This window comes from Mesorhizobium sp. B2-3-11, assembly GCF_006442215.1.
GTDB lineage: Bacteria > Pseudomonadota > Alphaproteobacteria > Rhizobiales > Rhizobiaceae > Mesorhizobium > Mesorhizobium salmacidum.
Map to the genome: position 1 here is coordinate 1 of NZ_VFVS01000010.1, position 54185 is coordinate 54185.

Below are 54185 nucleotides of genomic sequence, written 5' to 3' on the forward strand. Positions count from 1 at the left end.
GATCCGCCATGGCCGGCGCTCCCAAGTGGGCGGGGGGATGGGTTGGGCCTGAGAGGCGCCGGCCATGGCGGATCAAGTCCGCCGCCCAGATATTTACCCACGCCCGCGGCGCGGATAATTCCGTGATCGCGCCAGTATCGTTACGCGACCTCCTCTGGGTTGCGCGTTCGGGCACCGCAGAACAAACCATCTGCTGGACAACCTCGCTGTCCTACAAGGTGGCGCTGCTCCTAAGCTCGTGGTAGTCAACGGCAAATCCTAAGCTCGACCATGTGGGAGAACTGCGGGATTTCCCACTATGTGGGAGGTGGGCGTGGCGGAACTGGTATACGCAGCAGACTTAAAATCTGCCGGTGCTTCAAACACTTACGGGTTCAAGTCCCGTCGCCCACACCAGTGCGCCAAAGAGACTTAAAAAAATCCCTCGATCTGTGATCGTACGGGTTCGATTCCCGTCGACCGCACCAGCAAAAGGCTTCAAGTTTGGTTGATTTTTCTGTGTTGAACCGCCGCAACGTCATATAACCGGCGTGGTCACCGGCTGCGGATCACTGCTGTAACTCGGACAGCGCCCTCTCCATCGGGGCCATTGAAATCTGGATCGGGCCGGAGAAAGCCACGTCCATGTCGAAGATCAGGTAGATCGCCCCGGCAACCAAAGCCGCCGATGCCGCGTAGGTCGAAATGGTGATCGTATTGCGTGGCGCCCTGAAGCCGAAGCTGGCGAAGATCAGCACCAGCCAGGTGACCAGGAGCGTGATCAGAGGCACCGGGATCGTGCCCTCCGACTGCTCGATCAGCACCCAGCGCAACTCCAGCACTTTCTGCAAATGCTGGCGGGCGTCCTGCACAATGAAGCCATGCGCATCGTCGGTCGGCGCCAGCGCACTCAGCCGGGTGCCGATTTCCGCCAGCAACTGCTCAGAGAGCCGGTTGGCGGCGACCAGCGTCTCGCTGGTGGGCGAAGAATCACCCGCTACCCGCTGCACATAGACGACCAGCGGCTGGCGTACCGTGTCGGTTTGCGGGCCATATTGGCGCAAGGTCCTGTCGAGAAGGATCAATTCGGTCGCATAGGCGTGCACGTTGCGGTCGATCGATTCGAAGGTGTTCCTGGCCGAGTTGATCATCAGGCCGAGCATCAGCGAGGTCATGACCCCGAACAGGTTCGCGGCGTGCCGAACCACGGTGTTCGTGTCGTCGTCACGATGTTTGGCCGGCAATTTTGGCCATATCGCCGTGCTGGCGAGCGCGGCTACCGTCAGGCATAGGAAGATTACCATTGCGATGAAAGCTTCGCGCATGCCGCTCATTCCGATTGGCAATGGCAAGGCGTCAGTTGATGACCGCCATCACTATTCCGGCGCGTCCTTGCGCCCTGCCTAACGCCTGCCGCGCCCCTTGTAGCCGAGATAGGTGGCCGTCACCGCCCCCCGGAAGGCAAGCCAAGCCAGACGCCGACGCATAGAGGCCCCAGAGCCTTCGATCTCGATGACGGGTGTGTCATTCGATGTAAGTCACCGCACCCGTTTGCAAGTCATAGATTGCCGCGACTATCTTCAGCTTCCCCGCCTTGATGAGGCTGGCCAGCACCTTGCTCGAGGCGGCCAGGCGCCTCGCGGTCCTCCGCGCGCTCTCCTTGGCGGTGTTGTCGACGAAATCACCCGCTTCGCTCCGCATTGCTATCGCCGCGGGCAGGATCGGTTCGATCATCGGGCCGATCGCGCCAGGATAGGTCGCGTTCTTGGTGACCACGTCGCACGCCGCCTTGACGGCGCCGCAGTTTGTGTGCGCAAGAACGACGATCAAGGGTGAGCCGAGCACCGCTGCCCCGTATTCAACCGTACCGAGCGTCGCAGTGTCGACGAGGTTGCCGGCATTGCGGGCGACGAACAGTTCTCCAACGCCGTGACCGCCGAAGATCAGCTCCGGAGGAACGCGACTGTCGGCGCAACTGATGATGGTGGCCCAGGGCGCCTGGTGTGCGGCGACAGCGTTCCGCTGCGCGGCCAGATCGATCGAGCAGAGTTCCGGGTGACTGACGTAGCTTTCGTTGCCGGATTTTAGCGCAGCGAGCGCTTCATCGAGGCTCAATGGGGTCGCCGCGCCTTGGGCCGCGCGCGCCGACCACGTGGCCCCACCAAGGCCAAACGCAACGAGTCCCGCGCCGACTTTGAGGAACTCCCTCCGGCCGACCCCTGTACCATCACAGGTGCTGCACATTCTTAGCTCCCCCGCCCATTGCTCCCCGAAGAATATGCGCTTGCTCTAATATATAGGCAAGCGATTGGCGATAAGGTCACGATCGAAGAGAGCGGGCCGGGATGCTGGGACCACGAAACCCACCCCAACGCGGCGCCTGGGCGTGCCCCTGAATATCAGGGCGGCCTCCCCTTATCATCTGATCTTCAGCGAGAAATTGCCGTGGATCTGGATGCCTAGCCGCTCGCCTTTTCTCCACCGCACTTCCGCTCGATAGGTCGCGCCGTCCAACGGTACGCGCAGCCGGAAGTTATCTGGCACTTTTGCCCCCGCGGCGACACGCAACTCGGCGCCGTGCTCATGCTGATTTCTGACGGCGCAGCCTATTTCGCCGTCCTGCGTGATTATGAACGCGTCCTTCAAAACCACCTCACGCAGGTGCGTTCGACGCTCTACCGGAGGGTCAGAAGGTTTATCAGTCATGCAAGCCGCCTCCGACGAGCGAAATGCTCCCAGACTAAAGTCTGCGGCTCAGGACGCAAAGGTCCGACTTTTTCGCTTAAATCCTGTGCCTGTCCTTTGTACGCTCGTCATATTATTAAATCATGAAATATATACTCTATAGTTATCGCCAAGGTTGTCACTGACAGTGCGGCAGAGACAGCCGAAAATGCATGGCATGGGGAACCAGGTATGTTCGTTGACTTCTATGAGATGCCGGGAAATCAGTCCGAATGCAAATTCGGAAACGATAGAGCGCATTTTTCGTCACTTTGCCATGCGCTACCACCCCGACAACCAGGTCACCGGCAACGAGTCACGCTTCAGCGATATCCTGGAGGCTCACAACACGCTCAAGGATCCGGTCAAGCGTGCGCAATACGATATTCAGTACAAGGCCCATTTGAACCTCCGGGCCGAGCTGACCGATCAGGCGAGCAACAGCAACAACCTCGATCGCGATTCGGTCTTTCAAGCCAAAGTGCTCTCACTGCTTTATGTAAAACGCCGACAGGACGTCAACAATCCTGGCATTGGCGACGATGAGCTCGAACGAATGTCAGGCTGTCCGCGTGAGCACCTCGAGTTTCACCTCTGGTATCTAAAAGCGAAGGGCTGGATAGCCAGAACAGAAAACGGGACGTTCGCCATCACCGTCGAAGGCATCGATCGCGTTAATTCCGAACATCATCATGACGCAGCAACCACCCGCCTGTTGGATCATGCGGGCTGAATTGGAATCCCTCGGCCTCTGATCAAGCCGCCATCGGGTTCAGCTTCAGATGCTGGATCAGGATGATGGTCTTGGCATCGATGATGCGGCCATCGGCGATGCCGGCCAGCGCTTCGTCGAGCGGCATTTCCAGGACCTCGATGTCCTCGCCTTCGTCGGGTGCGCCGCCACCGGCCGAGATGCGGTCGGCGGGCGAATAGCGCGCGATGAAGAACCAGAGCCGCTCGGTCACGCTGCCGGGACTCATGTAAGGCGAAAACAGCCGCTCGATCTTGTTCAACCGGTAACCCAGTTCTTCCTCAGCTTCCTTGCGGATGGCGGTCTCCGGATCTTTTTCGTCCAGCAGCCCGGCACAGGCCTCGATCAGCGGTTCGCGGTGGCCGGTGACATAGGCGGGATAGCGGAACTGACGCACCAGAAGCACGGTCGAACGCCGGGGGTCATAGGGCAGGATCACCGCGCCGTCGCCGCGATCATAAGTCTGGCGAATCTGCGTCTCCCATTGGCCGTCACGCCGGCGGTAGTCGAGCACGGTCTTCTTCAGGACTGCCCAGTCGTTGGAAAGAATCTCTTCCGAGCGGATACGAATGCGGTCTTCCATCTGACACCTCGATGCTTTCTGGCGGAGGCAGGCGTAGCCGCGAACCGGTACAGGCGCAATCGGGCCAGCGATTGGTCCAGCACCCTTCACTGTCTCGTGTGTGGTATGGAAGGGTGCCATTGCCTAAATAGCGCATTCCCCTCCCGGAGTTTGTTCATGACGACATCGCTTTTCCAGCCGATCACACTCGATGGGCTCACCTTGCCCAACCGCATCGCCGTGGCGCCGATGTGCCAGTATTCCGCCGAGGACGGCTCGGCCAGCGATTGGCATCTTTACCACTGGATGAATCTGGCCATGTCCGGCGCCGGCATGGTCACGGTGGAGATGACCGATGTCGAGCGGCGCGGACGCATCAGCCATGGCTGCCTCGGCCTCTATTCCGAAGACAATGAGGCCGCCGCGCGCCGCGCGCTGGACGCGGCCCGGCGCGTGGCCGCACCCGGCACGAAGTTCGGCACGCAGCTGGCGCACGCCGGCCGCAAGGCCTCGAACCGCAAGCCCTGGGAAGGTGGCGGCCCATTGCAGCCAAATGAGGATCCCTGGCAGACCGTCTCGGCCTCGGCCATCGCCTACGACACCGGCTGGAACGTGCCGCACGCCCTGGAGGACGAGGAAATCCTGCAGCTCATCGGGCGGTTCGCGGAAGCCGCCAGGCGGGCCGAACGCGCCGGCTTCGACTTCATCGAACTGCACGCGGCGCACGGCTACCTGATCTTCCAGTTCCTGTCGCCGCTGTCCAACCAGCGCACGGATCGCTGGGGCGGCTCGCTGGAAAACCGGATGCGTCTTGTCGTCGAGATCGCCAGGGCGGTGAAGAAAGCAGCGCCAAAGCTGATGCTCGGCGCACGGCTGTCGGTGAAGGACTGGGTCGATGGCGGCTTTGACGTCGAGGACGCGATCGAGGTGGCGAAAGTGCTGAAGGCCGAAGGCATCGCCTATCTCTGCTGCTCGAGCGGCGGCAATTCGCCGTTGCAGAAATTGCCCACCGGGCCGGGCTATCAGGTGCATCTGGCTGAAGCCGTGCGCAAGGGCGCCGGCATTCCGACCCGTGCGGTAGGCCTGATCGACGACCCGAGACAGGCCGAGGCTGTTATAGCCGAAGGCCGCGCCGACATGGTGGCGCTGGCACGCGCCTTCCTCGCCGATCCGCGCTGGGGATGGCGTGCGGCCGCCACCTTCAGTGAAAAAATTCATCCGGCACCGCAGCTCGCCCGCTCGGTGACGACGATGCAACACTGGATGAAGGCCGCCGGCTGATCGCTCATCTCCCGATCCCGGCGCACTCCTGCTTGTGATCCCGGACCGTTCGCCGACGACCCGCTTCAATTCTGGCCGCAACCTGTTACGCTGGTCAGGCTGCGGCGGGCGCGGCCGGCTTGGGAGATAATCATGTCGTTCAGGGCACTCTTGTCGGCTGCAGCACTTATGGCTGTGGTCGGGTTTTGGCTCGGTGCTTCGACGCCGACCGTCGCGCAATATTGCGAGGGTACGGTGCACGGCCTCTCCGGCCGCTACAATCTGGCGACCGGCAGCGGCTTTCTGGCCGTGCGCACACGGCCGAACTCGTCATCGCAGATGATCGGGCAATTGTTCAACGGCGACCATACCGAGATCTTCGACCGGCGCGGCAACTGGTACCAGGTCGAAATCGGCGGCGGCACCGGCTGGGCGAATGCACGTTGGCTGCGCAACAACTGCGGTTACTGAGACGCCAATCATCCAGTGCGCGTTACGGAGGCGACGCGACTTTTGGGCGCAGACCAAAGGCCATTTTTGCAACCAAATTGGCTGCTTTGCGTTGCGGCCATGATGGACAACAAACCTTTTGAAACGCCTGTCGTGGTCGAGCTTGGCCACGTCGGCAAATATCGCCATATCCGCTCGACCCAGGAGGCGGCGGAGTGCCTGATGACTGTGTGGCCGCTCAATCGCGGCCCCCGTCATCGTGATGCTCTCGACACTTGCCTCAAAGTGCTGGAAGGTTATCGTTCGACAGCGGAAGCGCGCCGGGCACTGATCGAGGCCGCCAGGGAATCGGAAGTCCTGGTGCCCGACGATAAGCTGCCCGACGACCGGTTGCATTGAGCAGGCGGACCTTTAACTGGAGGTTTTGATGGCGAAGCTTACTTACAAGATCGTCGAGCACGACGGTGGCTGGGCCTACAAGGTCGGCTCAACCTTCTCGGAGACATTTCCCACCCATCAGGATGCGTTGCGCGCCGCCGAGATCGCTTCGGCCGAGCAACAAGTGGCGGGTTCCACCGACGGTATCCAGTATGAGGACGCCGAGGGCAAATGGCACGAGGAACTGGCCGACGGCCGCGACCGGCCTCAGACTGAAATCTCGGATTGATCCAGCAGAACTATGGCCGCGGATAGTATGAAAACCATCCGCGGCCAGCCGGCGCGCTGTGGCCGAATTACTTGCCGCAGTACCGATCGTTGACGTTCTGCCCGGAATTGGCGTCGGGACCAGGCGTGTTGTGAGCACATGGGCCGATACCTCCAGTATGGCCTTGGGTGCTCAGCCCCGAGCCGTAGGCGTTGATGCTTCCTGTGGTGCTTGGATCGACAGTTGTCTCGTCATTGTTGCCGAACAGCCACCAGCTGTGGTTGGTATATGTCGGTTCTGACGACTGAGCCATGGCCGATGTGGCGAGACCAATCGTCAGAGCGGATGCGGCTAGAAGTTTTACATACATATTAGTTACTCCGTATCTACTTTGGTCGTCTTGGGTGCGACAGGGTGAAAACCCAATAGTCAGCCGCATGGTTCCCTGAAATTTCGTGAAGTGGCGGTGATGCCGGGGCGACAAAAGCGCGCGCCGCGATGCGCTCGATGAAGGCGACGACTTGTTCAGGCGCGGCGAATTGCGGCATGTGGCCAAGGCCGTCGACCGCCTCGAAATCGAGCCCGCCGATCCTGTCGCGCATCGGTTCGCCGTGGATGGCCATGCCGATGACGCGGTCGGCGCTGCCGAACAGGATGCCGGCCGGCATATCAATCTCGCTGTAACGCTGCTCGACGCCGCCGAGATCCTGTTCGACCGCGACGACATCGGTCGAAGTCGCATGGAAATGCGCCGGCCGCAGCCCCAGCCCCCGCCGCCGGCGACCATGTAGTCGGGAACGTTCGCCATTTGGCGGGCATTGCCGCCGCCCGTCGGCCGCGCTATTCAGACGGCCCGTCTGCCGGAGCGTTCCATGCCTGAAATCGTCACTGCCGCCATGCTTGTCATCGGCGATGAGATTCTGTCCGGCCGCACCAAGGACAAGAACATCGGCCACCTTGCCGATATCATGACGGCGGTCGGCATCGACCTGAAGGAGGTGCGCATTGTTCCCGACGAGGAAGACGAGATCGTCGCGGCGGTGAATGCCGTGCGCACACGCTATACCTATGTGTTCACCACCGGCGGGATTGGCCCGACGCATGACGACATCACGGCCGATTCGATCGCCAAGGCATTCGGCGTGCCCTGTGAATACGATGCCAAGGCCTATGCCCTGCTGGAGGCGAGCTATGCCGCACGCGGCATCGAATACACGGAGGCTCGCAAGCGCATGGCGCGAATGCCGCGCGGCGCCGACCATATCGACAACCCGGTGTCCGTGGCCCCCGGATTCCGCATTGGCAACGTCCATGTCATGGCCGGCGTGCCGTCGATCTTCCAGGCCATGCTCGACAATGTCGTCCCGACGCTGAAGACCGGCACGAAAATGCTGTCGGCCACGGTGCACTGTCCGTTCGGCGAGGGTCTTGTCGGCGGGCCGTTGGGTGAGATCCAGAAAGCGCATCCGGATACGATCATCGGCTCCTACCCTAAATATGGCGATGGCAAATTCTGGACCGAACTGGTGGTTCGTGCCCGCAGCGCGGATGCGCTTGAAGCCGCGCGCGCCGATGTCGAGGCCATGGTGGCCGGCTTCGCCGGCAAGGCGAGCTGATCCGGCGCAAACCGGAACCAAGGTCGACGCCGCAACGTTTCCCTGCCGCGACCCGTCACTCGCAAGATCGAGGGATCATCATGCGCTTCAAGACCATCGTTGCCATTCTGCAGAATGAGCAGGACGCCGAGCGGGTGCTCGACTGCGCCATTCCGCTTGCCAGCCGCTTCGAAAGCCATCTGATCGGCATCCATGCCGAGGCGCTCCCGGTGCCCTACACTTCGGCGACGGGTTTTCCCGATACGGAGTTCCTGCAGGTTTCCGCCGACATGAACCGGGAGCGGGCCGAAAAACTCCAGGCTTTCTTCCTGAGGCGCATCGAGGATTCCGGCCTCTCCTTCGAATGGCGCAGCCTGGAGAGCTTCTCCGGCGACAGCGCGCTGACCGGCATTTCAAACGTGCGCGCCGCCGATCTCATCATCGCCGCCCAACGCGAGACCGACGGCGATCCTGGCGCCGACGTTGATACGCTGGTCTACGATGCCGGCCGGCCGGTGCTGGTGGTGCCGCATGCCGGCCCTCTCGTCACCACCTTCAAACGCGTTCTGCTCGCCTGGAACGGCAGCAAGGAGGCCGCCCGCGCCGCCTTCGATGCCCTGCCCTTCATCATCGAGGCCGAGAAAACCGACATACTGGTCATCGACCCACCCGATACGCTCGACGAAAGCCCGGAGGCCGCGGGCGCCGAAATCGCCTCCGCGCTGTCGCGCCACGGCGCCACCGTCAGCGTCTCGGTGCAGAAATCGGGCGGCACCTCGGTCGACGACATGATCCAGAACAGGATCGCCGAGACCGGCGCCGATCTGCTGGTGCTTGGCGCCTACAGCCACTCCTGGCTGCGCCAGCTTCTGTTCGGCGGGGTGACGCGCACGGTGCTGCGCACGGCACAGGTAGCAGCCTTCCTGTCGCGGTAAGTCCACAGCGATCGCTACCAGCCACCCTTGCCAAGCCGTGGGGTTTCCAGTTAATTCCGCGCGCATTCCCCTGTTTTCTTGCACGCGGCTGTCGCGTGCCGCGGAGTGCGCGAGACATGTCCCTTCCCGAAAAAGCTTTCCCGGTCTCCTGGGACCAGTTCCATCGCGACGCCCGCGCACTTGCCTGGCGGCTTGCCGGCGCAAGCAAGGGTCAATGGAAGGCTATCGTCTGCATCACGCGCGGTGGCCTGGTCCCGGCGGCTATCATCTCGCGCGAACTCGGCATCCGCGTCATCGAGACGGTCTGTGTCGCCTCCTATCACGACTACACCAGCCAGGGACAATTGCAGGTGCTGAAGGAGATCACGCCTGCCTTGCTGGCCGACGATGGCGCCGGCGTGCTGATCATCGACGACCTGACCGACACCGGCAAGACCGCCGGCATCGTGCGCGCAATGATGCCCAAGGCCCATTTCGCGACCGTCTACGCCAAGCCCAAGGGCCGGCCGCTGGTCGATACTTTCGTCACCGAGGTCAGCCAGGACACCTGGATCTATTTTCCCTGGGACATGGGCTTCACCTATCAGAAGCCGATCGCCGACGATCACGCCGGCTGATTCGAGGCAAGCCGCTTTTTGCCAATCAAGCCAGCGCCGATGACGATATTTGCTTGCGCGGAGCGACCCGCCGACAAACTATCCTGTGAAATCGACGCCTTGTTGACGGGAATTAGCTGGCGTGACCGAAGTTTTTACTTTTATTGGCCACAATTAGCCGTAAGATTCATAAGACGGCAAACGATTCTGGAGGCTGGGGCTAGCTTCTCCGATGTTGACACGGCCAACGACGCACAACCACCTTGCTGAAAGAGTCCGACGGCTCTTCGGCTCGGCGCCGTGCCGTCTGCAGGTTGCTGCCCTGCCCTGGCGCGATACTGGGGATGGCGTCGAGGTCATGCTGATCACCAGCCGCGACACTGGCCGGTGGGTGTTGCCGAAAGGCTGGCCGGAAGCCAGGGAGCCGCTCTGCGAAGCGGCCGCGCGCGAGGCCGCCGAGGAAGCCGGTTTGCGCGGCAACATCTCCCATCTCGAAGCCGGCCGTTATTTCTATGCCAAGGTGCTGGCTTCGGGCGAAGAAGTGCCTTGCGAGGTGCTGGTGTTTCCGTTGCACGTCGACAAGATCGCAGACCGCTGGAAGGAAAAGCACTCCCGCACCCGCAAATGGGTCAGTTCCAGCGAAGCCGTGCGCATGGTCAATGAGCCCGACCTCTGTCAGATCATCGCCTATTTCTGTGCCGACCCGCGCAGGTTCTCCTGATAGACGGCTTTTGCGTGTATCACGGCGGATTCACGACCTTGTGCTGTGCCGCAATGGTTTGCTAATTTTTCTTCGCTAAGAATCGGTCACTCCTGGTTTGATCGATGACGAATCCCGCAGACCCACTTCAGCAAGATCCCGGCGAGCCAAAGCGCGAGCATCGGCCGCGCGTGCTCAAAGGTGGAACGATCATCACCGGAATCCAGAATTCAGAAGTCGGTTGCACAGTCCGCAACCAGCATGCGGACGGCGCCGAACTGAAAATGCCGCTCGAAGCTCGGGTTCCCGACCATTTCCTTCTTTATGTGCCGCTCGACGGCGTCGCCTATCGCTGCGAGGTTCGCTGGCGCCGCAATGACCGGATCGGCGTACAGTTCACCGGTACCGAGCCCAAGCCGAAGCTGCACTACGGCTGACGCCCTGCGCACCGGCTTGCCGGCTTTTGCTGCCTGCGGGACAGTCTTTACGCAGCCCGCGTATCGCGGACTGGGTGATCGCGTGTGCCTGCCGCCGGAAAATGGCCGCCGCAAGCGGTCAATTCTATCCCCGTTATCCACATGTGTGACACACAAGATGTTGGGGTCACAAAAGCTACGCAAACGAATCCTTGACGGCTCCAAACGAGTCGCCTTTTATAGGCCATGCGCTCCTGTTGAGAGCGCGACCGGAAAGTTCTGAGCCCGGTCTTTTTCCCGGATTATGTGCGTTTTGCCCGCATTTCCGCCCGTTTATGAGGCCGGCGGAAGCGTTGGGATCGTGGGTGGTGGGGCGACGAAAGGGAGAATTGTCGGACTGGAATAAATTGTCTGTTAATACTATATTTAGTGTTTGCAGCTAGGTTCGACGCTAGATAGTGTGAACTTCCCTCGGGTGAGGGAATCGAAAAATTCAGTTTTGAGGGACCCGCGGGGTCGGTTGGCAGCCTCGGCAAACGCCCGGCAAGGCGTTTTGTCGTGTGCGTGGCCGCGCCCGCGAAGAGGAGATGCCGGCATTGTTCGCGATGCCGGCAAACGGCGGACTGCGCGTTTCGTCTTTTGGGGGCAGAAATCCCCCGATGAAAGCGCTATATGTAGACAAAAGGGACCGGACCAATGCGCATCGAGCGTCGTTTCACCAAGCCAGGACATGCAGGCCAAGAAGGGGCCGCTTATGCGGAGATCGAATTCCGCAAGGCGCTTTCCGAGATCAAGAATCCGGATGGCTCGGTGGTGTTCCGCTTGGACAACATCGACGTGCCGGCGCAGTTTTCCCAGGTGGCCGCCGACATCCTGGCCCAAAAATATTTTCGCAAGGCCGGCGTTCCTGCGCGCCTGAAGAAGGTCGAGGAGAACGACGTCCCCTCCTTCCTGTGGCGCTCCGTCGCCGATGAGGCGGAGCTCGCCAAGCTGCCCGAGGCCGAGCGCTATGGTTCCGAGATCGACGCCCGTCAGGTCTTCGACCGGCTGGCCGGCACCTGGACCTATTGGGGCTGGAAGGGCGGCTACTTCAAGGCGTCGGAGGAAGACGCGCGCGCCTTCCGCGACGAGCTTGCCTATATGCTGGCGACGCAGCGCGTCGCGCCGAACTCGCCGCAATGGTTCAACACCGGCCTGCACTGGGCCTACGGCATCGACGGCCCGAGCCAGGGCCATTTCTATGTCGACCCCTTCACCGGCAAGCTGACGAAGTCGAAATCCTCGTATGAGCATCCGCAGCCGCATGCCTGCTTCATCCAGGGCGTGCAGGACGACCTCGTCAACGAGGGCGGCATCATGGATCTGTGGGTGCGCGAGGCGCGCTTGTTCAAATATGGCTCCGGCACCGGCTCGAACTTCTCGCTGCTGCGCGGCGAAGGCGAAAAGCTGTCCGGCGGCGGCCGCTCGTCCGGCCTGATGAGCTTCCTCAAGATCGGCGACCGCGCCGCGGGCGCCATCAAGTCGGGCGGCACGACGCGCCGCGCGGCGAAAATGGTCATCGTCGACGCCGACCACCCCGACATCGAGGAATTCATCGACTGGAAGGTCAATGAAGAGCAGAAGGTCGCCTCGCTGGTGACCGGCTCCAAGATCGTCAAGAAGCACCTCGAAGCGATCATGAAGGCCTGCGTCAATTGCGAAGGCCATGACGACGACTGCTTCGATCCGGCCGTCAACACGGCGCTGAAGCGCGAAATCAAGGCGGCCAAGAAATCGGCAGTGCCGGAAAATTACATCTACCGCGTCATTCAGTTCGCCAAGCAGGGCTACAAGTCGATGTCGTTCAAGACCTACGACACCGACTGGGATTCTGACGCCTACCTGACGGTCTCGGGCCAGAACTCCAACAATTCGGTGTCGCTGAAGGACAACTTCCTGCGCGCCGTCGAGACCGACGCCGACTGGCACCTGACCGCCCGCAAGGACGGCAAGGTCTTGAAGACGCTGAAGGCGCGGGACCTCTGGGAAAAGATCGGCTACGCCGCCTGGGCTTCGGCTGATCCCGGTCTGCATTTCAACACGACGATGAACGACTGGCACACCTGCGCTTCGGCCGGTGCGATCCGGGCCTCCAACCCATGCTCGGAATACATGTTCCTCGACGACACGGCCTGCAACCTCGCCTCGATCAACCTGCTCCCCTATCGCAATGCCGACGGCACGATCGATATCGCAGCCTACGAGCACACGGTGCGGCTGTGGACCATGGTGCTGGAAATCTCGGTGATGATGGCGCAGTTCCCGTCGAAGGAGATCGCCAAGCTCTCCTACGACTACCGCACGCTGGGCCTCGGCTATGCCAACATCGGCGGCCTGCTGATGACTTCGGGCATTCCCTACGATTCGGACGAGGGCCGCGCCATCTGCGCCGCGCTGACCGCTATCATGACCGGCGTCGCCTACTCCACCTCGGCGGAAATGGCTTCCGAGCTCGGCGCCTTCCCCGACTATGACCGTAACGCCCAGAATATGCTGCGCGTCATGCGCAATCATCGCCGCGCCGCCTATGGCGACAAGGACGGTTACGAAAAGCTCGCCGTCAATCCGGTGCCTCTCGTGGCGTCGGATCTGAAGCAGCAGGATTTGGCGACCCATGCCAAGGCCGCATGGGACCGTGCCATCGAGCTTGGCGAGGAGCATGGCTACCGCAACGCGCAGGCTACCGTGATCGCGCCCACCGGCACGATCGGCCTGGTCATGGATTGCGACACCACCGGCATCGAGCCCGACTTCGCCCTGGTGAAGTTCAAGAAGCTCGCCGGCGGCGGCTATTTCAAGATCATCAACCGCGCCGTGCCGGAGGCGCTGCGCACGTTGGGCTATTCCGAGAGCCAGATCGCCGAGATCGAGGCCTATGCGGTCGGCCACGGCAATCTCAACCAGGCGCCGGCCGTCAACCCCGGCTCGCTCAAGGCCAAGGGCTTCACCGACGACAAGATCGCGGCGCTCAACGCCGCGCTGAAGTCGGCCTTCGACATCAAGTTCGTCTTCAACCAGTGGACGCTCGGCGCCGACTGGGTGAAGGAAACTTTCGGCTTCACCGACGAGCAGCTCAACGACTTCTCGTTCGAAATGCTGCCGGCGCTGGGTTTCTCCCGGAAGGACATCGAGGCCGCCAACATCCATGTCTGCGGTGCGATGACGCTGGAAGGCGCGCCCTTCCTCAAGGCCGAACACCTCCCCGTGTTCGACTGCGCCAGCCCGTGCGGCAAGATCGGCAAGCGCTCGCTTTCGATCAACAGCCACATCCAGATGATGGCGGCGGCACAGCCCTTCATTTCCGGCGCCATCTCCAAGACCATCAACATGCCGAACGACGCGACGGTGGAGGATGCCAAGAACGCCTACATGCTGTCGTGGAAGCTGGCGCTGAAGGCGAACGCGCTCTACCGCGACGGCTCGAAGCTGTCGCAGCCGCTGAGTGCCTCGCTGCTCGCCGATGGCGAAGAGGATGAGGACGATGCGATCGAGCAGCTGATCCAGGCACCGGCTGCGGCGCGCGCGGCGCAGATCACCGAGCGCATCGTCGAACGCATCATCGAACGCGTGTCGCGCGAGCAGGAGAAGCTGCCCGGCCGCCGCAAGGGTTACACGCAGAAGGCCAAGATCGGTGGCAACACCATCTTCCTGCGCACCGGCGAATATGACGATGGCCGTCTCGGCGAGATCTTCATTGACATGAACAAGGAGGGTGCCACGCTGCGTGGCCTTCTCAACAACTTCGCCATCGCGATCTCGCTCGGCCTGCAATATGGCGTGCCGCTCGACGAATATGTGCACGCCTTCACCTTCACCAAATTCGAGCCGGCCGGCATGGTCATCGGCAACGATGCCATCAAGAGCGCGACGTCGATCCTCGACTACGTGTTCAGGGAGCTCGCCATCTCCTATCTCGGCCGCAACGATCTCGCCCATGTCGACCAGTCGGACTTCTCCAACACCGCACTTGGCCGCGGCATCAGCGAAGGCAAGACCGACGCCGTCTCCAAGGGCCTGACCCGCGGCTCGCCGGTAAAGCTGGTGTCGAGGGCAAGCGGCAACGAGCCGAAGGGTTTTGCCGGCTCCTCCGGCATCCCTGCCCGTTCGGCGCCGACAGCCTTCTCCGGCTCCAACGTGCTGGCGTTGAAGCCCGCGAGCGACGAGGCGATCGCCTACAAGCGCGACTATGAGGAGCGGGCCAAGGAATTGGCGGAAGACATCGCCTTCGAGGAGGCGGCCTCCGATGCCTCGACCGATACCACTGCGGCGCTGTTCACCGATACGGCGGCCCATGAAGCGGCCGAAGCGAAGAAACTCGCCGCCGACCGCCGCGCCAAGTCGCTGCTCCAGGGCTACACCGGCAATTCCTGCTCCGAGTGCCAGAACTTTACCATGGTGCGGAATGGAACTTGCGAGAAGTGCGACACGTGCGGCGCCACGAGCGGGTGCAGCTAATCTTGAATTTTGACACATAATTTTTGAGCCGGGCATATTCATGCCCGGCTTTTTTATTTTACCAATTTGCAATAGATTGAGCCTCAAAAAGAGGGGAGGCATAGTTATGCGTGTACTTGGAATTGAATTTAACGCTAAGTTTTTAAATTACGTCCTTCTGGACGTAGGCGAAGAAAATACAAAGATCGTAACGGCCAACAGGTTGACGCTCGCTGATACTCGCTCGAAGGATGCCCTAAGGGCCTTCCAAGATGCAGTGCAGTCCATGTACAATGTTACAAAGCCAGACCAAATTTCTATTAAAACAAAACCAGAGAAAGGCACCATGAGCGCCGGGGCAGCATCCCTCAAGATGGAGGGAATAGCGTTAGCAAACTCACCATGCGATGTAGAGTTTGTATCTGCGCACAAAATTGCAAAGTGTGCGATCGCCGATGGACTCGTGAAAAAATACTTAGAGCCCGCTTACAAGGCAGCTGCTTCACATAGCAAGAAATAACCCCATGTACCCGGACGAAATCGCCGCAACCTTGGAGCAACTTCAGGCTCACTACCGAGATATAGAAGCTCACCCCGAAGGGGCGAATGGATACGTGTTTTTTGGAATCAATCGAGTCACTGACGTACCCGTGGCAATAAAGTTCTACTTCGGCGCACCTGGGGAACGAAGGCATGATGAGCCAAACCTCTTGGCTCAGATACAATCTCCAAACGTAATTCCAATACACAATGCGCAAAACATATCCGACGATTGGGCCTTTTTTGTTATGCCACGCCGCGCGGGGGGCACGCTTGACACGGTGATTCAGTCTCGCCCATCAGTGCATCGTGCAATTGATATTGCTTCCGGGATTTGCAACGGCGCTAGCGCCATTCATGCATTAAATATGATCCATAGAGACCTGAAGCCGGGGAACATTGTCATCGACAATTCGGTCCCTCAGATCGCTGATTTTGGTAGCGTTAGAAGACTTTTAGACAATGAAGAGGACGTCCCAGCTTCGGGCCATTCCGTTCTTTTCCGACCGCCCGAGTCATTTGCCTCACATCGCTACAGCATCAAGGGCGACGCATATCAAATTGGTTGCGTATTATTCCAGCTTTGCGGCGGCAGACTGTCATATGAAGGCACAGATTACTTTTCCCCCGGCGATTGGCGCAAATACGCGGTTATCGCGGATGACATTGAGCGCTCAATATTTACCGATACCGTCATTCGCCGTCGTGCGGAACGCGAAAGAGTTGCTTGATTTCAGTACCTTGCCGCCTTGGATAAATGCGACTGCGAAACGTTGCATTCGAGATTTAACGAGAGCCGACCCAGTTCGGCGTGCTGGCAATTGTGCTGATGTCGCCGCTACATTGAGCAGAATGCGTGCAGCAGTATCGGATTGGTCTTGGGATGGCCAACTAGTGAGACTAGTCCGTGCTGACAGAACTATCGAGCTAAGGCCCCTGCAAAATAGCCAGTACGAGCCGTTGCAAAGTCGAGGTGGGGCTTTCCGACGAATTCCTAATCTTGCTAACGCAACACTGCAGGCCTTAGTCCCCGCTGTAGAGTAACTCGTGTGTAAGCGTACCCTACTGCTCAGCAACGTTCGGCCATCCGCCAAGGGCGTGCGGCCAAGTTTCATTTAGACCGGGATTCTGTCGATCCCAACTGACCTCTACCCAGCGCACCCACCGGCAACGCCCGCAACGTCTGCTCATCAACCAACGGTTCGTCCTGGCCCACGCGGACGAATAGCACCTTCCGCCCCGCACCCGCCGGCACTTCGAAATACTGAATCCCGTCTGGCATTTCGCCCCAGTCGCCGCAGGGCGGTTCGGGGACCTCGTTAGGGTCGGCCTTCGCCTTCAGCTCTTTCGCATAGGCAGCGTCCGGGCTGAACGTGTAGCGCTTGACGCCGGCGGGCACGGTGCCCTCGGTGTAAGGCGTCAGCACACAGCGGGCGCTGACGGCCTTGTCGGTCTTTTCAAGGAACAGACGCTGCAAGGCGGCTTCGGCGGTTTTGCCAGACTGGATGTCGAACACCTCGACAAGCGGATCGGCTGCGCCGCCATCGCTGTACTTGATGGCGAGCGCATTGCCGACGAATTCGAAATGAATCTGGCGGAAGCCAAAATCACAGCGCTGCACCCAGGCGGCGAGCCCGATATTTTTGTCCGTCAGCCTTTCCCAAACGCATTTGTCGATGGGCGGGCGCGACGGCGCCGATTCGCCCGCCACAGCGGGAATCGATCCGGACGCAAGCAGGGCGAAGGTCAAGCTGATCAGTCTCATCGCGCTATTCATCGCTGCATCCCGTCAAGGCAAAGGCATCCCAGGCCGAGCCGTCGGGGTTGGCGTTGGCGAAGTCGGGCCACTCGCTGAACGTCGCACCGAACTCCGGCAGCAACAGCCCTTTCGGCGCTGGCGTCGCTTCGCGCGAATTCAGCTGCTCGGCGCCGCCGCCGGTCAGGGCGTAGACCTGCCCGTCCCATATCCTGCACAGCCCGCTGCCGTCCTGCAGCCCCGCTTCGCGATTATCGTCGGTGCAGGGGTGGCGGATGGTGCCGAGCGGAAATGAATTTTTGCCGTTGGTCCAGGTGATGTCGGCCGGCAGGCTTATGTCGGTATGGGGCACGATCAGCGAGAACACCTGCGCCGTCAGTGCCGCCGGTTCGTTGTCGAGCGGCCGGAATTGCATGACCGCGCCCGAACGTGGCTCCCGATAGGTGGCATGGCTCAGGAGGCATTCCTTGGCGCTCGCCGCTTGCATGAGCCCGAGCGAACCCAGGACAACAAAGGCCAGTTTGCGAATGATCATCGAAATCTCGGGGAAAGCGTTGTGAAGCAGGGCCGGCTGCGTGCCGGACTGCACAGTCTCGCATCATCCGTGCAAAACCGTAAACGAAATCCGGAACCGCTGTGTCCATCGCACCTCGATCGAAAACTTGCCCCACGCAAACCCGCAATCTGTATGATCGAACACAGCAGCCCAGGGGACAAAGATGCAGCGTTTGGCAATGATCATAGCGATCTCCGCAACTACGATTGTGCCGGCCGCAGCGGCCGCGCCCTATGTCGGGACGTGGTCCAGGGACAGGTTGAACTGCCATGCGACCGCAGACGTCCAGCGCCAGACTGTCTTCACCGTGGATCAGTCGGCCCTGTCGTTTCCCAACCTCGGCTGCGAGCACGCGAGCTTCCGCAGAACCGCCACCGGTTGGCTCGTTCGCGCCAGCCAGTGTTATGGCGAGGACCCATCGCTTGACGAACCCTTTTCGCGCATCATCCATATCCAAAGAGATGGCGCGACGGTGCGGTTGATCTGGCGGGGATTCGACAGCGGACCTCTCGTCCGCTGCTGAAGGCGGCGACACTCAGACCAGCCCGACCAGCAACGCCGCGCCGCCGAGAAAGCCTGCCGAACAGACCCACAGCAGCCAGAGCCCGCGCACCCGGCATTCGAGCACCGCCGAGGCGGGATTGGCGGGGTCATAGTGCACATCGACCTTGCCGCCCTCGATATACCGCCTCGCCTGACCGCCGACGAGGCCGGGCAGCGAGGCCGTCACGCTGGCGCCGAAAGCGACACGATCGGCGCTGTAGCGCTGTCCGGCGACACCATAGCTGTAGATGATGCGGGATTTGAAGACAGTGCGCCAAGGCCGGTATCCCACGCCTTCGAACCGGTCGCGGATCTTGATCGCCTGCAGGCCGGACGCATCGATACGGCCGGCGGTGGTCGGCCATTTTGTCGCCTGCTCGGCCATCGATTTCTGGGCAAAGCCCATGCGCAGCACAAAAAGACCTATAAACAGCAGGAATGCCGCGGCACCAAGGTTCCGCGGCTTGGGCAAATGCGGCCCGATTGCCTCCAGCACGCCACCGACGGAAAACACCAGCACCAGCGCACCGACCACCAGCCCCGCCGAAAGCTGGATCATGAACTTGAAGGCACCGTCCGGCATGGTGCGCTCGATCACGGCCTTGACCGGGCTGGACGGGTCATAGAACACGGTTACCGCCGCGCCGCGCGGAAACCGCGCAAGGGTTTCGGCGACTTCGAAATTTCCGAGGTTCTCCTGCACACTGTAGTGCGAACTTTGAAATGTCTTGCCGCCCACCTTGTACTCATAGGTGATAGCCGGGAAATTGCGGATCTCGGTCGAAGTGCTGCTTTCCGAGCCAGTGCCGGAGCTCGTCACCTCGCGCGCCTCGACGCGCGACGAGACGATCTTTCCAGGCGTCGGCAACCAGCGGCTGGCCGCCTTGACCTCTCGCCATTTCAGGAAGGTGACGATCGACAGCATGCCGGCGACCGTGCAGGCAAAGCCCACCAATAGAAATTTGAGCTCCAACTCGTCCCCCCGAAGACCAAGAGTGCAGCAGCCCGCATATAGACAGCACGGCAACGGAAATGTCTTGTCCATTCGCAAGGTTGGGAAATGAACGCCGGCAAGGCCATCCGCACGATGACGTGATAAAGGGCTACTTGACGATCGACCCGATCGGATAAAATCCAGGAAGACAACAGCCGGGACGATGCGCATGAGTGACAAAGCCGACGACGAACCCGATATCGTGAACCAGCTCGCCTATGTCAGGGCCGACCCAACCCAGCACGACACGCTGACGCTTCTCGCCATGATCGATGCCGCCATCGCCGAGATCATGAGCCTGAGGACGAAGCTGCGGCTGAGCGAGGAAAGGCACAGCGGGAGCAATCAGTTCCGATAGGCCGGGAGTGAGCGCCTGGGCGGCGGACGGTATCCCGTCCTAGTCCGAGTCAGCCATCATCTGCCGGCCGCCGCCGCCGGCCCAGGCGCGCCATTGCCGCTCATCGCCATGGAAGACGTTGAGATCGATGCGGCCGGTTACGCCATGCGACAGGCCGGAGCCGGAATACTGCCAGAACAGCCACTTGCGATCGGGATAGACCTTTGACGGGTGCCGGGCCACAGCGCGCAGCCAGAACGGGTAGTCCGGGAAGGCGCCCTGAAGGTTGTCTCGGTAGAAATCCGGCGCTGTGTAGATGATCGGCCGCTGGCCGTAGTGGCGTTCCAGCTTGTCCATGAACACCTGCATCTTCTCCAGCACCTTTTCGCGCGACGGGCGCCGCTGGCAGCTGGAGTCGCCGTTCCACTCTACGTCGATCACCGGCGGCAGCGCGCCCTCGACCTTGGGTACGTTGCGGATGAACCAGTCGGCCTGCTCGCCGGCGGTGCGGCACCAGTAGAAGAAATGATAGGCGCCGCGCTTGAGGCCGGCGGCGTCGGCGCCGCGCCAGTTCCTGGCGAACATCGGGTCGAGATGGTCGCCGCCGTCGGTCGCTTTGATGTAGGCGAAGTTGGCACCCTGGGCGCGCAGCTTCTCCCAGTTCACGTTGCCTTGCCAGCGCGACACGTCGACACCGTGCACGGCAAGGTGACGGGGCGACGAGCGGCCGAAATTGATCGGCTTGGCATCGCGGAAGCCGTAGCGCGTGACCGGTCCGGCCAGCATGGGCGGTGCCGCCCGCGACAACAGCTTCGGCGGCGACACCAGGGCAGCCTCCTCGATCGGCGGCTCGACGCTGTCGGGCAGTTCGGCTGCGGGAAATGCCACCGTCTCTTCCTCCGCCAGGCCAAAGGGCCGAGCGGTGTCGCCCTCGGGCGAAACCTCGACCCGATTGCGCGCCGCGTTTGCCTTGGCCCGCGGAACGGATGCGATCGGCGCGCTTGGCCGGACAACCGAACTGGTGGTTTCACTGGATGGCTTCTGCATGTCGAGCGCATCCATGCCCGATGTCGACGAACAGCCGGCAAGGAACAGCGATGCGATCACGAAACTGATGACGCCTGGTAACCGCATCTGGACCTGTACTCAAAACACAACAGACCGAAGGCGACGGCCGACGGACAACCAGACGAGTTATGAACGAGAAATTACCAATAAAGATTGAATCAAGTTTTTTACCATAGTTGTGGCCCCCTTTCAGACAGCCGCCGGCAGCGGTCCGGCCAAGCCTTGACAGCGCCATGATGTGGCTGTTGAGAACGGTATGCGGCGTTTTGCGCCGGCGTTCCCAAGATTCCTGACAAGGCGCCGGGCCACGCGGCTGGCTCGTCAACGACAAGCTCGACGAACTCTGGGGCCTGCTCGACAGCGGCAGCTGAGGAACACTTTCAAAAGGGAGCTTGCGTGCAGTCATTCATCGACCAGAGCGTTTGTTTCATCGAGAACCATCAGGCCTGGGCGGGCCTCGTGGTCGGATTGCTGGCCTTCGGCGAATCGCTGGTGCTGGTCGGCATCCTGTTGCCCGGCACCACGGTGCTGATCATCGTCGGCGGCCTGGTGGGCGCCGGTATCGTCCAGCCGCTGCCGGTTCTCCTCGCCGCGATGATCGGTGCGACGCTCGGCGACACCATCTCCTATTTTCTCGGCAAATGGCTCGGGCGCGGCGTCGTCCACAAATGGCCGCTCAACCGCTATCGCCGCGAGATCGCCAGGGCGCGCCTGTTCTTCCATCGCTACGGTTTCGCCGCGGTTTTCGTCGGCCGCTTCTTCGGTCCGGTGCGTGCCACCGTGCCGCTGGTCGCGGGCATGATGGGGATGAACAGGCGCCGCTTCCAGATCGCCAACATCCTGTCGGCGATCGTCTGGGCGCCGGTCGTGCTGTCGCCTGGATGGCTGGTGGCGAAAGGGGCCGACAATCTGCCCGAACTCGACGCGACCAGCCTGTTCGGCCTGGCGGTGATCGCGGCCATGGTGGCGGCGATCATCGTCGCCGTAATTGTCATCAGGCTGCGAGGCAGGCGCGATAAACGGGCTTAGCGCGTATCGCGATCGAGGGCGCCAAGCATCAGCGCCTCCTGAAGACGCCGATCATCGGCCCCAGGTTCCAGTAGTCGTCGTTGCGGCCGATGGCCGGAGCGAGCAGGCTCGATATCGTGCCGTCGAGAAAGAGCGCGTTGTCGCAGCCGAGCGCGTCACGAAACAGGCGGGCGAAGGTATGGAACGTCACCGTGCCGTTCGAAATGGCAAAGACGGCAATCCCATCCTTTCGCACCCCGACGCCGTCGCGGCTTTTGCGCGACGTGCCGTCAGACCGGAATTTCGGGTGAAGCTGGCCGTCGATCACCAGCATTGGCCCTGATTGGGTCGCATAGTCGGTCGCTGGCCGCTGCCTGACAAAGTCCCTGGTCGCCCGGACCACGGCCTTGCCGCCGCCGATGTAGAAGATGCCATTCGGCTGCAGCGAAAAATTGCCGCTGCCCGATCCCGTCTTCACACCGGCCATTTCCTGGCCGCGTTCGACATAGAGGCCGACCGGCCTGAGGTCGGGATGATACATGCCGGCATTGATGGCAAACAGCATGGTACGTCCGGCCGTGCGCTGGGCGTCGTCGAGATTGTGCAACGATTGAAAAGGCTTGCCCGCCGGGTCTTTCCAGAACAGTTCGATCGAATACAGCTTTGGATCGACCTCGCAGACGAGAAAGCTCGCCGCCTCGAAGGCGACGTCACGGCACGGCGGCACCGAAGCGAACCACTGGCCGAATGCCACCGTCGTGGCGACCGCGTGCGGCAACGCGGCCTTGAGCAGGGCCAGCAACAAGGGTGCCGAATGCAGGAGTGTCAAAAAATCCATGCGCGTTCCGGATTGTCGGTTCCAACGAACTGTCGTGGATAGCACCGCTTGCCGGTACGATGAAGGATTTGCTTGAGGGGCGTGGACTACGGCCCGGACGGCCCGCGGCGGCTATTTGACGGCGCTGACCAGCTTCTCTTCGCCGGCAAGAATGGAGACCCAGTGCCCGGTGTCGTCGCTCGCCTGCCTTTTCAGATAACGATACGGCGTCTGGTTCCAGAGACGAACCTTGTCGACAAGGTTGTCGAGGATGAAGTCGCCCTTGTCGGTACGAACCGTCAGCACGGCATGGCCTTCGCCGTCCGGCTTGCGAACCACCGTCATCAGAAGATTGGCTATGGCAATGCCCAGGCTGTTGAGCTCACGCCGCTTTTCCAGCGCGTAATCCTCGCAATCGCCGAAGCCATTGTCCGGATAGGCCCACCATTCCTCCTTGCCGTAATTGTCCATGTCGCTCATCGGCTTGACGCGCGCGTTGACCGAAAGGTTTACGGCGCTGATCTCCCGCGACAGCCTGGCGGTCAAGCGTGCGGGCTCGCTGTCGGGCGAACGGATCGAGCACTCGGCGGAATGGATCTTGCAAAAATCATAGTGGCCGATCGGCTGGGAGGTCGAGCCGCCGATAACCATGGAGACGGGAGCCGCGTAGGCGGAACTCGCCGCCGAACAGAAAGCAATCAGGCCAATCGCAAGCCCCAGCCCCTTCGCCTTCCGGCGCCAACCCATCGAGGATGCCATCCGGCCCCGCCCATCTGTTTTGTTAACAGAACGTTAAGGGCGGATATTGCCGGGAGTCAATGAAGGCGTCCTATCACATCTTCGGGCATGGGTTGATGCTCTCCTGGCGGTTGCAGCCGTGCAACACCGGAAGCGTGCGGGTCCAGCCTAGACAAGCCACCCCATCGCCACGCCCACCAGCAGGACGACCCCGAGCACGCCGCGATAGATGACGAAAGGCCATGCGGAGAAGCGTTCCAGCACGCGCATCAGGCCCCAGATGGCGAAAAAGGCCGATATCGAAGCCACGAGCAGTCCCAGGCCGAGAACCGACCATCCATGGGCATCGAGATGCACCTTGTGCAGCTCCCATAATTCCTTGAGGCCGCCAAGCGCGATGGCCGGCAGCCCGAGCAGGAACGAGAAACGGGCCGCCTCCGCCCGCTTGAAGCCAAGCCCCAGTGCCGCCGTCAGGGTCGAGCCGGAACGGGAAACGCCGGGTATCAAGGCACCGATCTGCGCTACGCCGACCAGCAATGCATCGGCCCGCGACGCGTCGGCCATGGTGCGCCGATGGCGGGCAAAGATTTCCGCGAACCCCAGCAGGACCGCCATGGCGATGCAGGCCCAGCCAATCACAGTCAGGCTGCGCAACGGCGAATTGCAGGTGTTGAGAACGCCCGAGAGCGCCACGCCGGCGATGACGATGGGGATCGTCGCCAGCACGATCCACAGCGCCAGACGGAAATGCCGGTCGGCAAAATCGCGGCGCGCGAGGGCGGCAAATGACCCGAACAAAAGATCCCTTACGTCGCCCCAGAAATAGCTGACCACGGCGGCAAGGGCCGCCAGTTGCATGGCGGCGGAGAAAGCGGAGCCCGGATCCTGCCATCCAAGCACGGCCGGCACGATGCGCATATGGGCGGTCGAGGAAATCGGCAGCAGTTCTGTGATGCCTTGCACCAGGCCGAGGAATGCGACCTTGGCAAATCCAAGGCCGACAAAGCCCGTGTCGACGCCTTGCGTGCAGATATCAGCCATGTCGGGCTCCATGCGGGAGGGATCGGACTAGCGAAGGCATCGATGGCGATCGGTGCCCGGCAAGCCATATCGTCATGTAGCGTAGAATCAATTTACGGATTTGTAAGCTGGCGCCGCCGCGTCAGACGCGCACGGTTCAGACCGGCCCGAAGGGCCGGCGATGCTCCATGGGTGGAGGTTGGCAAGACGATTACGGGCAAAGCCAAAGTTTCTGGCAGGTCCTGGCAATTACATGCGCGGGCGGCACGACAGGCTCCTCCGCGGATGGCCGGCGAGCCCGTTCGAGCAGCATGCGCACCTGTTCCGGGCGCACACGGTCACGCTCCATCACAAGCAGGACCATCGGGTCGCTCAAAAGCTCGTCCAGGGTGCTGATGCTGTCGTTCATCCGTCGTCTCCTCGAATGCCGGGCCCGCGACGCTTAGATAGGGCGACAAAGATGGCCCGCCAATGACGCTTTGCCGGCTATCGCGTGTCTCTTTGGACTATTTTTGGTCATCCTGGGGCACGTCCTCCTGGCGAGGGGAAGGAGGAAGCCTAGGCCGGCGGAGCGCCTTCATATCGCGGCAGGCCATCGTCCAGCATCACCCAGGGCTGTTTCGAGGTGGTCCAGATATGCATCTGGGGCCTGAACAGCGACGGGTCGTCGAGCGATCCGGTCGTAAGGCCGATGATGCCGGCGGAATCGCGCCGCGAAAACATCGTCGTTCCGCAGTTCGGGCAAAAACCACGCTTGAGATCCGGCGAGGTGTTGACCGTGGCCAACGGACCCTCGACCGTCACATCATCGATGCGGAACAGAACGCGCGCATTGAAGGCCGCGCCGATCGCCTTCTGGCAGAGCCGGCAATGACAGATGCGCTCGTTGATGGGGTCAGCGTCGGTGCGGTAGCGCACCGCCCTGCACAGGCATCCGCCCTCATATTTTGCCATCGTCTGGATCCATTGGTGGAGTGAACAGGCGGCAAGGTAGCGGCGAGGCCGATTGGGTCAATTGAAAAGCTCTGATACAAGCTCATCGATTATCGTGATGTGGCAGGACCGTCATGACAGCGGACATCGAAACAATCGGCATTGCGGCTGTGTTCGGACTGCCCTCGCCCGCCCGCGATCGCTGCGACGCCAGGATCATGGCCGCCGCGGCTGGCATCGGTTTCATGGCGATTCGAGATTTTCCCGGCGATGACTGGCTGACGCCGGACAAGCGCACGCAAGTGCTGCGCATCTTTTCGCTTCCCGACGCCGAGAAGCAGAAACTGCTGCGCTGGAATTTCGATCACACGAAGAAGAATTTCTACCGCGGCTGGTTTCCGCTGCAGCCGCATGCCGTTTCCTACAAGGAAGGTATCGACATGGGGCCGGACCTTGCCGACGCGGCGCGACTGTCAGCCTCCGACGATCCCTTGTGCGAGCCGACACCACTGCCGGCCGAAAATGCGCTGCCAGGCTGGCGTACCGCCGCAGCCGACTACTATCGCGCGATGGAGACGGTCGGCATCATGCTGATGCGGTCGATCGCCCGCGGGCTTGGCCTGCCTGAACTGATCTTCGATGCCTATTTCGACGGTGGCATCTCGACGCTGCGCCTGATCCGCTATCCCCTGCGTGACGCCAATGCCGGCGTCGATACCGGCGGGCCGGAGTTTTCGGTGATCCACAAGGGCGAGACGCGCACCATCATCGGCCGCGAACATGCCGATTCAGGCTTCGTCACTTTGCTGGCGCAGGACGACGTCGAGGGCTTGCAAGCGAAGAACCTCGCCGGCGAATGGATCGACGTGCCTCCAGCCAACGGCACGCTGGCGGTCAATTTCGGCCAGTTGCTGGAACACTGGACCGGCGGCCGTGTGCGGGCGACACGGCACCGGGTCATTGCGCCGAAAACGGTGCGGTTCTCTATACCGTTCTTCTACGAGCCGCGTGTCGATGCGGAAATATCGCCTCTGCCGTTGGACGACGCCGAGCCGTTCGAGCCGTTTCTCTACGGTGACTATCTCTGGGAGTCGGCGACGAACTTCGTCGAGATGAGCGGCATCAAGCATCTGAGGCAGCCGCGCCGAGCCAAGGCTTCCTGAACAACTCGCCGGCCGTCCCGCTGGAGACGGCCGGCGGAGACGGTGGAGGGTCATTCGGCTTCGCCGACCACCTCGTCCCAGCTCTTCACCTTGGTCTCACCGTTGAGGAACGGCAGCGCGGCGGCCGTCAGTTCCGGGGCGAAGAAGACGTCGTAGTGGGTGCGGTTGGGCAGGATCGCCAGACGGTTCTGCGACAGGTTCTCGCGCATCCAGCCGGCATCCTTCAGACCGCCGCCGAGCATCTGGTAGAACTTGATCTCGTGCTCGGGCTTGTACATATCGCTGTCGCCGTAAGCGAGCATGACCGGCATCTTGAGCTTGGGAACATCGGCCGAGAAGTCGTAGTTCTGGCGCATGAAATTGCCGAGCGCGTCGAGCAGTTTCGGGAAGTCTTCCGGATGCGGCGCGACGGCGACGTAGGATTTGTACATCGGCGTGTCTTTCATGAACGCCGCCGCGGCGGCGCTCACCTGCGCCTGCTGCGGACGCATCTCGTCGTAAAAGCCGTCGGCCGCATAGCCTGTCGAGACAAGCACCAGCCGGCGCACAGCCTCGGGATGCTGGACCGCCATGCGGAAGGCAACGCCGCCGCCCAGCGAATAGCCCATGACGTCGACCTTGTCGTAACCGAGTGCCTTGGCGATACCGGCCATGTCGTCGCCGATCGCATCCAGGCTGAATGGCCGGTCGCCAAGCGCCGTGCGGCCGTGCCCCTGCAGGTCGACCCCGATGACGGTGCGATTTTCGGCAAGCTTGGGCAGGATCGGCGCGAACATATCGAAGGAGCCGAGGCCGCCATGCAGCAGAAGCAGCGGCTCACCCTTGCCATAGACGGCGTAATAGTAGTTGACGCCGTTGATCGGCAGCAGGCCGGATTTTTGCGGCTTCGGCAGTGTTCTCGTTTCGGTCGTCATGGCAGGCTTTGACTCCTCTGTGTTGGCTGGGCCCGACGCGGCCACCAAGGCTGCGAGCGACGCAAGAATGGCGATAAAAGTCGATCTGGACATGTCGGGTCTCCTCCGGTTCTGCCCAAGGACGAGCGAACGCGGCGCGGGCCGACACGATCTGTGGAAATTTGTCTGGCGAAGATCAGCCAGGCATTGTCGGTCGACTAAAACTGCGCGTCAGTGGCGCTTGGCTTGCACCAGATAGGCGTCGATCTCTGACTCGCCGAGCCACTTGGCGGCCTCCAGACGATGCAGTCCTTCGACAAGTATGTGCCGCTTCCCGTCATGGCGGACCTGGATCGGCGTCTTCATGCCGTTTTCCAGTATATCCTCGGCCAGATGCCGGACGGTTTCGGGGTGCAGCGTCTTCTTGCGCGCGGTGGGCACATAGATATCGTTGACCTTGACCTTTTGCACCCTGAGCATGCCTGTCCCCGTGGCGGAGCCGCCGCCGCCCTCTGAGATAGTCCGTTTGCTGAGCGCGGCCAAGGGTGCGGCTAACGAATGCTGGCATGATCGTTTCTATTTGACGCCTGGCCGGCGGATCGCCGAAATGGCGCCTCCGATGGGCCAGGGCTTCATGATCAACCTGCCGACCGAATTTCCCGATTTCGGGCTGACGCCCGAGCAACGCCGCCACGCGGTGCGCGGTCACTATTACGAATGGCCGGGCATGGATGGCGAGCGCGGCGAGATCTGGTGCTACAGTGATCGGTTTTCGTATCGTGCCGGCGAAACCGTGACGTTGCATGTCAGTTCCACGGCTCCGTCCTTCGGCATGACGATCGTTCGGGACGGGGGCGCCGAGACGAGGGCGTTCGAGAAATCGGGCATCGCATCGCGCTGGCAGGACAGTCCGGACCAATGCTCGGCAGAAGGCTGCGGCTGGGAAGCCTCCTTTGAATTCCGTGTGGAAAACGACTGGCCGTCCGGCGCCTACCGCGTGACGCTGACCGCCGACGGACGCGACGGCAAGCCGATCCGATCCCACCATCTGTTCATTGTCAGCCCGCCGCCAGGCAAGAAACCCGGCCGTGTTCTGCAGGTGGCGGCGACGGGGACCTGGCTTGCCTACAACACCTGGGGCGGCTCCAACCACTATCAGGGCATCACCGGGCCCGACCGTAACCAGTACTCGCCCATCGTGTCGACGCAGCGCCCCTGGTGCCGCGGCTTCGTCGTGCTGCCCCGGGATGCGCCGCGCGTGCCGTTGGAGGTCGCGGTGCCGCCGAAGACCGCGCCGCGCTATCCGCACATGGAATGGGCGCTCGCCACCGGCCATTCGAAGAAATACGCTTCGTCGGGCTGGGCCAGCTACGACAGCCATTTTTTTCGCTTTGCCGAAGGGGCTGGTTACGATGTCGACCTGACAAGCCAGCACGATCTGCATTTTTCGCCCGAGATTCTCGACGGATATGACTGCGCGGTCTTCGTCGGCCACGACGAATACTGGACCTGGGAAATGCGCGATGCCGTCGACTTCTATGTCGAGCGCGGCGGCCATGCGGCGCGCTTTGCCGGCAATTTCATGTGGCAGACCCGGCTGGAGGACGAAGGCCTCCGGCAGGTTTGCTACAAATACCGCGCCCGGGCCGAGGATCCCGCCTATCGCGGCGGCGACGTGACACGCGCCACCAATTCCTGGGAAGCGCCCGAAATCGGCCGGCCGGGTTCGGCGACCTTCGGGCTCAACGCCACACGTGGTGTCTATGCCGGCTGGGGTGGCTGCGCGCCACGTGGCGTACGCGGCTTTCCGGTCTATCGGCCCGAGCACTGGGCCTTCGCCGGCACCGGCATCTATTACGGCGACCTGCTCGGCGCCGACAGCCATGTCTATGGCTATGAGGTCGACGGGCTCGACTTCGAGATACGCGGCGGCCTGCCCTACCCGACCCCGACCAGCGGTGCGCCCGATGGCTTGCAGGTGCTGGCCGTCGGCATGGCAAGCCAGGTCGAGGAAAGCGCCGACATCCCGGTCGAGGACCAGTTCCTCACCGATGAGGATGGCCGCTTCACCGCCGAAACTTTGTTCGGCGCGGCGAGCGACGCCAATCTCGAAAAGGTCAAACGCGGCAATGGCATGATCGTCAACTTTCCGCGCGGCAAGGGCGAGGTGTTCCATGCCGGAAGCTGCGAATGGGTCGCCGGTCTGCTAAGACAAGATCCGATGGTCGAACGGGTTACCCAGAATGTCCTCGATCGCTATCTTGGAAAGTCCTGACATGTCGAAAGTCCAGCCTGCCGTTCAAGACATTGATGCCCGGCGCCAATCGCATTTGTTCTACCTCTCCAGCCTGCGCCGGCCGCTGATCGACCGTGCCGAAGGTATCTACATGTGGACGCAGGATGGCCGCCGTTTCATCGACGGATCGAGCGGCCCGATGGTCGCCAATATCGGCCATTCCAACCGCAATGTGCTCGATGCGATGAAGCGGCAGATGGACCGCGCCACCTTCGCCTACCGGCTGCATTTCGAAAACGAGCCGGCGGAAGAACTGGCGCGAGAACTTGCCGGCAAGCTGCCGGAAGGCATGGACCGCATCTTCTTCGTCTCCGGCGGCTCCGAAGCGACGGAATCCTGCATCAAGCTGGCGCGGCAATGGGCTGTCGCGACCGGCCAGGCGAGCCGCTGGAAGGTGATCACCCGCTTTCCTTCCTATCATGGCGGCACGCTGGGTTCGCTTTCGATCACCGGCGACGACGCGCTGGCCGAGACTTTCACACCGATGATGCGGGTGATGCCGACCGTGCCGGCACCGACCGCCTGGCGCGACCGCGACAATCTCTCGATGGAGCAGCGTGGCGTCCGCTACGCCGACATGCTGGAGGAAAAGATCCTCGTCGAAGGTCCTGAAAGCGTCGTCGCCTTCATCATGGAGCCGATCGGCGGCGCCGCGACCGCGGCCCTGGTGGCGCCGGACAGCTATTACGCCCGCATCCGCGAGATCTGCGACCACTACGGAATCCTGCTGATCCATGACGAGGTGATGAGCGGTGCCGGCCGCACCGGGAAATTCCTCGGCGGCGACCACTGGAACTGCAGGCCTGATATCATCGCGCTGTCGAAGGGGCTGGGTTCGGGCTATGCGCCACTCGGCGCGCTGGCCGCGCCGATGCGACTGGTCGAGCCGCTGCTCGCGTCAGGCGGTTTCCAGCATGGCCACACCTATGCCGGCAATCCGCTGGCCTGCGCCGCCGGGCTTGCGGTGCTGGGCGAAATGGACCGGCTCGACCTGATCGCCAACGCTGCCGCCATGGGTGACGTGCTGATGGACGGGCTGAAGGGGCTGGCGAAGCGCTTCCCGTTCATCGCTGGCGTGCGCGGCAAAGGCTTGCTCACTGGTGCCGAAATGGTCGCCGATCCCGATACGCTGAGGCCAATCTACCAAGGCAAGAAGGCGACGCAGCGGCTGCTCGACCTCGCCTATGAGCGCGGGCTGATCATCTATGGCCGCAGGGTCAAGGGCGGCGTCGACGGCGACAATTTCATGGTGGCGCCGCCGATGATCGTCACCAGCGAGCAGGTCGGCGAGATCATCTCCATCATCGGCGACTCGCTTGAAGTTCTGGCCTCCGAGCTAGACCTGCCGGTCGAAGGCCGGGGGTAGAGCAAATGGCACCGCGTAAAGTCATCATCACCTGCGCCGTCACCGGTTCGGTGCACACGCCGTCGATGTCGCCCTATTTGCCGGTGACGCCGGACCAGATTGCCGCGGACGCCATCGCGGCGGCCGAGGCCGGCGCCTCGATCCTGCATCTGCATGCCCGCGACCCAAAAGACGGGCGGCCGACCGCCGATCCCGATGTGTTCATGCAGTTCCTGCCGCGCATCAAGCAGGCGACCGATGCGGTGATCAACATCACCACCGGCGGCTCCTCGCTGATGACGCTCGACCAGCGGCTCGCGGCACCGCTGCGGGCTGAACCTGAAATGTGCTCGCTGAACATGGGCTCGATGAATTTCGCGCTGTTCCCGATGCTCGAAAAGCCAAGGGAATGGCAGCACGAATGGGAGCCGCAGCTGCTCGAAGCCACGCGCGACACCATCTTTAAGAACACCTTCGCCGACATGGAGGGTGTTCTCGAGCGGCTGGGCAAAGGCTGCGGCACCCGCTTCGAGTTCGAGTGCTACGATGTCGGCCACCTCTATTCGCTGGCGCATTTCCGCGACCGGGGGCTGGTGTCGGGGCCGCTGTTCATCCAGTTCGTGCTGGGGATCCTGGGCGGCATCGGCGCCGATCCGGACAACCTCATCCATATGAAGCGCATCGCCGACAAATTGTTCGGCGACAGCTACCAGTTCTCGGTGCTCGCCGCTGGGCGCAACCAGATGCCGCTGATCTCGATTGCCGCCGCGATGGGCGGCAATGTGCGCGTCGGGCTGGAAGACAGCCTCTATGATGGCCGCCAGTTGGCGAAATCCAACGCCGACCAGGTGCGCCGCATCCGTGGCATTCTTGACGGGCTTTCGCTGGAGGTTGCCACACCCGCGGAAGCGCGCGACATGCTGGCGCTCAAGGGCGGTGACCGGGTGGCGTTTTGACGAGGACAGCGCCTATGATGAGTGCGATCCTCCTCCGCCCCGGCACCATCGATGATGTCGAAACCATCCACGCGGCGATCCTGAAGCTTGGCAGCCATATCGGTGCGCCGGAGGAAATCATCGCGACGGCGGACGATCTCAGAATCTGGGGCTTCGGCGAAAGGCCCGCCTTCTCGACTCTGATCGCCGAAGTCGATGGCGAATTCGCCGGACTTTGCCTGCATTTCCCGATCTTCTCGACATGGATGGGCCGGCCCGGCGTCTATGTGCAGGACCTCTATGTCGAGGACCAGTTCCGTGGCCGCAAGATCGGCGAGCGCCTGCTGCGGCGCGTGGCGGCCGAGTGCCGCAAGCATGGCGGGGTCTATCTCAGGTTGTCCGTCGATACCGACAATGAGGGCGCCAAGGCCTTTTACGAGAGGCTGGGCATTGCCTGGTCGAGTTACGAGCAGACGCAAAAAATTATCGGCGAGGCCTTTTTCGCCTTCGCCGACCCGCCGGAAAATGGGGAGCAGGAATGAAAGCCTTCTACGCGCAGGAGCAGAAGCGGCACGACCCCAAGGCCTTTCTTTCCAGCGGCGCGGCGCAGCCGAACCCGGAAAAACCGGAACGCGTCGAAAGATTGTTAGCCGGCGCAAAGTCCGCCGGCTGCACGATCGAGCGGCCGCGCGATCACGGCCTCGGCCCGGTCTCGGCGGTGCACACACCCGAATATCTCGACTTCCTCGAACATATTTTCGAACGCTGGCAGCGCATCGCTGGCGCATCGGCCGAGGTCATCCCCAACATCCACCCGATCGCCCGCAACGGCTCCTATCCGGCCTCCGCCGTCGCCCAGGCCGGATATCACATGGCCGACACCGCTTGCCCGATCTCAGGCGAGACATGGCAAAGTGCACTGTGGAGCGCCTGGAGCGCGGTCGAGGCGGCGGAAACGGTGATGGCAGGCGCTTCCGGCGTCTATGCATTGTGCCGCCCGCCCGGCCACCACGCCTTTGCCGATGTCGCCGGCGGCTTCTGCTTCATCAACAACTCAGCCGTTGCGGCACAAATACTGCGCAAACAGGCGGCCCGCGTGGCGATCCTTGATGTCGACCTGCATCACGGCAACGGGACGCAAGGCATTTTTTATGCGCGACCTGATGTGCTGACGGTGTCGCTGCATGCCGATCCGGTGCGGTTCTACCCGTTCTTCTGGGGCCACGCCCACGAGCGCGGTGAAGGTCCGGGACTTGGCTACAATTTCAACCTGCCGCTGCCGCGGAAATCCGCGGATGCGGCGTTTTTGGAAGCGCTCGGCGTTGCGTTCCAGCGTATCCGCGCCTTCTCTCCCGATGCGCTGGTCGTGGCGCTCGGCCTCGACGCGTTCGAAGGCGATCCGTTCGGCGGGCTCTCGGTGACGACGCCGGGCTTTTCGCGCATCGGCGAGGCGATCGCCGGGCTTGGCCTGCCGACGGTCATCGTCCAGGAGGGCGGCTATCTCTGCGACGGGCTCGGCGACAATCTCACCGCCTTCCTCACCGGTTTTGGCGGCAAGGCGCGGTGACAATGCAAGCTCGCGTCAGGGGCGTTGCTGTCTGAGCATAGCAATCACCCGGTGAACGCTCTCAAGCGTCTCGTCGATTTCGGACGCCGTATTGTAGTGAGCGATGCCGATGCGCACGACGCCCTGCTCGGCAGGAATGCCGAGCTGGTGGACGATCTCCCAGGCATAGTTGTGGCCCGACCACAGGAAGATGTTTTCGGCGTTCATCTGCCTCACGATCGTTTCGGGCACTATGCCGTCCACGGTGAAGGAGACGGTCGGCACGCGATCGCCGAGCCGTTTCGGATCGGTGATGCCGTGGACGGTCAGCCCGGAAATATCGGACAGCCCATCGATCAGCCTTTGTGCCAGCGGGTTTTCATAGGCGATGGAGACTTCGAACGCCTTGGCAATCCTGCGCCTTCTCGACCCGTCCTCGCCGGCCGACGTGCCGAGTCCGGCAAAATAGTCGACCGCGGCGGTGAGCCCGGCCATCAGTTCGATCTGCGGCGTGCCGAGTTCGAAACGCTCTGGCAGTCCGTTTGAGGAACAGCGGCATTTATAGGCTTTCAGACCATCGATAACGTCGCGCCGGCCCCACAATATGCCCATATGCGGACCGAAAAATTTGTAGGCCGAGCAGATCAGAAAATCGCAGCCGAGCTCCTGCACGTCGATCAAGCCATGCGGCGCGAATTGCACGGCATCGACATAGACCAGCGCTCCGGCGTTTTTTGCAAGCTGGGTCAAGGACTTGACCCTGTTGATCGAGCCTGTGAGATTGCTGGCGTAGTTCAACGCTACCAACCGAGTCTTCCCGGACAACAGACTTGCCAGCATCGCCTCCTCGACCTGCCAGGTCTTTTCGTCGAACGGCAGCCAGTGCACGACGAGGCCAAGGTCCTCGGCCAGTTGCAGCCAGGGCGACACATTGCCCTCATGGTCCATGCGGGTGAGGATGATTTCGTCACCGGGCTTCATCGTGCGGCCGAGCGTTCGCGACATATGATAGGTCAGCGTCGTCATGTTGGCGCCGATGATGATTTCCTGCGGGCTCGCCGCACCGAGGAAATCGGCCATCGCCTGATGCGCCTCGTCAACGACCTGCTGCGCCGCGATCGTCGTTTCAAAATGGCCGCCGAGATTGGCGTTGGTCGTGAGCAGGCAGCGCGACACCGCGTCGGCCACAGCCTGCGGCACCTGCGTGCCGGCAGGATTGTCGAGATAGATGCGGCGACGACCCTTGTCGGTCAGCGAGAGAGCGGGGAATTTTCCACGCACGGCCTCGATCGGGAAATCCACCATTGTCTCCATGCCTTTGCTGTTACTCGACAATTCCGCGCCCGGGATCGGTCACGGACAGGGATTGCCGACCCTCTGGTGAACTGTGTCCACCGCCTTCTGCATTTCTTCGGTCCAGACGACATCCACCGAGGACAGCGCCATTTCCAGTTGGGAAATGGTTGTCGCGCCAATGATGTTGGAGGTCACGAAGGGCCGGCTCGAAACATAGGCATTGGCAAACAGTGCCGGCTCCAGGCCGAAAGAGCGCGCCAGTTCATTGTATTCGAGTTGCGCTTCGGCGGCATTGGGCGTCTCATAACGCTGACCGCGATTGAACAGTTGCGAGCGCGAGCCCTGCGGGCGGGCGCCGTGATCGTATTTGCCGGTCAGATAACCCTGTGCAAGCGGCGAATAGGCAAGCAGCGACACCCCTTCGCGCTCGCAAATCTCGGCGAGGTTCACCTCGAAGGTGCGGTTGACGAGGTTGTAGGCGTTCTGGATCGAGGCGACGCGCGGACCGATCTCTTTGCCGGCCTCTGCGAGGAAGCGCATCACGCCCCAGGAACTCTCGTTCGAAAGGCCGAAATGGCGGATTTTTCCTGCCTGCACCAGTTCCTCGAACACCGCGAGCGTCTCCGCGATCGGCGTTTCGCCGACTGGTGCGCCGACAGAATCGGCACGCCGCGCCACCGCCCCGATGCGCGTTGGGTTGGCACCCCAGGGGATGTCTCGTTCCGGCCAATGGATTTGATAAAGGTCGAGATAGTCCGTGCCGAGCTTGGCCAGCGACTTGTCGATGGCATCAAAGATATCGGCCCGCACCAATTGCGAGGGCCGGTCGCCGCGAAACCAGGCATTGGCCGTGCGACCGACAACCTTTGAGGCAAGGATCACCTTGCTGCGATTGCCCTTGGCCTTCATCCAGCTGCCAATGATCTTCTCGGTCCGCCCTTGCGTCTCCGCCTTGGGCGGGATCGGATAGAGTTCGGCGGTATCGATGAAATTGACGCCATGCGAGAAGGCCAGGTCCATCTGGGCATGGCCCTCGGCCTCGGTGTTTTGCTGGCCCCAGGTCATCGAACCGAGGCAAATCTGGGTAACAAGAAGATCGGTCCGACCGAGACGGCGTTTGTGCATGGAATTCTGCTCCGGAGGGAATGTATGCGCGGCTGCGCGGAGAGGAATTCGCATCTTATAGGAAAAGCGGAGGCGCTCTCCAAGCCTAGCCGGGCCGACTTTTGCGTGAGCAGAGGCGGTTAGCGGCGTGCGGCGGCCACGGCGCGGCGCTTGGCCTCGTCGATCAGCATATTGGCGATCTGCATGCGGATCATGGCGCGCTGGCGCAAATGCGGCGCAATGCGGTCGGGATGATTGGCGAAAGCAAAGCTGCGGCGCATGCGACCGAAATCGGCAGCGTTCTTGGGCTGATCCAACCCCAGTTCGACCGCAATCGATTCAGGATCGATTGGCGGCAATTTTTCTTCCGGCTTCGGCTCTTCGCCAGCCAGGGCGAGCCTGGCCTGTTCAAGCAAGGCGGCAAATTCGCTGGCCAGATCGACACCAGCCTCGCGATATTCCGCGGCGGATACCTTGATGCGGCCGGAATGGAGTTCATCGGCGACCGAGAGATAGTCGAACGGGATGGATGGGCGCGCGCCGGTCTCCTCGCCCTCGCTGCCGTCGCCTTTTTCGGAGGCAACGAAGAGGTCGTCGAGCAACGAAGCGAAATCACGCTTGGCGCTAGTAGCGATGTCAGCCTCCCCTTGCCTGACTGTCTGGATTACCGAGCATAGAACCGGCTCGTTAAAAATACATGCCACCGGTCTTAACGAATTTAGCCGTTGCGAGGATTGCTATCGAGGATCAATGCTCCCCAAACAAAAGCCGGACGGCACCTGGAATGTAGGCCGGACGGCGAGGAAAAACTGGCCATGTGCCAGCTTCGAAGCCTACGACTGGCGCGGCGCAGAAGTCTCATCGGGGCCGAAATAAAATTGTAAAAAATCATCCGGGCATGGCAGGCATGCAAATGCTGCAATGCACAATCTTCACGATTCACCTATACTGTCTGGCGTGGAGGACCAATCAGGAGCCTGAATCATGGGTTTCTTCACGGAAATGTTCGCCCGGCCGCGCCCGCAGGAACATCAGAGATATCGCGCGGCGCTCGCGTTGCTTCATTCGATGAGCAATGCCGAGCGTGCCGATATCGGCGTCAAGCCCGCCGATTTCCCGCGCATCGCCCGCGAAATGTCCATCCGCTAAGCAGGTGCGAGATGTCCCGGATCGATCCAGGACATCTCGACCTCAACGCGATCCCAGGAACGTCGCCTTGCCAAGCGGCACGCCATTGTGGCGAAGGATGTCGTAGGCGGTGGTGAGGTGGAAATAGAAGTTGGGCATGGCCACATGCAGCAGATACTGCATGCCGCGCAATGTCGTTTCCCGGCCCGCCAGCTTCAACTCGATCATCCTCTCATCCGACCCGTCGATATCGGCGGCCGAAAAAGTCGCCAGATAGCCGACCGTCTTGGCGATCCTCGCTTCGAGTTCGGCAAAGCTTGCTTCATTGTCCTCGTATTTCGGCACTTCGCGGCCGGCCAGCCGTGACGGCGCGCCCTTGGCATGGTCGGTTGCGATCTGCACCTGCCGGGTCAGCGCGAACATGTCGGGCGCAAGCCGCGCCGTCAAAAACACCTGCGGGTCGATCTTGCGATCAAGCGCATTCTGTTCGGCTGCCGCCAGCACACTGGAAAGTGCCTTCAGCCTGGCTGAAAACACGGGCACGGATGCCTCATACATCGATATCGTCACGTCAGATCTCCTGTCCGGCAGGAATGCCGTCGGAAGGACGTAGCGCCCTCAACCGCGATTCTTCAAGCTGAAGCCGCACGGCGTCACCACGTCGCCGCAATCGCCATGGTAGAATCTTCGTTATCGAGCGGAGATTCCCGATGAGACGCGCCCTTCTCGCAGCGACTGCCCTTCTCTCCCTTGCCACGACAGGCCAGACGGCATTGGCCGCCAGCGATACACCCGCAGCGCCTTACGTCGATGATCGGTCGAGCGCGGATGCGGTCGTCCGCTCTCTCTACAGCGCCATCAACCGGCATGAATTCGCGCGCGCCTGGGGCTACTACGGCGATACAAAGCCGGCAAAGGATTTCGATACATTCGTCAAGGGCTATGACGGCACCGACAGGGTGGATGTCAGGACCGGTCCGATTTCGGACGAGGGCGCGGCGGGCAGCATCTATTACAACGTCCCGGTCGCCATCCAGGCAACCGACAAGAAGGGCGAAGCGAAGGTTTTCGCCGGCTGCTACACGCTGCGCCAGGTCAATGCCCAGATCCAGGCGCCACCCTTCCAGCCGATCTTCATCGACAAGGGCGCGCTGAAGCCCTCCACCGCCGATCTCGACGAGGCGTTGCCGCCAAGCTGCGGCGACGGTCCGCCGCCGCCGAAGAAGGATACCGCGCTGGAACAGGCCAAGAAGGCCTTCCTCGCGACCTATGGCGACCAGTGCGACAAGGATCTTTTGGCCAATGAGCCGGAGGTCTTTTCGATCAAATACAAGGACAAGAATGCTCAGCCGGGCGACCCGGAGAAGGAAACCCGCCTGTTCCACTTCTCCTGCTCGGCCGCCGCCTACAATGAAAGCTCGGTCTATTACATGACCGACGAGGTGGACGGTGTCAGGCAATTGCAGTTCGCCGAACCTCAGACCGATATACGCTACGAGAATAATGACAGCGAAGGCAAGCTGTTGAGTGTAACGGTAATCGGCTTCCAGACCACAGGATGGGCGGTGAATTCCGACTATGACCAGGACGCCCACACGATCACCACGTTCAACAAACGGCGCGGCGTCGGCGATGCTTCGGATGCCGGGACGTATCTGTTCCGCAACGGCGATTTTTCGCTGGTTCAGTATGACGTCGACGCGTCCTATGACGGCGAGGAGAATCCGCAGACCATTGTCGACTACAACACCGCGCCTTAGAGCGGTCCACACATTGGCCTTTACGGCGCCTTCGACAGCATCCAGTTGAGCGTGCCGCGCCAGTCGACCATGCGGATCGGCGTGCCGTGGGTACCGGTTTCGAAGCGGACGAAGCGGGTCGGATAGGTTTTTGATTTCGCAAGGATGGAGCGGAAGAACGCTTCCTGGCTGGCCACGGGAAAGACCACGTCATGGCTGCCCTGGCCGAAGAACACTGGCACGCGACGCTTAAAGGCGGGACTTGCGAGAAAGCCCTCGTCCCACAGCGATCCGAGCAGCAGCAGTCCATTCACGCGGCCGCCAGTATCCTTGCGTGCGGCAAGCTTCCAACACAGCGCTCCACCCATCGAGCCGCAGGCGACGAAGATTTTCGCGCCCGGGGACTGTTCGGCATAGTGATCGATCAGGGCCGCGACCTGTGCTGCGCCCTTGTCGCCGAAATCAGGAAAATCCGGAGAGATGTAGAGCCCGCCATTGCCGGCCATCAGGTTCTTGAGGCGGTTGAAATTGCCGCCGAAGGTGAAGTCGTCGACGCCTTGCTTACGGCTGCCGCCCTGCCCGTGCAGATAGAGCACGATGACGGCGGCCCCTTGCGTCTTGCCGACGGCGACATGCCTGACATCGCCGGCGTCCGTCTTCAGCAGCAGATCCTGCTGTACCTTGCGCACGCCGGTGTCGGTGTACTGGGCATGCACGCGCTTTTCCGGCACCTCGTCGCGCTGGTTGATGTCGCGCATCTCACGGTAGTCGAGGACCGTGTAGGCGCCGTTGCTGTCGGATGAGAGCGTCGCCGGATAGGCGAAGACATCGTCCTTGAACGGTTTTAGCGTGAGAGCATCAGCGTGAGCAGCGATCGGAAATATGATTGCAGCCAGAAAGGCCAGGAAAGCGCGAGATAAGCGGCGGCGAAGCAAGATGGGGAATGCCATACAGAAAGGCATGCGGAATACAGGCCGGGTTTGTCAATCCTGCAGCACGCCGCCTGCGCTTTCCAGCGCCTCTCGGGTGTCGACGTCGACGGATGCGCCCTCGCCGATCTCGACATCGATGACGTCGAGCCCCTCGGCCTCGACCAGATGGCGTGCGCCGGTGTCGCCTTCGAGATGGGCGAGGGCCGCGAACAGCGAACGCGGCAGGAGCACCGGATTGCCGCGTTTGCCTTCATGCGAGGCGCGGACCACTGAGTTGCCGCCGGCCCGGCGGAAGGCATCGATGAGCCTGTCAAGGTCGTCGGATGCGACACCTGGCATGTCTCCCAGAACGATCATCGCACCAGCGATGTCCTCGGGGAGATAGGCAGTACCGGCCTTCAGCGAGGTCGACAGGCCATCGGCAAAATCGGGATTGTCGGCGAAGGTGACGTCGAGGCCCGACAATGCCGCGCGGACCCGCTCGCGCTGATGGCCGGTGACGACAATCGTGCCTGAAGCCTTCGAGGCGAGCGCGCGTTCGGTGGTGCGGCGCACCAGCGGTTGACCGTCGAACAGCGCCATCAGCTTGTTCGGTCCGCCCATGCGGCTCGACCGGCCCGCCGCCAGAAGCACGATCCCGACCTTAAGCCGGTTTTTGGCCGGCAGCGGCTCGCGCGGCTGCGGCCGCGTCGGTATCTCCATCAGCAGGCCGCCGACACCCATGCCGGCGATGTCGCGCGCGGTGACATCGAGGCCTGCAATCAACCGGTCGAGCACCCAGTCGAAGCCGTTTTCCTTGGGGCTGCGGGCGCAGCCAGGCGCGCCGATGACGCGCTTGCCGCCGAGTGTGCCGAGCACCAGCAGATTGCCGGGATCGACAGGCATGCCCGCGCGGATGACGGTACCGCCCGCCCTCTCGATCGCCGCCGGAATGACGTCGGCGAAATCGCTCATGGCTGAAGCCCCGAAGATCACCACCATGTCGTTGTCGCGCGCAAGCGCGATGGCGGCCTCGGCGACAGGGCCGATCTCATGCGGCGTGCGGCGCTCCGCCGTCAGCCTGCCGCCCGAGCGCGACAGCCGGGCTTCGGTGACGCGCAACGTCTTGTCGAGCACAGTTGGTTTGATCCCCGGCAGCACCGTCTGAACGACACCTACACGCACCGGCTGATAGGCGTTGACGGCAAAAATTTCGACGCCGGCGCAGATTTTCACCACGGCGTCGACCAACGCGGAAGAGACCGCGAAGGGAATGATCTTCACCGTCGCGACCATCTGGCCCTTTTCGACCGGCGCGTGCCGGGCCAGCGTGGCGATGGTGATGGCGGGATCGACGGTATTGATGGCGTCGATGACAGCGGCGTTGACCGTGAAGATACCAGCCGTCTTGGCGTGGAGATTGACCCGACCGGTGGCGGCAGGCTTCGCCTCGATGCCGCCAAAGGTCATGCTCTGCGCAATTCTTTGCGCCGCGGCGTCCTCGCCGAGATCGTCAGGGGTCAGCACGGCCGCGACGACCTGCAGGATACCCGCCCCTTTGAGTATGGAGACATCTTCGGCGCTCAGCCTGTGCGCCTTGCGAAACCGCTTTTCGCCCGCCGTGGTGGCATGCGCCAGCACCGCCCCCTCGGCGGCCTCGATTGGTATCGGACCAAATTTCACGCCGCCGCGCCCTTCACATCGAGACCGCGCGAGCGGAAGGCAAGGATGGTCTGCGCGAGAATGGCGACGGCGATCTCGGCGGGGCTTGCCGCCCCGATGTCCAGCCCGATCGGCGCGTGGATACGCGCGATCTGGTCGGCACTCGCGCCCAGCGCCAGCAGGCGCTCGACGCGCTTGGCATGCGTCTTGCGGCTGCCAAGTGCCCCGACATAGAAGCAGTTGGCGTCGAGTGCCGCCTTCAGCGCGAAATCATCGATCTTCGGGTCATGGGTGACAGCGGCGAGCGCGGTGTAACTGTCGAGCGGCTGGCGCTCCAGCACATCCTGCGGCCAGTCGGCATGCAAGGCGACGTCGGGAAACCGGTCCGATGTGGCGAAGGCGGTCCGCGGATCGATGATCTCCAGGGGATAGCCGGCGATCCGGGCCATCGGCGCGAGCGCCTGGCTGATATGGACGGCGCCGATCACCACCAGGCGCGGCTGCGGCAGATGCGCATTGAGAAAAAATGTCCGACCTTCCGCCTCGACGGAGCCGGAATCGCCGGAGCGAAACGCCTTGGCGATCGCCGCTCCGAGATCGCCGGCGACCTGATCGCCCTCCCGCACGATACGATCGCGACCGTCACCGAGATCGGTGACGAGGATCGCCGCGCGGCGGGCGCGTCGTTCGGCATTGAGCGTCTTCAGCGCGTAGGGATCCATCCGAGGTCAGCCCAATCGCTCAACATAAACCTTGATACGGCCGCCACAGGACAGGCCCACCTGCCAGGCCGTCTCATCGGCGACACCGAACTCCAGCATCTTGGCCTTGCCGGAGCCGATGACGTCGACCGCCTCGGTCACGACGGCGCCCTCGACGCACCCACCCGAAACGGACCCGTGGAAATTGCCATCGGCATCGATGACAAGGTGGCTGCCGACCGGGCGTGGCGCCGAACCCCAGGTCTCGACCACGGTCGCGATAGCCACATCCTTGCCGTCCTTCATCCAGGTTTCCGCGATGATCAGCGGGTCGCGGGCCTCATCGAGATAAATGCTGTCGCTCATCGTTGCTTCTCTCAGGGTCTATTTTTCCAGGGAACCAGGAAACATATGGCTATGCGGCGTGCCTCGCGCCAGCACCCATCCACCGCCGCGGATCGACCGAAAGCGCCGATTTCTTGTCGAGTGAGGCGCAGAGATCGGCGAGCGCTTCGAGATTGTGCACCGAGCGGAATTCGTCGACATGCGGCAGCATCGCCTTGACGCCTCGGGCGCGCGCCTGAAAACCATCGAAGCGCAACAACGGATTCAGCCATATCAGCCGCCGGCAGGATTTGTGCAGCCGCTCCATCTCTTCCGACAAGCCCATGACGTCGTCGCGCTCCAGCCCGTCGGTGATCAAAAGCACCATCGCGCCCTGTCCCAGCACGCGCCGCGACCATACAAGGTTGAACTCTGCCAGCGTATCGCCGATGCGCGTGCCGCCCGACCAGTCCTTGACCGCCGCCGAGCAGTCGGCAAGAGCGGCATCGGGATCGCGGTGGCGCATCTGCCGGGTCAAATTGGTCAGCCGCGTGCCGAAGACGAAAGTGTGCACGCGCCGGCGCTTTTCCGTCAGCGCATGCAGGAAATGCAGGAAGATGCGCGTGTACTGGCTCATCGAACCGGAAATGTCGGCCAGTACCACCAGCGGCGGGTGGGTTTCGCGGACCGAGCGGAATTTCGGCAGGATCAATTCACCGCCGGTGCGCGCCGCCGAGCGCATCATGGCGCGTGGATCGATGCGGCGGCCGTGCGCATCGGCCTTGAAGCGGCGGGTCCGCACCATGTCGAAAGGCAATCGCAGCTCGGCGATAGCCTTCCTGGCATCGGCCATCTCGGCTGCGTTCATCTGCGCGAAATCCTTGCCCCGCAACACCTCGTTGCCGGAAAAGGTGAAGCGGGCGTCGACTTCGATCTCAGGGACTTCCTGCGGTGGTTGCTTTTTCTGGTGGCCTTCGAACATCGCCTGGCTGACGCGGTTTTCGGCCGCGCGCGGCTTCTGCTTCTGCCTGACGTCGGGGGCCACCGGCGAAAACATCGCCAGCAGCTTTTCGATCAGTTCGCGCGATTTCCAGAACAGCCTGAAGGCTTCGTCGAAGGTGGCGTGATCCTCATGCCGCGAGACCAGCACGGCGTGCAGCGTCCAGTAAAAATCATCGCGCGAGCCGATGCCGGCGACGAGCACCGCCTCGATCGCGTCCTTGACCGAGGCCGGCCCGACCCGCATGCCGGCCTTGCGCAAGGTGCGGGCGAAATAGACGATATTGTCGGCGATCCGCCCGTCCTCGGTCGCCTCTCTGGGGTCGGGACGCGACGCCTTCATTCCCCTACTCCGCCGCCGCGAGCTCGGCCTTGACCTCGTCGAGGATGCGCCGGCCCTCACCCGCACCGATGCGGGCAATGTCGTCCTGGTATTTCAGCAGCACGCCGATCGTGTCGGACACGGTCTCCGGATCGAGCGCCACCTTGTCGAGTTCAGTCAGTGCACCGGCCCAGTCTATGGTTTCGGCGACGCCAGGTACCTTGAACAGCTCGAGCTGGCGCAGCTTCTGGATGAAGGAGACCACTTCGGCCGAAAGCCGCTGGTTGGCCCGAGGCAGCTTGCGGCGCACGATCTCCAGCTCGCGTTCCGTATTGGGATAGTCGACCCAGTGATAGAGGCAGCGCCGCTTCAGCGCGTCGTGGATCTCACGCGTGCGATTGGTGGTGATGATGACGATCGGCGGCTCTTCCGCCTTGATCGTGCCGAGTTCAGGCACCGTCACCTGGAAGTCGGAGAGGATCTCGAGCAGGAAGGCCTCGAACGCTTCGTCGGTGCGGTCGAGCTCGTCGATCAGGAAGACCGGGGCCGCGCCCGTCTTGCCGGTCAGCGCATCGAGCACCGGCCGGCGGATCAGGTATTTTTCCGAGAAGACGTTGCGCTCCATGGCGGAGCGCTCGACCTTGCCGGCAGCCTCCTCCATGCGGATTTCTATCATCTGCGCGGCGTAATTCCACTCATAGACGGCCGAGGAGACATCGAGCCCCTCATAGCATTGCAGGCGGATCAGCCGGCGGCCAAGCGCCTCGGCCAACACCTTGGCGATCTCGGTCTTGCCGACGCCGGCCTCCCCCTCGAGGAAAAGCGGCCGTTTCATGCGCAGCGACAGGAAAAGTACCGTTGCCAGCGACCGGTCCGCGACATAGTCCGCGCCGGTCAGGAGATCGAGCGTCTCATCGATCGTCCGCGGCACGGGGCGCGGTTTCAAGTCGCTCATTCTTTCTCCGTGGGTGCGGCCGCCCCACTTTCCAGGACGTGGTAGCCGCGCGCGTGGTAGATCAGCGGCCGCAAATTATCGCCCATGCGAAGGCCTGTCACCTTGCCAAAAAGCACACGATGGGTGGCCAGGTCCTTGGTGTCGATCAACTCGCAATCGAAAACGGCGAGCGCGCCCTTCAGCGTCGGCGCGCCGGTGGAAATCACGTCCCACTCGCCAAGCGCGAAACGCTCTTCGACCGGCAACCCAGTCATACCGGAGAATCCAATCGACAGCGGCTCCTGGTGCGAAGCCAGCGTGTTCAAAGCAAACCTGCCGTTCTTCACGAACGGCTCGTTTTTGGGGTTTTCACGGTTGAGGCAGACCAGGATGGTCGGCGGCGTGTCCGACACGGAACAAGCCGCGATCACCGTCGCGCCACGCTTGCCGGCGGGTCCGTCGGTGGTCACCACATGAACGTGACCGGCAAAATGGCTCATCGCGTCGCGATAGGCCTGCGGTCCAATATCGTTTATCTTCAGCACTGGAGATTTCCACAGCCAAAACCTGAACTGTTATATATGGCCAGACATCAGATGCCACAAGCGAAGTGCTTGGCCCATATCCGGAATTCGCGTGTTGCACCAAGGCCGGACAGCCTTTAGGTCTTGGCGGGAATTGGCGCCCGCGCGCGGGCTTGGAGGGACGGTTCGACAGGATGCGATCCGGGGGAACGATATCCATCGCACTGGCCTGGCTGTTGCTGACCGTTGCCGCCGGCGCCCAGACGCTCACGATCGGCGTCGCCGCGCCCCTGTCGGGACCATCGGCCATCCTCGGCAAGCAGATCGAGGCCGGCGCCCGGCTGGCGGCAGAGGCGAACGGCATCCAGTTCAAGACCGTGGATGACGCCTGCACCGGCAACGGCGGCGCCTTGGCGGCCAGCGAGTTCGTGGCAGCCAAGGTCAATGTCGTGATCGGCTTCCTCTGCACGGAGGCTATCGAAGCGGCGATGCCTGTCCTGAAGGACGCCAACATCCCGGTCATCACCATCGGCGTGCGAACCGAAAGCCTGACCGACCGCCGCGCCAAGACCGGCTGGCCGGTATATCGCTTGGGACCACGCGGCGACGATGAGCGCAACGCTGTCGCCTCTAACCTCACCCGGCTGTGGCGTGACGAACTGTTCGCCATCATCGATGACGGCACCATCTATGGCCGCGAGATCGCCGAGACATTTCGCGCGGCGGCCGAGCAGGCAGCGCTGAAACCGGTCTTCGTCGACACGTTCCGGCCGCAGCTCGACAACCAGATCGGCCTGGTGGGGCGACTGAAAAAGGCCGGCGCCACGCATGTTTTTGCCGGCGGCGACGGCGACGACATCGCCATCATGGGGCGCGATGCCGCCCAGCTCCAGACGGGCATCGTCCTCGCCGGCGGCGAAAACCTGCGCACGCCGCCCGGCGACGTGCCTTATGCAACGGGCACCCTGATGATCGCGCCGCCCGAATGGGCCGATGTCGCGGACCCTAAAGTGCTGGAGAGCTTCTCCGCGCAAAAGATCGTGCCGGATGGCTACACCTTGCCGGCCTATGCGGCGGTCGAGATCGCCAAGGCGGCGACGGCGGACGCTGCTGGCTCCGGCAAACCACTGACCGATGCGCTCACCGGGCATGATTTCACCACGGCGATCGGGCCCGTCCGCTTCGACGCCAAGGGCGACCTCAACCAGAGCCCCTACCGTGTCTTCCGCTTCGACGGCACCCGGTTCGTGCCCTTGGAAAACAACTGATGTTCCGCACCGGTCCGCGCAATCTCATATCAGACGTTGCCGGCCTGCGCGTCGGCAGTGCTTCCGATGCCAGGCTTAACTCCGGCGTGACGACCGTCCTTTGCGACGAGCCGGCGGTGGCGGGTGTGCAAATCCTTGGCGGCGCGCCTGGAACCCGCGAGACGGATCTGCTGGAACCGCACAATTCCGTGGAGACAATCCATGCGGTTGTGCTGTCGGGCGGTTCGGCCTTCGGCCTCGATGCTGCGTCCGGCGTGCAGGCCGCGCTACGCGAACGCGGCATCGGCTTCGAGGTCGGCGGCTTCCGGGTGCCGATCGTTCCGGCGGCGATCCTGTTCGACCTGCGCAATGGCGGCGACAAGGACTGGGGCCGCTATCCGCCCTATCGCGACCTCGGCTACGAGTCGGTACAGGCAGCCGCCGTCGATTTCCAACTTGGCACGGCCGGCGCCGGTACCGGTGCACTGACGTCGGGGCTGAAGGGTGGCCTGGGTTCCGCCTCGACGTTGCTGGACAATGGCGTCACCATCGGCGCGCTGGCGGCCGTCAACCCAACCGGATCGGTCACCGTCGGCCGCACCCGCTATTTCTGGGCGGCGCCCTTCGAAATCGGCGATGAATTCGGCGGGCTCGGTTATCCCTCGCCCATGCCCGACGACGCAAAGCGGATCTTGCTGAAATACCGCGACAAGGATCACGGGCGGCAGATGGAAAGCGGCGGCAACACGACCATCGCCATCATCGCGACAGACGCGGTCCTCACCAAGGCCGCCGCGAAACGCCTGGCGATTTCGGCGCATGACGGCTTCGTGCGCGCCATCTGGCCAACGCACACGCCGGCCGACGGCGACCTGGTGTTCGCGCTGGCCACCGGCAGGAGCGGGGTCGAACTGACCGCCGACGCAGCGGTCGATCTCTATGCCGCGGCCGGCGCCACCATGGCGCGGGCCATCAGCCGTGGTGTGTTTGCCGCGACGCCAGCGGGCAACGATCTGTTTCCCGTCTGGTCGTCGCGCCTGGGCTAAAGCCTTCGATCAAACCGGATCGGATTTTTCTTCCTCGAACGTCACCGCGACATCCGAATTCGCGGACAACCACACCTTCTTGCCATCGACCTCGGCAACCAAGGCCAGGGAAATATAATAGTGATGGCCCTTGTGAGCGCCCTCGCCGCTGTCGGCCCTGGTCAGCTTGATGCGCTGGCCCTCGACCTTGTCGACGGTGCCGATATGCACGCCATCGGCGCCGACGACTTCCATGTGCTCACGAATTTTGCTGGTGTCGGTCATGTCAGGTTCTCCATTGGGGTGGTTGCCATTGGGATTGCCGACAATAACAAATGACGAGCGGATTGGATGCATCGGCTTTGGCCCGCACGACGCTTTGATTGGGCAATCAACCGCGCCCAATCTCCTCTAAGGTCCATGCGCCCGCCTTCACTCGTCTGTGGAATCCGGCTCTATTTCCGCTTGACCGGCCTCTGGTTTGCGCAGCAGCAACGTTGAGCATTTTGCCCGCCTCTGTTAGGACGCGACCAACGCAACGCGAAGCTGGAAATCGATCCATATGATCCCTCGCTACTCCCGGCCAGAAATGGTCGCCATCTGGGCGCCCGAAACCCGGTTTCGCATCTGGTTCGAAATCGAGGCCCATGCCTGCGACGCGCTGGCCGAACTGGGCGTCATCCCCAAGGAAGCGGCTAAGACCATTTGGGAAAAGGGAAGCGCGGCGGAATTCGACGTCGACAAGATCGATGCGATCGAACGCATCACCAAGCATGATGTCATCGCCTTCCTCACCCATCTTGCCGAATTCGTCGGGCCCGACGCGCGCTTCATCCATCAGGGCATGACGTCCTCGGACGTGCTCGACACCTGCTTTGCGGTGCAACTCACCCGTGCCAGCGACATCCTGCTCGCCGACATCGACATGTTGCTCGCAGCGCTCAAGCGCCGCGCCTTCGAGCACAAGGACACTGTCACCATTGGACGCAGCCACGGCATCCATGCCGAGCCGACCACCTTCGGCATCAAGCTGGCCCAGGCCTACGCCGAATTCTCGCGCTGCCGCGAGCGGCTGGTGCACGCGCGCGAAGACATTGCCACCTGTGCAATTTCAGGGGCGGTCGGCACCTTCGCCAACATCGAGCCCTATGTCGAGGAACATGTGGCCCAAAAACTGGGACTGAAGCCGGAACCGGTGTCGACGCAAGTGATTCCGCGCGATCGCCACGCCATGTTCTTCGCCACGCTCGGCGTCATCGCCTCGTCGATCGAGCGGCTGGCGATCGAGGTCCGGCATTTGCAACGCACCGAAGTGCTGGAAGCGGAAGAGTATTTTTCGCCGGGCCAAAAAGGCTCGTCGGCGATGCCGCACAAGCGCAACCCGGTGCTGACCGAAAACCTCACCGGCCTTGCCCGCATGGTGCGTTCCATGGCGTTGCCGGCGATGGAGAACGTGGCGCTCTGGCACGAACGCGACATCTCGCATTCCTCGGTCGAGCGCATGATCGGCCCGGACGCCACGGTGACGCTCGATTTCGCGCTATCACGCCTGACCAGCGTCGTCGACAAGCTGGTCGTCTATCCCGAGAACATGCTGAACAATATGAACAAGTTCCGCGGCCTGGTGCATTCCCAGCGCGTGATGCTGGCGCTGACGCAGACCGGCCTGTCGCGCGAGGACTCCTACCGGCTGGTGCAACGCAACGCCATGAAAGTATGGGAACAAGGCGCTGATTTCCTTGAGGAACTCCTTGCCGACAAGGAAGTGACAGCCGCGCTGCCGGAGGCGCAAATCCGCGAGAAATTCGACCTGGGCCACCACACCAAGCACGTCGACACGATTTTCAAGCGGGTGTTCGGAGAGGCGTGAGTACAGCTTCTTTCTCCCCATACCTACCGGGAGAAGGTGCCGGCAGGCGGGGCGGCACCGACTTCGGCGATGAACCCTCGTCGGCTTCGACAATCTCAAGACTTGCCCTCATTGCCCTGCCGGGTCTTTCTCCCCGTATAGATGGGGGAAAGACGCTCGCGCCGACGCTTTCGCCAATCAAGCCTTGCCGGGAACAGTCCTGATCACCGTGCCCCAGGGGTCCTCGCGGGTCGTTTCGCTGCTCACATTATCCGAACGCATCTCTACCCAGGCGAGGCCCGAACGGGCCGGGTCGCGGCGGCCGGCGCCGGCGCTCTGCCAGGCATTGGCGCCGATGTGGTGGTGGTAATGGCCTGACGACAGGAACACCGCCTGGCCGCCATATTTGGCCACCGTGTCGAAACCGAATTCCTGGTTCCACCAGGCTTCGGCCTCTTCCGGCCTGCCGACGCGCAGGTGGACATGGCCGACAATGCTGTTTTCCGGCGCGCCCTGCCAGCCGGCATCGCCGGCCGGCACTTCGGCAACGACAGAAGGAATGTTCATCCGCTCGGTCGCCATGGCGATCCTGTCGCCGTTCCATTTCCAGTCCTGCGGGCGGCGGTCGGCATAGATCTCGATGCCGTTGCCCTCGGGATCGGTCAGGTACAGCGCTTCGCTGACCAGATGGTCCGAAGCGCCCTCGATGGCGATCTTGTCTGCGATGGCATGCTTGATCCAGCGGCCGAGATCGGCGCGGCTAGGCAGCAGGAATGCCGTATGGAAGAGGCCGGCGCTGCGCGGATCGTCCGGCTTGGCGGACACGTCCGGTTCAAGGACCAGCAGCGGACGGTCGGCTGCGCCCAGGGTGATCGCACCATCGGCACGGCTCAGTTCCTGCAGGCCGACAACCCGGCGATAATAGGCCGCGAGGCTTTCGGCATCACGCGCCTTCAGCCCGACCCGGGCGACGCTCACCGGCGTGGTGGCGGCAAATGGCAGTTCGCTCATCATTGTCTCCGTTGCGGCGACGTTTCGCGAAGTTCCCAAAGCCAGGACCCCGGCGCCGCCGATCATTGTTCGTCGTGTCAGCGCCAAAATCCCGGTCCCTCCACGGCTGTTTCTTTCCCGACAGAGATCGTCGATCGCCATCGTTCACACAAGACCGCGAAAAGCGAACATGGTGTTCATCATTGCGAGCGTGAGCGCATCCATCAACGGTTGCATCAGACAATCGCGCTCGCTATCTCAGCGCCATGAAAGTCAAGGACGCAGATATTCTGATCATTCCCGGATACACCAATTCCGGGCCCGAGCATTGGCAGACCCGCTGGCAATCGAAGCTGTCGACGGCGCGGCGCGTGGAACAGGCGGAGTGGTCTAAGCCGGTGCGCGAGGACTGGACGGCGAGCGTGGCCAAAGCGGTCAACGAGGCGCAGAGACCTGTCGTTCTCGTCGCTCACTCACTGGGAGTGGCCGCGGCCGTACAAGCCATTCCGCAATTTCAGAAGCCGGTCGCCGGCGCCTTCTTCGTGGCACCGCCCGACGTCGCCAATCCCAAGATCAAGCCAAGGCATCTGATGACCTTCGGCCCTTATCCGCGCGAGCCGCTGCCGTTTCCCTCCATCTTGATCGCCAGCCGCAACGATCCCTTTTGTCCCTTCGATGTCGCCGAGGACATCGCCGGCGCCTGGGGCTCACTGTTCATCGACGCCGGCGAGACCGGTCATCTCAGCGAGGATTCAGGCTTCGGCCCATGGCCAGAAGGCTCGATGACCTTTGCCAAGTTCTTGACGGATCTCTAGTCGCTCGGCCGTCCATGCCCCGCTTTTGGAGGTTATATGCCTGGCAAGACGATGGCCGCCGGGCAGCTTTACGGCAAATGGCCGGTCGGATAAGCCAAGGCGGCTGCGAAGTAAGGGGCTGGGATTTGCGTAAGGACGATTCGCTGGAATTGTTGCGGGGCGTTGCGTCAATCGTCGTGATGTTCTGGCACACGCTGCTCGGTTTTGCGCCTTCGGCGAGCGGTATTTTTGCGAATGGCCCAGCCAACTCGTTGCAAACGAGCTTCTTCTTCGTCGCGCTGAATGGCCAGTCCGCCGTGTATCTGTTCTTCGTGCTGTCCTCCTTCGTGCTGGTGAAACGTTATTTCGCGAGCCGCAAGATCGGGGATCTCCTGCTGGCCGCGGCCAAGCGCCTGCCACGGCTTGCGGGGCCCGTGCTTGTCACGGTGCTGCTGTCCTGCCTCATCTTCAGGCAGGAGCTGTATTTCTTCCGGGATGCGGGCGCCCAGACCGGATCACCCTGGCTCGCCAATTTCGCCTATGCCGCAAAGCAGCTGACGCCAGAGACCGCGAACTTTTCGGACGCCTTCGCGCAAGGGGCATGGCGGACGTTCATTTTCGGGGACAGCTACTACGACACGAGCCTGTGGACCATGTGGTTCGAGTTCTGGGGCAGCCTGATGGTCTTTGCTCTCGCGCCGGCCATCTTCTTCCTGCACGACCGCATACCTTCGCTTTCCTGGCTCGTGCTTGCCATCGGCGTGTTCTTGGCGTGGTTGGTCAATTTCGTTCTGGTCGCCTTCCCCGTCGGGCTTTCGCTGCATCTTCTGCTCGCCTCGAAATTTCGTCCGAACGCTTGGACAAGGCTGGCCCTCGTCGCTGTCTCATTGGCTTTGCTGGGCTATGCCGGGAATTCGGTTGGCATCTACCGCCCCTTTGCCGTGCTGGAGGCCGGCGGTCTCCCCGAGAGCGCCAGGCGGGCCTATATCGCCACTTTGGGCAGCGTCATGCTCATCTATGCCGTGGTGGCCTCGCAGAGCCCGCCATCGTGGCTGACGGGCAAAGCCGCGCGCTTCTTCGGCGACTTGTCATTCCCGCTTTATCTCGTGCATGTGCCGGTCATCTGCTCGTTGGGGTCCTGGGTTTTTTTGACCAGCGGCTCCGCTGCCTTCGGCGCGGCAGCGGCCATGCTGGGCTCGGTCCTCACGGCATTGCCGCTAGTGGCCTTCAACAATTGGTGGATCGCAGTGCTTCGCGTCCTGTTCGACAGATTCAGGCGCATCGACACAGTAGCGGCGGCTGAAACCGCGCATATCTGATCGCAGAGCGCCCCGGCGAGAGGCTAGCGAAATCCCGAGGAGCCTGCTCAGGCCCCGATCGAATCCTTGATGTCTTTCAGCAGCGTCTTGGCTCCCAGCGAAATCAGCGCGTGTTCGGATCCGGTGGCCAGCAGGCGGTAGCCCATCGACACGACGCGGCCGGCAATGGCCGGTTCGATGACGTAGATCGCGGCGTGTTTGCCGGCCTTGCGGGTGCGTTCGGCGATCGAAGCCACGGTTTCCATCATGCTTTCGAGCGTCGAATTGACGGTCGTGCCGTCCGACCAGGCGATCGAGAAATCCGATGGGCCGAGGAAAATGCCGTCGATACCCGGCGTATCGAGAATGCCGTCGAGCGCGTCGAGCGCGGCACGCGTTTCGACCATGGCGAAGGCCATGGTGCGCTGGTTGGCATCGCGCAGCCAATCGGCTTGGTCGCCCTTGCCGTGACGAGGAAAGGCGTAGGTCGGCCCCCAGGAGCGCTCGCCGAGCGGCGGGTATTTCATGGCGGCGGCAAACATTTTTGCGTCGGCCACCGAATTGACCATCGGCGCAATGACCGCTTCGGCGCCGAAATCAAGCGCCCGGCTTGCCATGTCGAAGCGGCCGACGGGAATGCGCACCAGCGCCGGCTTGCCGGTGGCGAGCACCGGGGCGAGACCGCGCAGCACGCTGTCCTCGTGATGACCGCCATGCTGCATGTCGAGCGTGACGGCATCGAAGTCCTGCCTGGCGAGGATCTCCACGGTCAACGCGTCCGGCACGCCGGACCAGGCGGTGACCAGCGTTTCATCGGCGGCAAGACGGGACTTCAGCGACATCTAATCTCTTTCCTTGTTAGCGTCGGCAGTTTCAGCCGGAAACCGCCGCAAAGGCAAAGAAAAACCGCCCGGATCGGCCGGGCGGTCGATTGGTCCAGTAAGAGGCCGGATCAGGTGTTCCTGATCTGCTCGATCGCCTGCGCCATCAGTTCATCCATGGTGCGGCGGATCTGGTGATCGGACTGCTCGACGCCGGCGGCGTCGAAATCCTTGCGGATCTTGCGGAATACGTCATGGTCGCCGGCTTCCTCGATGTCGGAAACAACCACTTCCTTGGCGTAGGCGTCGGCGTCGGCACCCGATTTTCCGAGCTTTTCGGCGGCCCACAGACCAAGCGCCTTGTTGCGCCGCGCCGAAGCCTTGAACCGAAGCTCCTCGTCGAATGCAAATTTGCGCTCGAAGCCCTCTTCGCGGTCTTTCATGCTGCTCATGGAGTCCCTCCGGGTCAAATCCGATTCGTTGGCAGGTGAATATGTGTTGCCGAAGCACAAACCAAAAGGTCGCGGGCCGGTCAATATGCTTCGTCATATGCTGCGCTGCGGCATTTCAGTCCCGAAAGCGGTTGATTGGAAGGATTTGCCGATTGAGCAAACGGTGTGATTGGGATAGACCCGGCATTGAACGTCACCGTCGCCGCATTAATTCAGGCGGACGGACAGGAAGTGGTCGCTTACCGCCTGCCCGCAAATCCAGAGAAAAATTCAAATGAAAAATCGCCGCCGCATTTATGAAGGCAAGGCCAAGATCCTCTATGAGGGACCCGAGCCGGGCACGCTGATCCAGTTCTTCAAGGACGACGCAACCGCGTTCAACAAGAAGAAACACGAGGTCATCGACGGCAAGGGCGTGCTCAACAACCGCATTTCCGAATACATATTCAATCATTTGAACCGCATGGGCATTCCGACCCACTTCATCCGC

General features: G+C 62.2%; 63 protein-coding genes and 1 tRNA gene (1 of these 64 running past the window's edge). 33 read left to right on the forward strand and 31 right to left on the reverse strand.

Annotation, left to right across the window (positions count from 1 at the left end; translation table 11 throughout):
• The first annotated feature begins 307 nt into the window (after positions 1–307).
• Positions 308–396, forward strand: a tRNA-Leu gene (locus tag FJ960_RS15135).
• A 152-nt stretch (positions 397–548) separates the two neighbouring features.
• On the opposite strand, the gene FJ960_RS15140 is transcribed toward FJ960_RS15135, so the two are convergent.
• From FJ960_RS15140 to FJ960_RS15150, 3 genes are all read right to left on the reverse strand, one after another.
• Positions 549–1304, reverse strand: coding sequence for a DUF4239 domain-containing protein (locus FJ960_RS15140; protein ID WP_140714997.1), 756 nt, complete (start codon positions 1302–1304; stop codon positions 549–551).
• 199 nt (positions 1305–1503) lie between these two features.
• Entirely contained in the window at positions 1504–2094 is a 591-nt protein-coding gene (locus FJ960_RS15145) for a carbonic anhydrase (protein ID WP_246672833.1), read from the reverse strand.
• Between the two features lie 303 nt (positions 2095–2397).
• The gene (locus FJ960_RS15150; RefSeq protein ID WP_027145499.1) at positions 2398–2685 is read right to left on the reverse strand and encodes a PilZ domain-containing protein; all 288 of its coding nucleotides are present in this window, start codon (positions 2683–2685) and stop codon (positions 2398–2400) included.
• A 295-nt stretch (positions 2686–2980) separates the two neighbouring features.
• Here FJ960_RS15150 and FJ960_RS15155 point away from each other — a divergent pair, with 295 nt between their 5' ends.
• A complete protein-coding gene (locus FJ960_RS15155) occupies positions 2981–3436 on the forward strand; it encodes a DnaJ domain-containing protein (RefSeq protein WP_246672835.1) in 456 nt (151 codons plus the stop codon).
• Positions 3437–3458: 22 nt separating this feature from the next.
• On the opposite strand, the gene FJ960_RS15160 is transcribed toward FJ960_RS15155, so the two are convergent.
• On the reverse strand, positions 3459–4037 hold the full coding sequence (locus tag FJ960_RS15160) for an NUDIX domain-containing protein (protein WP_140715001.1): 579 nt from the start codon (positions 4035–4037) through the stop codon (positions 3459–3461).
• Between the two features lie 156 nt (positions 4038–4193).
• Here FJ960_RS15160 and FJ960_RS15165 point away from each other — a divergent pair, with 156 nt between their 5' ends.
• From FJ960_RS15165 to FJ960_RS15180, 4 genes are all read left to right on the forward strand, one after another.
• A complete protein-coding gene (locus tag FJ960_RS15165; RefSeq protein WP_140715003.1) occupies positions 4194–5297 on the forward strand; it encodes an NADH:flavin oxidoreductase/NADH oxidase in 1104 nt (367 codons plus the stop codon).
• A 132-nt stretch (positions 5298–5429) separates the two neighbouring features.
• Complete coding sequence (locus FJ960_RS15170; protein WP_140715005.1) at positions 5430–5747, forward strand: SH3 domain-containing protein; 318 nt, start codon at positions 5430–5432, stop codon at positions 5745–5747.
• Between the two features lie 99 nt (positions 5748–5846).
• Entirely contained in the window at positions 5847–6125 is a 279-nt protein-coding gene (locus FJ960_RS15175) for a DUF982 domain-containing protein (protein WP_032935880.1), read from the forward strand.
• Positions 6126–6153: 28 nt separating this feature from the next.
• Positions 6154–6393 (forward strand): DUF2188 domain-containing protein, encoded by a 240-nt coding sequence (locus FJ960_RS15180; RefSeq protein WP_027145493.1) that lies wholly within the window; start codon positions 6154–6156, stop codon positions 6391–6393.
• A 67-nt stretch (positions 6394–6460) separates the two neighbouring features.
• On the opposite strand, the gene FJ960_RS15185 is transcribed toward FJ960_RS15180, so the two are convergent.
• Positions 6461–6742 (reverse strand): hypothetical protein, encoded by a 282-nt coding sequence (locus tag FJ960_RS15185; protein ID WP_140506275.1) that lies wholly within the window; start codon positions 6740–6742, stop codon positions 6461–6463.
• Between the two features lie 178 nt (positions 6743–6920).
• On the opposite strand from FJ960_RS15185, the gene FJ960_RS29505 reads away from it, so the two are divergent.
• From FJ960_RS29505 to FJ960_RS15230, 9 genes are all read left to right on the forward strand, one after another.
• Complete coding sequence (locus FJ960_RS29505; RefSeq protein ID WP_181174247.1) at positions 6921–7163, forward strand: hypothetical protein; 243 nt, start codon at positions 6921–6923, stop codon at positions 7161–7163.
• 81 nt (positions 7164–7244) lie between these two features.
• Positions 7245–7988: a competence/damage-inducible protein A gene (locus tag FJ960_RS15195; RefSeq protein WP_140715007.1), complete on the forward strand. Its 744-nt coding sequence runs from the start codon at positions 7245–7247 to the stop codon at positions 7986–7988.
• Positions 7989–8068: 80 nt separating this feature from the next.
• The gene (locus FJ960_RS15200) at positions 8069–8902 is read left to right on the forward strand and encodes a universal stress protein (protein ID WP_140715009.1); all 834 of its coding nucleotides are present in this window, start codon (positions 8069–8071) and stop codon (positions 8900–8902) included.
• A 116-nt stretch (positions 8903–9018) separates the two neighbouring features.
• Positions 9019–9519 (forward strand): xanthine phosphoribosyltransferase, encoded by a 501-nt coding sequence (gene gpt / locus FJ960_RS15205; protein WP_027145490.1) that lies wholly within the window; start codon positions 9019–9021, stop codon positions 9517–9519.
• A 211-nt stretch (positions 9520–9730) separates the two neighbouring features.
• Positions 9731–10219, forward strand: coding sequence for an NUDIX hydrolase (locus FJ960_RS15210; protein ID WP_140506281.1), 489 nt, complete (start codon positions 9731–9733; stop codon positions 10217–10219).
• 104 nt (positions 10220–10323) lie between these two features.
• On the forward strand, positions 10324–10635 hold the full coding sequence (locus tag FJ960_RS15215; RefSeq protein WP_140506283.1) for a PilZ domain-containing protein: 312 nt from the start codon (positions 10324–10326) through the stop codon (positions 10633–10635).
• A gap of 675 nt (positions 10636–11310) precedes the next feature.
• Positions 11311–15108: a vitamin B12-dependent ribonucleotide reductase gene (locus tag FJ960_RS15220; RefSeq protein WP_140715011.1), complete on the forward strand. Its 3798-nt coding sequence runs from the start codon at positions 11311–11313 to the stop codon at positions 15106–15108.
• A gap of 40 nt (positions 15109–15148) precedes the next feature.
• Positions 15149–15607 carry a DUF3010 family protein gene (locus FJ960_RS15225; protein ID WP_140715013.1) on the forward strand — a complete coding sequence of 153 codons (459 nt, stop codon included), beginning with the start codon at positions 15149–15151 and terminating at the stop codon, positions 15605–15607.
• 4 nt (positions 15608–15611) lie between these two features.
• The gene (locus tag FJ960_RS15230; RefSeq protein WP_140715015.1) at positions 15612–16358 is read left to right on the forward strand and encodes a protein kinase; all 747 of its coding nucleotides are present in this window, start codon (positions 15612–15614) and stop codon (positions 16356–16358) included.
• A gap of 380 nt (positions 16359–16738) precedes the next feature.
• Here the strand turns inward: FJ960_RS15230 and FJ960_RS15235 are convergent, their stop codons facing one another.
• Together FJ960_RS15235 and FJ960_RS15240 are read right to left on the reverse strand one after the other, a co-directional pair.
• Positions 16739–17392: a hypothetical protein gene (locus tag FJ960_RS15235; protein ID WP_140715017.1), complete on the reverse strand. Its 654-nt coding sequence runs from the start codon at positions 17390–17392 to the stop codon at positions 16739–16741.
• Between the two features lie 4 nt (positions 17393–17396).
• A complete protein-coding gene (locus FJ960_RS15240; RefSeq protein WP_140715019.1) occupies positions 17397–17918 on the reverse strand; it encodes a hypothetical protein in 522 nt (173 codons plus the stop codon).
• Positions 17919–18102: 184 nt separating this feature from the next.
• On the opposite strand from FJ960_RS15240, the gene FJ960_RS15245 reads away from it, so the two are divergent.
• The gene (locus FJ960_RS15245; protein WP_140715021.1) at positions 18103–18462 is read left to right on the forward strand and encodes a hypothetical protein; all 360 of its coding nucleotides are present in this window, start codon (positions 18103–18105) and stop codon (positions 18460–18462) included.
• Positions 18463–18474: 12 nt separating this feature from the next.
• Here the strand turns inward: FJ960_RS15245 and FJ960_RS15250 are convergent, their stop codons facing one another.
• Positions 18475–19455 carry a DUF3592 domain-containing protein gene (locus FJ960_RS15250; RefSeq protein ID WP_246672838.1) on the reverse strand — a complete coding sequence of 327 codons (981 nt, stop codon included), beginning with the start codon at positions 19453–19455 and terminating at the stop codon, positions 18475–18477.
• A 190-nt stretch (positions 19456–19645) separates the two neighbouring features.
• Between FJ960_RS15250 and FJ960_RS15255 the strand changes: the two genes are divergently transcribed.
• Positions 19646–19834 carry a hypothetical protein gene (locus FJ960_RS15255; RefSeq protein WP_140506298.1) on the forward strand — a complete coding sequence of 63 codons (189 nt, stop codon included), beginning with the start codon at positions 19646–19648 and terminating at the stop codon, positions 19832–19834.
• 39 nt (positions 19835–19873) lie between these two features.
• Here FJ960_RS15255 and FJ960_RS15260 read toward each other — a convergent pair whose 3' ends face one another.
• Positions 19874–20947 (reverse strand): GH25 family lysozyme, encoded by a 1074-nt coding sequence (locus tag FJ960_RS15260; protein WP_140715025.1) that lies wholly within the window; start codon positions 20945–20947, stop codon positions 19874–19876.
• Between the two features lie 330 nt (positions 20948–21277).
• Between FJ960_RS15260 and FJ960_RS15265 the strand changes: the two genes are divergently transcribed.
• On the forward strand, positions 21278–21910 hold the full coding sequence (locus FJ960_RS15265) for a DedA family protein (RefSeq protein ID WP_140506302.1): 633 nt from the start codon (positions 21278–21280) through the stop codon (positions 21908–21910).
• 28 nt (positions 21911–21938) lie between these two features.
• Here FJ960_RS15265 and FJ960_RS15270 read toward each other — a convergent pair whose 3' ends face one another.
• From FJ960_RS15270 to FJ960_RS15290, 5 genes are all read right to left on the reverse strand, one after another.
• Positions 21939–22727, reverse strand: a complete 789-nt coding sequence (locus tag FJ960_RS15270; RefSeq protein WP_140715027.1) for a phosphodiester glycosidase family protein — start codon at positions 22725–22727, stop codon at positions 21939–21941.
• Between the two features lie 111 nt (positions 22728–22838).
• Positions 22839–23465: a transglutaminase-like cysteine peptidase gene (locus tag FJ960_RS15275; RefSeq protein ID WP_140506305.1), complete on the reverse strand. Its 627-nt coding sequence runs from the start codon at positions 23463–23465 to the stop codon at positions 22839–22841.
• A 147-nt stretch (positions 23466–23612) separates the two neighbouring features.
• Positions 23613–24485, reverse strand: coding sequence for an undecaprenyl-diphosphate phosphatase (locus tag FJ960_RS15280; RefSeq protein ID WP_140715029.1), 873 nt, complete (start codon positions 24483–24485; stop codon positions 23613–23615).
• 190 nt (positions 24486–24675) lie between these two features.
• Complete coding sequence (locus FJ960_RS15285) at positions 24676–24873, reverse strand: hypothetical protein (protein WP_140506309.1); 198 nt, start codon at positions 24871–24873, stop codon at positions 24676–24678.
• 149 nt (positions 24874–25022) lie between these two features.
• Entirely contained in the window at positions 25023–25418 is a 396-nt protein-coding gene (locus FJ960_RS15290) for a GFA family protein (protein WP_140715031.1), read from the reverse strand.
• 113 nt (positions 25419–25531) lie between these two features.
• Here FJ960_RS15290 and FJ960_RS15295 point away from each other — a divergent pair, with 113 nt between their 5' ends.
• Positions 25532–26560 carry a 2OG-Fe(II) oxygenase family protein gene (locus FJ960_RS15295; protein ID WP_140715033.1) on the forward strand — a complete coding sequence of 343 codons (1029 nt, stop codon included), beginning with the start codon at positions 25532–25534 and terminating at the stop codon, positions 26558–26560.
• A gap of 50 nt (positions 26561–26610) precedes the next feature.
• Here FJ960_RS15295 and FJ960_RS15300 read toward each other — a convergent pair whose 3' ends face one another.
• The gene (locus tag FJ960_RS15300) at positions 26611–27567 is read right to left on the reverse strand and encodes an alpha/beta hydrolase (protein ID WP_140715035.1); all 957 of its coding nucleotides are present in this window, start codon (positions 27565–27567) and stop codon (positions 26611–26613) included.
• A 117-nt stretch (positions 27568–27684) separates the two neighbouring features.
• Positions 27685–27933, reverse strand: coding sequence for a ParB N-terminal domain-containing protein (locus tag FJ960_RS15305; protein ID WP_140506316.1), 249 nt, complete (start codon positions 27931–27933; stop codon positions 27685–27687).
• Between the two features lie 154 nt (positions 27934–28087).
• Between FJ960_RS15305 and FJ960_RS15310 the strand changes: the two genes are divergently transcribed.
• Genes FJ960_RS15310 through FJ960_RS15330 form a run of 5 tightly spaced genes read left to right on the forward strand, consistent with a single transcriptional unit; the run spans position 28088 to position 33596 of the window.
• Positions 28088–29728, forward strand: coding sequence for a N,N-dimethylformamidase beta subunit family domain-containing protein (locus FJ960_RS15310; protein WP_181166596.1), 1641 nt, complete (start codon positions 28088–28090; stop codon positions 29726–29728).
• A gap of 1 nt (position 29729) precedes the next feature.
• Positions 29730–31115 carry an aspartate aminotransferase family protein gene (locus tag FJ960_RS15315; protein ID WP_140715037.1) on the forward strand — a complete coding sequence of 462 codons (1386 nt, stop codon included), beginning with the start codon at positions 29730–29732 and terminating at the stop codon, positions 31113–31115.
• Between the two features lie 5 nt (positions 31116–31120).
• On the forward strand, positions 31121–32050 hold the full coding sequence (locus tag FJ960_RS15320) for a 3-keto-5-aminohexanoate cleavage protein (protein ID WP_140715039.1): 930 nt from the start codon (positions 31121–31123) through the stop codon (positions 32048–32050).
• 14 nt (positions 32051–32064) lie between these two features.
• Positions 32065–32571, forward strand: a complete 507-nt coding sequence (locus FJ960_RS15325; RefSeq protein ID WP_140506322.1) for a GNAT family N-acetyltransferase — start codon at positions 32065–32067, stop codon at positions 32569–32571.
• Positions 32568–33596 (forward strand): histone deacetylase family protein, encoded by a 1029-nt coding sequence (locus FJ960_RS15330; RefSeq protein ID WP_140715041.1) that lies wholly within the window; start codon positions 32568–32570, stop codon positions 33594–33596. The genes FJ960_RS15325 and FJ960_RS15330 overlap by 4 nt, the downstream gene beginning before the upstream one ends.
• Positions 33597–33611: 15 nt before the next feature.
• On the opposite strand, the gene FJ960_RS15335 is transcribed toward FJ960_RS15330, so the two are convergent.
• From FJ960_RS15335 to FJ960_RS15345, 3 genes are all read right to left on the reverse strand, one after another.
• Positions 33612–34880 (reverse strand): cysteine desulfurase-like protein, encoded by a 1269-nt coding sequence (locus tag FJ960_RS15335; RefSeq protein WP_181174249.1) that lies wholly within the window; start codon positions 34878–34880, stop codon positions 33612–33614.
• Positions 34881–34928: 48 nt separating this feature from the next.
• The gene (locus FJ960_RS15340) at positions 34929–35996 is read right to left on the reverse strand and encodes an aldo/keto reductase (protein ID WP_140715045.1); all 1068 of its coding nucleotides are present in this window, start codon (positions 35994–35996) and stop codon (positions 34929–34931) included.
• A gap of 119 nt (positions 35997–36115) precedes the next feature.
• On the reverse strand, positions 36116–36577 hold the full coding sequence (locus FJ960_RS15345; RefSeq protein ID WP_140715047.1) for a hypothetical protein: 462 nt from the start codon (positions 36575–36577) through the stop codon (positions 36116–36118).
• Positions 36578–36959: 382 nt separating this feature from the next.
• Here FJ960_RS15345 and FJ960_RS15350 point away from each other — a divergent pair, with 382 nt between their 5' ends.
• The gene (locus FJ960_RS15350; protein ID WP_084636818.1) at positions 36960–37124 is read left to right on the forward strand and encodes a hypothetical protein; all 165 of its coding nucleotides are present in this window, start codon (positions 36960–36962) and stop codon (positions 37122–37124) included.
• Positions 37125–37166: 42 nt separating this feature from the next.
• Here FJ960_RS15350 and FJ960_RS15355 read toward each other — a convergent pair whose 3' ends face one another.
• On the reverse strand, positions 37167–37673 hold the full coding sequence (locus FJ960_RS15355; RefSeq protein ID WP_140715049.1) for a DUF1993 family protein: 507 nt from the start codon (positions 37671–37673) through the stop codon (positions 37167–37169).
• Between the two features lie 140 nt (positions 37674–37813).
• On the opposite strand from FJ960_RS15355, the gene FJ960_RS15360 reads away from it, so the two are divergent.
• Positions 37814–38863 (forward strand): DUF1176 domain-containing protein, encoded by a 1050-nt coding sequence (locus FJ960_RS15360; protein WP_140715051.1) that lies wholly within the window; start codon positions 37814–37816, stop codon positions 38861–38863.
• 20 nt (positions 38864–38883) lie between these two features.
• Here FJ960_RS15360 and FJ960_RS15365 read toward each other — a convergent pair whose 3' ends face one another.
• From FJ960_RS15365 to FJ960_RS15395, 7 genes are read right to left on the reverse strand one after another with little or no spacing between them, the layout of a single operon-like run.
• Positions 38884–39792 (reverse strand): alpha/beta fold hydrolase, encoded by a 909-nt coding sequence (locus FJ960_RS15365; protein ID WP_181174250.1) that lies wholly within the window; start codon positions 39790–39792, stop codon positions 38884–38886.
• Positions 39793–39825: 33 nt separating this feature from the next.
• On the reverse strand, positions 39826–41436 hold the full coding sequence (locus FJ960_RS15370; RefSeq protein WP_140715053.1) for a molybdopterin-binding/glycosyltransferase family 2 protein: 1611 nt from the start codon (positions 41434–41436) through the stop codon (positions 39826–39828).
• Positions 41433–42137: an XdhC family protein gene (locus tag FJ960_RS15375; protein ID WP_140715055.1), complete on the reverse strand. Its 705-nt coding sequence runs from the start codon at positions 42135–42137 to the stop codon at positions 41433–41435. The genes FJ960_RS15370 and FJ960_RS15375 overlap by 4 nt, the downstream gene beginning before the upstream one ends.
• A 6-nt stretch (positions 42138–42143) precedes the next feature.
• Positions 42144–42482 carry an XdhC family protein gene (locus FJ960_RS15380; RefSeq protein WP_140506339.1) on the reverse strand — a complete coding sequence of 113 codons (339 nt, stop codon included), beginning with the start codon at positions 42480–42482 and terminating at the stop codon, positions 42144–42146.
• A 49-nt stretch (positions 42483–42531) separates the two neighbouring features.
• Entirely contained in the window at positions 42532–43782 is a 1251-nt protein-coding gene (locus FJ960_RS15385) for a VWA domain-containing protein (protein WP_140715057.1), read from the reverse strand.
• 4 nt (positions 43783–43786) lie between these two features.
• Positions 43787–44716 carry a MoxR family ATPase gene (locus FJ960_RS15390; RefSeq protein WP_140715059.1) on the reverse strand — a complete coding sequence of 310 codons (930 nt, stop codon included), beginning with the start codon at positions 44714–44716 and terminating at the stop codon, positions 43787–43789.
• On the reverse strand, positions 44713–45240 hold the full coding sequence (locus FJ960_RS15395) for a flavin reductase (protein ID WP_140506344.1): 528 nt from the start codon (positions 45238–45240) through the stop codon (positions 44713–44715). The genes FJ960_RS15390 and FJ960_RS15395 overlap by 4 nt, the downstream gene beginning before the upstream one ends.
• 173 nt (positions 45241–45413) lie before the next feature.
• Here FJ960_RS15395 and FJ960_RS15400 point away from each other — a divergent pair, with 173 nt between their 5' ends.
• Together FJ960_RS15400 and FJ960_RS15405 are read left to right on the forward strand one after the other, a co-directional pair.
• Positions 45414–46487, forward strand: a complete 1074-nt coding sequence (locus FJ960_RS15400; protein WP_140715061.1) for a branched-chain amino acid ABC transporter substrate-binding protein — start codon at positions 45414–45416, stop codon at positions 46485–46487.
• Positions 46487–47512 (forward strand): P1 family peptidase, encoded by a 1026-nt coding sequence (locus tag FJ960_RS15405; protein ID WP_140715063.1) that lies wholly within the window; start codon positions 46487–46489, stop codon positions 47510–47512. The genes FJ960_RS15400 and FJ960_RS15405 overlap by 1 nt, the downstream gene beginning before the upstream one ends.
• A gap of 9 nt (positions 47513–47521) precedes the next feature.
• Here the strand turns inward: FJ960_RS15405 and FJ960_RS15410 are convergent, their stop codons facing one another.
• Positions 47522–47776: a DUF2171 domain-containing protein gene (locus FJ960_RS15410; RefSeq protein WP_140715065.1), complete on the reverse strand. Its 255-nt coding sequence runs from the start codon at positions 47774–47776 to the stop codon at positions 47522–47524.
• 277 nt (positions 47777–48053) lie between these two features.
• Here FJ960_RS15410 and purB point away from each other — a divergent pair, with 277 nt between their 5' ends.
• Positions 48054–49361: an adenylosuccinate lyase gene (purB, locus tag FJ960_RS15415; protein WP_140715067.1), complete on the forward strand. Its 1308-nt coding sequence runs from the start codon at positions 48054–48056 to the stop codon at positions 49359–49361.
• 177 nt (positions 49362–49538) lie between these two features.
• Here the strand turns inward: purB and FJ960_RS15420 are convergent, their stop codons facing one another.
• The gene (locus tag FJ960_RS15420; RefSeq protein ID WP_140715069.1) at positions 49539–50351 is read right to left on the reverse strand and encodes a VOC family protein; all 813 of its coding nucleotides are present in this window, start codon (positions 50349–50351) and stop codon (positions 49539–49541) included.
• Positions 50352–50596: 245 nt separating this feature from the next.
• On the opposite strand from FJ960_RS15420, the gene FJ960_RS15425 reads away from it, so the two are divergent.
• Together FJ960_RS15425 and FJ960_RS15430 are read left to right on the forward strand one after the other, a co-directional pair.
• Positions 50597–51145: an alpha/beta hydrolase gene (locus FJ960_RS15425; protein ID WP_140506571.1), complete on the forward strand. Its 549-nt coding sequence runs from the start codon at positions 50597–50599 to the stop codon at positions 51143–51145.
• Complete coding sequence (locus tag FJ960_RS15430; protein ID WP_246672839.1) at positions 51097–52443, forward strand: acyltransferase; 1347 nt, start codon at positions 51097–51099, stop codon at positions 52441–52443. The genes FJ960_RS15425 and FJ960_RS15430 overlap by 49 nt, the downstream gene beginning before the upstream one ends.
• A gap of 47 nt (positions 52444–52490) precedes the next feature.
• Here the strand turns inward: FJ960_RS15430 and FJ960_RS15435 are convergent, their stop codons facing one another.
• Both FJ960_RS15435 and FJ960_RS15440 read right to left on the reverse strand, forming a co-directional pair.
• Positions 52491–53264: an HpcH/HpaI aldolase/citrate lyase family protein gene (locus tag FJ960_RS15435; protein WP_140715071.1), complete on the reverse strand. Its 774-nt coding sequence runs from the start codon at positions 53262–53264 to the stop codon at positions 52491–52493.
• A gap of 110 nt (positions 53265–53374) precedes the next feature.
• Positions 53375–53695: a DUF1476 domain-containing protein gene (locus tag FJ960_RS15440; RefSeq protein ID WP_140506359.1), complete on the reverse strand. Its 321-nt coding sequence runs from the start codon at positions 53693–53695 to the stop codon at positions 53375–53377.
• Between FJ960_RS15440 and FJ960_RS29510 the strand changes: the two genes are divergently transcribed.
• Together FJ960_RS29510 and purC are read left to right on the forward strand one after the other, a co-directional pair.
• The gene (locus FJ960_RS29510) at positions 53685–53864 is read left to right on the forward strand and encodes a hypothetical protein (RefSeq protein ID WP_140506361.1); all 180 of its coding nucleotides are present in this window, start codon (positions 53685–53687) and stop codon (positions 53862–53864) included. The two genes, FJ960_RS15440 and FJ960_RS29510, sit on opposite strands and share 11 nt — an antisense overlap.
• 105 nt (positions 53865–53969) lie before the next feature.
• A protein-coding gene (purC, locus tag FJ960_RS15445; RefSeq protein WP_013532127.1) for a phosphoribosylaminoimidazolesuccinocarboxamide synthase crosses the window boundary here: on the forward strand, positions 53970–54185 show its 5' portion. Its footprint extends 579 nt past the window's final position; only the first 216 of its 795 coding nucleotides appear in the window; it begins with the start codon at positions 53970–53972; the stop codon falls past the right edge of the window.

Coding starts and splice junctions, on each gene's coding strand:
- FJ960_RS15225 (WP_140715013.1), top strand. CDS start 15,149: ATGCCCGGCTTTTTTATTTTACCAATTTGCAATAGATTGAGCCTCAAA.
- FJ960_RS15300 (WP_140715035.1), bottom strand. CDS start 27,567: ATGTCCAGATCGACTTTTATCGCCATTCTTGCGTCGCTCGCAGCCTTG.
- FJ960_RS15360 (WP_140715051.1), top strand. CDS start 37,814: ATGAGACGCGCCCTTCTCGCAGCGACTGCCCTTCTCTCCCTTGCCACG.
- FJ960_RS15210 (WP_140506281.1), top strand. CDS start 9,731: ATGTTGACACGGCCAACGACGCACAACCACCTTGCTGAAAGAGTCCGA.
- FJ960_RS15255 (WP_140506298.1), top strand. CDS start 19,646: ATGAGTGACAAAGCCGACGACGAACCCGATATCGTGAACCAGCTCGCC.
- FJ960_RS29510 (WP_140506361.1), top strand. CDS start 53,685: ATGCTGCTCATGGAGTCCCTCCGGGTCAAATCCGATTCGTTGGCAGGT.
- FJ960_RS15280 (WP_140715029.1), bottom strand. CDS start 24,485: ATGGCTGATATCTGCACGCAAGGCGTCGACACGGGCTTTGTCGGCCTT.
- FJ960_RS15290 (WP_140715031.1), bottom strand. CDS start 25,418: ATGGCAAAATATGAGGGCGGATGCCTGTGCAGGGCGGTGCGCTACCGC.
- FJ960_RS15375 (WP_140715055.1), bottom strand. CDS start 42,137: ATGGATCCCTACGCGCTGAAGACGCTCAATGCCGAACGACGCGCCCGC.
- FJ960_RS15140 (WP_140714997.1), bottom strand. CDS start 1,304: ATGCGCGAAGCTTTCATCGCAATGGTAATCTTCCTATGCCTGACGGTA.
- FJ960_RS15270 (WP_140715027.1), bottom strand. CDS start 22,727: ATGGATTTTTTGACACTCCTGCATTCGGCACCCTTGTTGCTGGCCCTG.
- FJ960_RS15410 (WP_140715065.1), bottom strand. CDS start 47,776: ATGACCGACACCAGCAAAATTCGTGAGCACATGGAAGTCGTCGGCGCC.
- FJ960_RS15365 (WP_181174250.1), bottom strand. CDS start 39,792: ATGGCATTCCCCATCTTGCTTCGCCGCCGCTTATCTCGCGCTTTCCTG.
- FJ960_RS15380 (WP_140506339.1), bottom strand. CDS start 42,482: ATGAGCGACAGCATTTATCTCGATGAGGCCCGCGACCCGCTGATCATC.
- purB (WP_140715067.1), top strand. CDS start 48,054: ATGATCCCTCGCTACTCCCGGCCAGAAATGGTCGCCATCTGGGCGCCC.
- FJ960_RS15420 (WP_140715069.1), bottom strand. CDS start 50,351: ATGAGCGAACTGCCATTTGCCGCCACCACGCCGGTGAGCGTCGCCCGG.
- FJ960_RS15340 (WP_140715045.1), bottom strand. CDS start 35,996: ATGCACAAACGCCGTCTCGGTCGGACCGATCTTCTTGTTACCCAGATT.
- FJ960_RS15180 (WP_027145493.1), top strand. CDS start 6,154: ATGGCGAAGCTTACTTACAAGATCGTCGAGCACGACGGTGGCTGGGCC.
- FJ960_RS15315 (WP_140715037.1), top strand. CDS start 29,730: ATGTCGAAAGTCCAGCCTGCCGTTCAAGACATTGATGCCCGGCGCCAA.
- FJ960_RS15235 (WP_140715017.1), bottom strand. CDS start 17,392: ATGAGACTGATCAGCTTGACCTTCGCCCTGCTTGCGTCCGGATCGATT.
- FJ960_RS15150 (WP_027145499.1), bottom strand. CDS start 2,685: ATGACTGATAAACCTTCTGACCCTCCGGTAGAGCGTCGAACGCACCTG.
- FJ960_RS15200 (WP_140715009.1), top strand. CDS start 8,069: ATGCGCTTCAAGACCATCGTTGCCATTCTGCAGAATGAGCAGGACGCC.
- FJ960_RS15155 (WP_246672835.1), top strand. CDS start 2,981: ATGCGCTACCACCCCGACAACCAGGTCACCGGCAACGAGTCACGCTTC.
- FJ960_RS15310 (WP_181166596.1), top strand. CDS start 28,088: ATGATCAACCTGCCGACCGAATTTCCCGATTTCGGGCTGACGCCCGAG.
- FJ960_RS15325 (WP_140506322.1), top strand. CDS start 32,065: ATGATGAGTGCGATCCTCCTCCGCCCCGGCACCATCGATGATGTCGAA.
- FJ960_RS15385 (WP_140715057.1), bottom strand. CDS start 43,782: ATGAAGGCGTCGCGTCCCGACCCCAGAGAGGCGACCGAGGACGGGCGG.
- FJ960_RS15195 (WP_140715007.1), top strand. CDS start 7,245: ATGCCTGAAATCGTCACTGCCGCCATGCTTGTCATCGGCGATGAGATT.
- FJ960_RS15330 (WP_140715041.1), top strand. CDS start 32,568: ATGAAAGCCTTCTACGCGCAGGAGCAGAAGCGGCACGACCCCAAGGCC.
- FJ960_RS15405 (WP_140715063.1), top strand. CDS start 46,487: ATGTTCCGCACCGGTCCGCGCAATCTCATATCAGACGTTGCCGGCCTG.
- FJ960_RS15425 (WP_140506571.1), top strand. CDS start 50,597: ATGAAAGTCAAGGACGCAGATATTCTGATCATTCCCGGATACACCAAT.
- FJ960_RS15335 (WP_181174249.1), bottom strand. CDS start 34,880: ATGGTGGATTTCCCGATCGAGGCCGTGCGTGGAAAATTCCCCGCTCTC.
- FJ960_RS15435 (WP_140715071.1), bottom strand. CDS start 53,264: ATGTCGCTGAAGTCCCGTCTTGCCGCCGATGAAACGCTGGTCACCGCC.
- FJ960_RS15230 (WP_140715015.1), top strand. CDS start 15,612: ATGTACCCGGACGAAATCGCCGCAACCTTGGAGCAACTTCAGGCTCAC.
- FJ960_RS15185 (WP_140506275.1), bottom strand. CDS start 6,742: ATGTATGTAAAACTTCTAGCCGCATCCGCTCTGACGATTGGTCTCGCC.
- FJ960_RS15240 (WP_140715019.1), bottom strand. CDS start 17,918: ATGATCATTCGCAAACTGGCCTTTGTTGTCCTGGGTTCGCTCGGGCTC.
- FJ960_RS15390 (WP_140715059.1), bottom strand. CDS start 44,716: ATGAGCGACTTGAAACCGCGCCCCGTGCCGCGGACGATCGATGAGACG.
- FJ960_RS15260 (WP_140715025.1), bottom strand. CDS start 20,947: ATGCGGTTACCAGGCGTCATCAGTTTCGTGATCGCATCGCTGTTCCTT.
- FJ960_RS15220 (WP_140715011.1), top strand. CDS start 11,311: ATGCGCATCGAGCGTCGTTTCACCAAGCCAGGACATGCAGGCCAAGAA.
- FJ960_RS15350 (WP_084636818.1), top strand. CDS start 36,960: ATGGGTTTCTTCACGGAAATGTTCGCCCGGCCGCGCCCGCAGGAACAT.
- FJ960_RS15400 (WP_140715061.1), top strand. CDS start 45,414: ATGCGATCCGGGGGAACGATATCCATCGCACTGGCCTGGCTGTTGCTG.
- FJ960_RS15285 (WP_140506309.1), bottom strand. CDS start 24,873: ATGAACGACAGCATCAGCACCCTGGACGAGCTTTTGAGCGACCCGATG.
- FJ960_RS15165 (WP_140715003.1), top strand. CDS start 4,194: ATGACGACATCGCTTTTCCAGCCGATCACACTCGATGGGCTCACCTTG.
- FJ960_RS15275 (WP_140506305.1), bottom strand. CDS start 23,465: ATGGCATCCTCGATGGGTTGGCGCCGGAAGGCGAAGGGGCTGGGGCTT.
- FJ960_RS15245 (WP_140715021.1), top strand. CDS start 18,103: ATGCAGCGTTTGGCAATGATCATAGCGATCTCCGCAACTACGATTGTG.
- FJ960_RS15320 (WP_140715039.1), top strand. CDS start 31,121: ATGGCACCGCGTAAAGTCATCATCACCTGCGCCGTCACCGGTTCGGTG.
- FJ960_RS15215 (WP_140506283.1), top strand. CDS start 10,324: ATGACGAATCCCGCAGACCCACTTCAGCAAGATCCCGGCGAGCCAAAG.
- FJ960_RS15170 (WP_140715005.1), top strand. CDS start 5,430: ATGTCGTTCAGGGCACTCTTGTCGGCTGCAGCACTTATGGCTGTGGTC.
- FJ960_RS15160 (WP_140715001.1), bottom strand. CDS start 4,037: ATGGAAGACCGCATTCGTATCCGCTCGGAAGAGATTCTTTCCAACGAC.
- FJ960_RS15440 (WP_140506359.1), bottom strand. CDS start 53,695: ATGAGCAGCATGAAAGACCGCGAAGAGGGCTTCGAGCGCAAATTTGCA.
- gpt (WP_027145490.1), top strand. CDS start 9,019: ATGTCCCTTCCCGAAAAAGCTTTCCCGGTCTCCTGGGACCAGTTCCAT.
- FJ960_RS15305 (WP_140506316.1), bottom strand. CDS start 27,933: ATGCTCAGGGTGCAAAAGGTCAAGGTCAACGATATCTATGTGCCCACC.
- FJ960_RS15175 (WP_032935880.1), top strand. CDS start 5,847: ATGATGGACAACAAACCTTTTGAAACGCCTGTCGTGGTCGAGCTTGGC.
- FJ960_RS15295 (WP_140715033.1), top strand. CDS start 25,532: ATGACAGCGGACATCGAAACAATCGGCATTGCGGCTGTGTTCGGACTG.
- FJ960_RS15430 (WP_246672839.1), top strand. CDS start 51,097: ATGGCCAGAAGGCTCGATGACCTTTGCCAAGTTCTTGACGGATCTCTA.